53 protein-coding genes (2 of these 53 only partly in view) are annotated in these 55,570 nt (G+C 66.6%); 28 read left to right on the top strand and 25 right to left on the bottom strand.

Annotated features, from left to right (window positions below):
* Nucleotides 1-166 carry the 3' portion of a rod shape-determining protein MreD gene (gene mreD, locus ACX36O_RS00610; RefSeq protein WP_213362335.1) on the top strand. It extends 353 nt beyond the left edge of the window, so the window shows 166 of its 519 coding nt (coding positions 354-519); its start codon lies off the left edge, out of view; the stop codon is at nt 164-166.
* Nucleotides 167-182: 16 nt separating this feature from the next.
* Nucleotides 183-2,552 carry a penicillin-binding protein 2 gene (gene mrdA / locus ACX36O_RS00605; RefSeq protein ID WP_213362334.1) on the top strand — a complete coding sequence of 790 codons (2,370 nt, stop codon included), beginning with the start codon at nt 183-185 and terminating at the stop codon, nt 2,550-2,552.
* On the opposite strand, the gene ACX36O_RS00600 is transcribed toward mrdA, so the two are convergent.
* The 4 genes from ACX36O_RS00600 to ACX36O_RS00585 all read right to left on the bottom strand — a co-directional run bounded on the left by ACX36O_RS00600 (nt 2,537) and on the right by ACX36O_RS00585 (nt 6,440).
* Nucleotides 2,537-3,304, bottom strand: a complete 768-nt coding sequence (locus ACX36O_RS00600; RefSeq protein ID WP_213362333.1) for an SDR family oxidoreductase — start codon at nt 3,302-3,304, stop codon at nt 2,537-2,539. The two genes, mrdA and ACX36O_RS00600, sit on opposite strands and share 16 nt — an antisense overlap.
* A 48-nt stretch (nt 3,305-3,352) precedes the next feature.
* The gene (locus ACX36O_RS00595; protein WP_213362332.1) at nt 3,353-4,054 is read right to left on the bottom strand and encodes a histidine phosphatase family protein; all 702 of its coding nucleotides are present in this window, start codon (nt 4,052-4,054) and stop codon (nt 3,353-3,355) included.
* Nucleotides 4,054-5,133 (bottom strand): phosphotransferase family protein, encoded by a 1,080-nt coding sequence (locus ACX36O_RS00590; protein ID WP_371686863.1) that lies wholly within the window; start codon nt 5,131-5,133, stop codon nt 4,054-4,056. The genes ACX36O_RS00595 and ACX36O_RS00590 overlap by 1 nt, the downstream gene beginning before the upstream one ends.
* Before the next feature lie 71 nt (nt 5,134-5,204).
* A complete protein-coding gene (locus ACX36O_RS00585; RefSeq protein ID WP_371698410.1) occupies nt 5,205-6,440 on the bottom strand; it encodes an acyl-CoA dehydrogenase family protein in 1,236 nt (411 codons plus the stop codon).
* Between the two features lie 103 nt (nt 6,441-6,543).
* On the opposite strand from ACX36O_RS00585, the gene ACX36O_RS00580 reads away from it, so the two are divergent.
* Entirely contained in the window at nt 6,544-7,458 is a 915-nt protein-coding gene (locus tag ACX36O_RS00580) for a LysR family transcriptional regulator (protein ID WP_371686861.1), read from the top strand.
* Between the two features lie 134 nt (nt 7,459-7,592).
* On the top strand, nt 7,593-8,432 hold the full coding sequence (locus tag ACX36O_RS00575; protein WP_213362327.1) for a transglutaminase-like domain-containing protein: 840 nt from the start codon (nt 7,593-7,595) through the stop codon (nt 8,430-8,432).
* A gap of 103 nt (nt 8,433-8,535) precedes the next feature.
* On the opposite strand, the gene ACX36O_RS00570 is transcribed toward ACX36O_RS00575, so the two are convergent.
* On the bottom strand, nt 8,536-9,006 hold the full coding sequence (locus ACX36O_RS00570) for a MarR family winged helix-turn-helix transcriptional regulator (RefSeq protein ID WP_213362326.1): 471 nt from the start codon (nt 9,004-9,006) through the stop codon (nt 8,536-8,538).
* A 228-nt stretch (nt 9,007-9,234) separates the two neighbouring features.
* On the opposite strand from ACX36O_RS00570, the gene recA reads away from it, so the two are divergent.
* Together recA and ACX36O_RS00560 are read left to right on the top strand one after the other, a co-directional pair.
* Nucleotides 9,235-10,290 carry a recombinase RecA gene (gene recA, locus ACX36O_RS00565; RefSeq protein WP_213362325.1) on the top strand — a complete coding sequence of 352 codons (1,056 nt, stop codon included), beginning with the start codon at nt 9,235-9,237 and terminating at the stop codon, nt 10,288-10,290.
* Nucleotides 10,291-10,391: 101 nt separating this feature from the next.
* A complete protein-coding gene (locus ACX36O_RS00560) occupies nt 10,392-10,913 on the top strand; it encodes a regulatory protein RecX (RefSeq protein ID WP_213362324.1) in 522 nt (173 codons plus the stop codon).
* 25 nt (nt 10,914-10,938) lie between these two features.
* Here ACX36O_RS00560 and ACX36O_RS00555 read toward each other — a convergent pair whose 3' ends face one another.
* Entirely contained in the window at nt 10,939-12,228 is a 1,290-nt protein-coding gene (locus ACX36O_RS00555; RefSeq protein ID WP_371686859.1) for a glutamate-5-semialdehyde dehydrogenase, read from the bottom strand.
* A 182-nt stretch (nt 12,229-12,410) separates the two neighbouring features.
* Between ACX36O_RS00555 and ACX36O_RS00550 the strand changes: the two genes are divergently transcribed.
* Nucleotides 12,411-13,799, top strand: coding sequence for a mechanosensitive ion channel family protein (locus ACX36O_RS00550; RefSeq protein WP_488359897.1), 1,389 nt, complete (start codon nt 12,411-12,413; stop codon nt 13,797-13,799).
* 40 nt (nt 13,800-13,839) lie between these two features.
* Here ACX36O_RS00550 and holA read toward each other — a convergent pair whose 3' ends face one another.
* From holA to leuS, 3 genes are read right to left on the bottom strand one after another with little or no spacing between them, the layout of a single operon-like run.
* Nucleotides 13,840-14,910 carry a DNA polymerase III subunit delta gene (gene holA, locus ACX36O_RS00545; protein WP_213362322.1) on the bottom strand — a complete coding sequence of 357 codons (1,071 nt, stop codon included), beginning with the start codon at nt 14,908-14,910 and terminating at the stop codon, nt 13,840-13,842.
* A gap of 8 nt (nt 14,911-14,918) precedes the next feature.
* The gene (locus tag ACX36O_RS00540) at nt 14,919-15,413 is read right to left on the bottom strand and encodes an LPS-assembly lipoprotein LptE (protein WP_371686857.1); all 495 of its coding nucleotides are present in this window, start codon (nt 15,411-15,413) and stop codon (nt 14,919-14,921) included.
* 9 nt (nt 15,414-15,422) lie between these two features.
* A complete protein-coding gene (leuS, locus tag ACX36O_RS00535; RefSeq protein ID WP_371686856.1) occupies nt 15,423-18,128 on the bottom strand; it encodes a leucine--tRNA ligase in 2,706 nt (901 codons plus the stop codon).
* Between the two features lie 109 nt (nt 18,129-18,237).
* Between leuS and ACX36O_RS00530 the strand changes: the two genes are divergently transcribed.
* The 4 genes from ACX36O_RS00530 to ACX36O_RS00515 all read left to right on the top strand — a co-directional run bounded on the left by ACX36O_RS00530 (nt 18,238) and on the right by ACX36O_RS00515 (nt 21,341).
* Complete coding sequence (locus tag ACX36O_RS00530; protein ID WP_371686855.1) at nt 18,238-18,519, top strand: type II toxin-antitoxin system RelE/ParE family toxin; 282 nt, start codon at nt 18,238-18,240, stop codon at nt 18,517-18,519.
* A 12-nt stretch (nt 18,520-18,531) separates the two neighbouring features.
* Nucleotides 18,532-18,831: a HigA family addiction module antitoxin gene (locus ACX36O_RS00525; RefSeq protein ID WP_371686854.1), complete on the top strand. Its 300-nt coding sequence runs from the start codon at nt 18,532-18,534 to the stop codon at nt 18,829-18,831.
* Between the two features lie 27 nt (nt 18,832-18,858).
* Entirely contained in the window at nt 18,859-20,217 is a 1,359-nt protein-coding gene (gene gorA, locus ACX36O_RS00520; protein WP_213362316.1) for a glutathione-disulfide reductase, read from the top strand.
* A gap of 134 nt (nt 20,218-20,351) precedes the next feature.
* Nucleotides 20,352-21,341, top strand: a complete 990-nt coding sequence (locus tag ACX36O_RS00515) for a TauD/TfdA family dioxygenase (RefSeq protein WP_213362315.1) — start codon at nt 20,352-20,354, stop codon at nt 21,339-21,341.
* A 67-nt stretch (nt 21,342-21,408) separates the two neighbouring features.
* Here ACX36O_RS00515 and ACX36O_RS00510 read toward each other — a convergent pair whose 3' ends face one another.
* From ACX36O_RS00510 to ACX36O_RS00495, 4 genes are read right to left on the bottom strand one after another with little or no spacing between them, the layout of a single operon-like run.
* Nucleotides 21,409-21,834 carry an ExbD/TolR family protein gene (locus ACX36O_RS00510; protein WP_213362314.1) on the bottom strand — a complete coding sequence of 142 codons (426 nt, stop codon included), beginning with the start codon at nt 21,832-21,834 and terminating at the stop codon, nt 21,409-21,411.
* A gap of 17 nt (nt 21,835-21,851) precedes the next feature.
* On the bottom strand, nt 21,852-22,595 hold the full coding sequence (locus ACX36O_RS00505; protein ID WP_213362313.1) for a MotA/TolQ/ExbB proton channel family protein: 744 nt from the start codon (nt 22,593-22,595) through the stop codon (nt 21,852-21,854).
* Nucleotides 22,592-23,449, bottom strand: coding sequence for a 4-hydroxy-tetrahydrodipicolinate reductase (dapB, locus tag ACX36O_RS00500; RefSeq protein ID WP_213362311.1), 858 nt, complete (start codon nt 23,447-23,449; stop codon nt 22,592-22,594). The genes ACX36O_RS00505 and dapB overlap by 4 nt, the downstream gene beginning before the upstream one ends.
* 45 nt (nt 23,450-23,494) lie before the next feature.
* A complete protein-coding gene (locus tag ACX36O_RS00495; RefSeq protein ID WP_371686853.1) occupies nt 23,495-24,019 on the bottom strand; it encodes an outer membrane protein assembly factor BamE in 525 nt (174 codons plus the stop codon).
* A gap of 160 nt (nt 24,020-24,179) precedes the next feature.
* On the opposite strand from ACX36O_RS00495, the gene fur reads away from it, so the two are divergent.
* From fur to ACX36O_RS00465, 6 genes are all read left to right on the top strand, one after another.
* The gene (fur, locus tag ACX36O_RS00490) at nt 24,180-24,623 is read left to right on the top strand and encodes a ferric iron uptake transcriptional regulator (RefSeq protein WP_213362306.1); all 444 of its coding nucleotides are present in this window, start codon (nt 24,180-24,182) and stop codon (nt 24,621-24,623) included.
* 79 nt (nt 24,624-24,702) lie between these two features.
* Nucleotides 24,703-25,854, top strand: a complete 1,152-nt coding sequence (gene glcE / locus ACX36O_RS00485) for a glycolate oxidase subunit GlcE (RefSeq protein WP_371686852.1) — start codon at nt 24,703-24,705, stop codon at nt 25,852-25,854.
* Between the two features lie 11 nt (nt 25,855-25,865).
* Nucleotides 25,866-26,237 carry a CidA/LrgA family protein gene (locus ACX36O_RS00480; RefSeq protein ID WP_213362303.1) on the top strand — a complete coding sequence of 124 codons (372 nt, stop codon included), beginning with the start codon at nt 25,866-25,868 and terminating at the stop codon, nt 26,235-26,237.
* Complete coding sequence (locus tag ACX36O_RS00475; protein ID WP_213362302.1) at nt 26,230-26,946, top strand: LrgB family protein; 717 nt, start codon at nt 26,230-26,232, stop codon at nt 26,944-26,946. Before ACX36O_RS00480 ends, ACX36O_RS00475 begins: the two co-directional genes overlap by 8 nt.
* 4 nt (nt 26,947-26,950) lie before the next feature.
* Nucleotides 26,951-28,207: a glycolate oxidase subunit GlcF gene (gene glcF / locus ACX36O_RS00470; RefSeq protein ID WP_213362301.1), complete on the top strand. Its 1,257-nt coding sequence runs from the start codon at nt 26,951-26,953 to the stop codon at nt 28,205-28,207.
* 357 nt (nt 28,208-28,564) lie between these two features.
* Nucleotides 28,565-28,756: a hypothetical protein gene (locus tag ACX36O_RS00465; protein WP_213362300.1), complete on the top strand. Its 192-nt coding sequence runs from the start codon at nt 28,565-28,567 to the stop codon at nt 28,754-28,756.
* 3 nt (nt 28,757-28,759) lie between these two features.
* Here ACX36O_RS00465 and ACX36O_RS00460 read toward each other — a convergent pair whose 3' ends face one another.
* Together ACX36O_RS00460 and lplT are read right to left on the bottom strand one after the other, a co-directional pair.
* Complete coding sequence (locus ACX36O_RS00460) at nt 28,760-29,662, bottom strand: DMT family transporter (protein WP_213362299.1); 903 nt, start codon at nt 29,660-29,662, stop codon at nt 28,760-28,762.
* Nucleotides 29,663-29,714: 52 nt separating this feature from the next.
* Nucleotides 29,715-31,004, bottom strand: a complete 1,290-nt coding sequence (gene lplT, locus ACX36O_RS00455; RefSeq protein WP_213362297.1) for a lysophospholipid transporter LplT — start codon at nt 31,002-31,004, stop codon at nt 29,715-29,717.
* A 259-nt stretch (nt 31,005-31,263) separates the two neighbouring features.
* On the opposite strand from lplT, the gene alr reads away from it, so the two are divergent.
* Nucleotides 31,264-32,382, top strand: a complete 1,119-nt coding sequence (gene alr / locus ACX36O_RS00450) for an alanine racemase (protein WP_213362295.1) — start codon at nt 31,264-31,266, stop codon at nt 32,380-32,382.
* Nucleotides 32,383-32,493: 111 nt separating this feature from the next.
* On the opposite strand, the gene ACX36O_RS00445 is transcribed toward alr, so the two are convergent.
* From ACX36O_RS00445 to ACX36O_RS00435, 3 genes are all read right to left on the bottom strand, one after another.
* Nucleotides 32,494-33,303 (bottom strand): carbon-nitrogen hydrolase family protein, encoded by an 810-nt coding sequence (locus tag ACX36O_RS00445; RefSeq protein ID WP_213362294.1) that lies wholly within the window; start codon nt 33,301-33,303, stop codon nt 32,494-32,496.
* A gap of 103 nt (nt 33,304-33,406) precedes the next feature.
* On the bottom strand, nt 33,407-34,411 hold the full coding sequence (gap, locus tag ACX36O_RS00440) for a type I glyceraldehyde-3-phosphate dehydrogenase (protein ID WP_213362293.1): 1,005 nt from the start codon (nt 34,409-34,411) through the stop codon (nt 33,407-33,409).
* A 39-nt stretch (nt 34,412-34,450) separates the two neighbouring features.
* Nucleotides 34,451-36,598 (bottom strand): transketolase family protein, encoded by a 2,148-nt coding sequence (locus tag ACX36O_RS00435; protein ID WP_488359896.1) that lies wholly within the window; start codon nt 36,596-36,598, stop codon nt 34,451-34,453.
* A gap of 140 nt (nt 36,599-36,738) precedes the next feature.
* Here ACX36O_RS00435 and ACX36O_RS00430 point away from each other — a divergent pair, with 140 nt between their 5' ends.
* Nucleotides 36,739-37,509 (top strand): nucleotidyltransferase family protein, encoded by a 771-nt coding sequence (locus ACX36O_RS00430; RefSeq protein ID WP_488359895.1) that lies wholly within the window; start codon nt 36,739-36,741, stop codon nt 37,507-37,509.
* Between the two features lie 9 nt (nt 37,510-37,518).
* On the opposite strand, the gene ACX36O_RS00425 is transcribed toward ACX36O_RS00430, so the two are convergent.
* Together ACX36O_RS00425 and ACX36O_RS00420 are read right to left on the bottom strand one after the other, a co-directional pair.
* Entirely contained in the window at nt 37,519-37,878 is a 360-nt protein-coding gene (locus tag ACX36O_RS00425) for an I78 family peptidase inhibitor (protein WP_488359894.1), read from the bottom strand.
* Between the two features lie 52 nt (nt 37,879-37,930).
* Nucleotides 37,931-38,488 (bottom strand): cytochrome b, encoded by a 558-nt coding sequence (locus ACX36O_RS00420; RefSeq protein ID WP_488359893.1) that lies wholly within the window; start codon nt 38,486-38,488, stop codon nt 37,931-37,933.
* Nucleotides 38,489-38,717: 229 nt separating this feature from the next.
* Between ACX36O_RS00420 and ACX36O_RS00415 the strand changes: the two genes are divergently transcribed.
* Nucleotides 38,718-40,118: an aminopeptidase P N-terminal domain-containing protein gene (locus tag ACX36O_RS00415; protein ID WP_213362290.1), complete on the top strand. Its 1,401-nt coding sequence runs from the start codon at nt 38,718-38,720 to the stop codon at nt 40,116-40,118.
* 72 nt (nt 40,119-40,190) lie between these two features.
* Here ACX36O_RS00415 and ACX36O_RS00410 read toward each other — a convergent pair whose 3' ends face one another.
* Nucleotides 40,191-40,652, bottom strand: a complete 462-nt coding sequence (locus tag ACX36O_RS00410) for an Lrp/AsnC family transcriptional regulator (RefSeq protein WP_213362289.1) — start codon at nt 40,650-40,652, stop codon at nt 40,191-40,193.
* 287 nt (nt 40,653-40,939) lie between these two features.
* Between ACX36O_RS00410 and ACX36O_RS00405 the strand changes: the two genes are divergently transcribed.
* The gene (locus ACX36O_RS00405) at nt 40,940-41,515 is read left to right on the top strand and encodes an MOSC domain-containing protein (protein WP_488359892.1); all 576 of its coding nucleotides are present in this window, start codon (nt 40,940-40,942) and stop codon (nt 41,513-41,515) included.
* A gap of 123 nt (nt 41,516-41,638) precedes the next feature.
* On the opposite strand, the gene ACX36O_RS00400 is transcribed toward ACX36O_RS00405, so the two are convergent.
* Nucleotides 41,639-44,680, bottom strand: coding sequence for a DNA topoisomerase III (locus tag ACX36O_RS00400; protein WP_488359891.1), 3,042 nt, complete (start codon nt 44,678-44,680; stop codon nt 41,639-41,641).
* 155 nt (nt 44,681-44,835) lie between these two features.
* Here ACX36O_RS00400 and ACX36O_RS00395 point away from each other — a divergent pair, with 155 nt between their 5' ends.
* From ACX36O_RS00395 to ACX36O_RS00380, 4 genes are all read left to right on the top strand, one after another.
* Nucleotides 44,836-45,651 (top strand): biotin--[acetyl-CoA-carboxylase] ligase, encoded by an 816-nt coding sequence (locus tag ACX36O_RS00395; protein WP_371686836.1) that lies wholly within the window; start codon nt 44,836-44,838, stop codon nt 45,649-45,651.
* A 174-nt stretch (nt 45,652-45,825) separates the two neighbouring features.
* Nucleotides 45,826-46,488 (top strand): glutathione S-transferase family protein, encoded by a 663-nt coding sequence (locus tag ACX36O_RS00390; protein ID WP_371686835.1) that lies wholly within the window; start codon nt 45,826-45,828, stop codon nt 46,486-46,488.
* A gap of 10 nt (nt 46,489-46,498) precedes the next feature.
* A complete protein-coding gene (locus ACX36O_RS00385) occupies nt 46,499-46,927 on the top strand; it encodes an acyl-CoA thioesterase (protein WP_371686834.1) in 429 nt (142 codons plus the stop codon).
* On the top strand, nt 46,924-48,162 hold the full coding sequence (locus ACX36O_RS00380; protein ID WP_371686833.1) for a thiamine phosphate synthase: 1,239 nt from the start codon (nt 46,924-46,926) through the stop codon (nt 48,160-48,162). Before ACX36O_RS00385 ends, ACX36O_RS00380 begins: the two co-directional genes overlap by 4 nt.
* A gap of 128 nt (nt 48,163-48,290) precedes the next feature.
* Here ACX36O_RS00380 and ACX36O_RS00375 read toward each other — a convergent pair whose 3' ends face one another.
* Nucleotides 48,291-48,776, bottom strand: a complete 486-nt coding sequence (locus tag ACX36O_RS00375) for a copper resistance protein NlpE N-terminal domain-containing protein (protein ID WP_213362280.1) — start codon at nt 48,774-48,776, stop codon at nt 48,291-48,293.
* A 191-nt stretch (nt 48,777-48,967) separates the two neighbouring features.
* On the opposite strand from ACX36O_RS00375, the gene ACX36O_RS00370 reads away from it, so the two are divergent.
* Both ACX36O_RS00370 and ACX36O_RS00365 read left to right on the top strand, forming a co-directional pair.
* Nucleotides 48,968-49,756: a 5'-methylthioadenosine/adenosylhomocysteine nucleosidase gene (locus tag ACX36O_RS00370; RefSeq protein WP_371686831.1), complete on the top strand. Its 789-nt coding sequence runs from the start codon at nt 48,968-48,970 to the stop codon at nt 49,754-49,756.
* Between the two features lie 95 nt (nt 49,757-49,851).
* On the top strand, nt 49,852-50,433 hold the full coding sequence (locus tag ACX36O_RS00365; RefSeq protein WP_371686830.1) for a DJ-1/PfpI family protein: 582 nt from the start codon (nt 49,852-49,854) through the stop codon (nt 50,431-50,433).
* A 50-nt stretch (nt 50,434-50,483) separates the two neighbouring features.
* On the opposite strand, the gene ACX36O_RS00360 is transcribed toward ACX36O_RS00365, so the two are convergent.
* Nucleotides 50,484-50,924, bottom strand: coding sequence for an HIT family protein (locus ACX36O_RS00360; protein WP_213362276.1), 441 nt, complete (start codon nt 50,922-50,924; stop codon nt 50,484-50,486).
* A 180-nt stretch (nt 50,925-51,104) separates the two neighbouring features.
* On the bottom strand, nt 51,105-54,101 hold the full coding sequence (gene uvrA / locus ACX36O_RS00355; protein WP_488359890.1) for an excinuclease ABC subunit UvrA: 2,997 nt from the start codon (nt 54,099-54,101) through the stop codon (nt 51,105-51,107).
* 284 nt (nt 54,102-54,385) lie between these two features.
* Between uvrA and ACX36O_RS00350 the strand changes: the two genes are divergently transcribed.
* Nucleotides 54,386-55,570 carry the 5' portion of a 3-hydroxybutyrate oligomer hydrolase family protein gene (locus tag ACX36O_RS00350; RefSeq protein ID WP_371698397.1) on the top strand. 1,020 nt of this gene lie beyond the right edge of the window, so 1,185 of the gene's 2,205 nt are visible here — the first part of the coding sequence; it begins with the start codon at nt 54,386-54,388; the stop codon falls past the right edge of the window.

Here is a 55,570-nt window from a genome sequence, read left to right as displayed (position 1 = left end):
GCACGGCCTGATCTGGGTGCTGCGCCTGATCAGCGGCGGACAGTTCCCGGGCTGGTCGCTGCTCGGGGCTCCGCTGCTCGAGACCGCACTGTGGCCGCTGCTGAGCCTGCTGCTGCTGGCGCCGCAGCGCCGCGCCCCCGACCGCGACCTGACGCGCCCGCTCTGAGGGAGCTGTTGCGCGCATGAACTACAGCCTTCCCGTCGCCAACGAGCTGCGCAATGCCGAATCGCAGCAGCAGCAGTTCACCTATCGCCTGATCGCGATGGGCCTGCTGGTGCTGGTCTGTTTCGGGCTGCTGGTATACCGCTGGAGCGTGCTGCAGATCGTGCGCCACGAGGACTACATCGCCCAGGCCGAGAGCAACCGCACGGCGCTGGTGCCGGTGGTACCCAGCCGTGGCGAGATCCGCGACCGCAACGGCATCGTGCTGGCCTCCAACTATTCGGCCTATACGCTGGAACTCACGCCGAGCAAGATCGAGGACCTGGAAGCCACCATTGCCGCACTCGGCGAACTGATTCCGATCAGCGACACCGACCGCCGCCGCTTCAACCGCCTGCGCGCCGACAGCCGCAGCTACGAGGCGATCCCGCTGCGCACCCGCCTGAGCGACGAGGAGATCGCGCGTTTCGCCGCCCAGCGCTACCGCTTCCCGGGGGTCGAGGTGAATGCCCGCCTGCTGCGCTACTACCCCTACGGCGAGCTGGGCAGCCACCTCATCGGCTACATCGGCCGCATCAACCAGCGCGAGAAGGAAGCGATCGAGGAAGGCGACGACGCCGACAACTACAAGGGCACCGACCATATCGGCAAGCTGGGGGTGGAGCAGGCCTACGAGAAGGAGCTGCACGGCATTTCCGGGCGGGAGCAGATGGAGACCACCGCGGGCGGCTTCATCGTGCGCCGGCTGGCGAGCAGCCCGGCCACGCCCGGGCAGAACGTGGTGCTGTCGATCGACATCAAGCTGCAGAAAATGGTGGAAGACCTGTTCGGCAAGCGGCGCGGCGCACTGGTGGCCATCGATCCGCGCAATGGCGAGGTGCTGGCCTTCGTGAGCAAGCCCACGTTCGACCCCAACCTGTTCGTGGAAGGCATCGACCAGGAAAACTGGTCGGCACTGAACGACTCCATCGACAAGCCGCTGCTGAACCGCGCGTTGCGGGGCACCTATCCCCCCGGCTCCACCTACAAGCCTTTCATGGCGCTGGCTGCACTGGAAACCGGTGCGCGCACGGCCGGCACCACCATCCATGATCCGGGCTACTGGATGTTCGGCAACCACCGTTTCCGCAGCGGACATGCGCTGGGCTCGGTCAACCTGCACCGGAGCATCGTCAAGTCGAGCAACGTGTACTACTACTCGCTGGCGCACGAGATGGGCGTGCAGGCCATTCATGATTTCATGGCGCCGCTGGGTTTCGGCCAGATCACCGGCATCGACCTGAAGGGCGAGGTGCGCGGCATCCTGCCCAGCCCGGAGTGGAAGCGCAAGGCCTACAAGCGGCCCGCGCAGCAGAAGTGGCTGTCGGGCGAGACGATTTCGCTGGGCATCGGCCAGGGCTACAACAACTTCACCATGCTGCAGCTGGCGCATGCGCTGGCCACGCTGGTCAATGGCGGTACCAGCCAGCAACCGCACGTGGTGCGGGGCTTGCAGGAAGCCGGCTCGCAACAGCTGGTGGAGCCCGAGCGCGAGCCGGACCGCAAGCTGGGTTACAAGCCGGAACATATCACCATGATCAAGAACGGCATGGTGGGTGTGACGCTGGAGGGCACCGGCAGGGGCGTGTTTGCCGGGGCACCCTATCTGAGCGGCGGCAAGACCGGCACCGCCCAGGCCGTGACCATCGGCCAGAACCAGCGCTACAACGCGGCCGCCCTGTCCGAGCGCAAGCGCGACCATTCGCTGTACGTGGCCTTTGCGCCGGTGGATACGCCACGCATTGCGGTGGCGGTGATTGTGGAGAACGCCGGTTTTGGCGCCACCGCGGCCGCCCCCATCGTCCGTCGCGTGCTGGATTACTGGCTGCTGCAGCAGTACCCGAACGCAGGGGACATTGCGGCGACGCAAGTGGGGCGCAGCAGCCGCCCGATCGGGGTGCCACGCAATGCAGCGACCATGCCCTGGCCGCCGGAAGACGTGAAGCTGCTGGCGCCGACGCCCGATGGCACCGGCATGGCGGCGCTGCAGGGGGCGTCTGCGGTGGCGGCGGTGACTGCGGCGTCAGGCGCCGTGGCAGATGCAGTGGCTGCCGGTGTTGCCGGGCCGGCCGGCATGGCTGCCTCCGGCGCTTCGGCCGCGCTGCCGGGGGCAGGCATCGCGACAGGAGCCGCAGCCGGCCAGCCCTCGGCTCCGCGCAGTGCAGGCGCACCGGCCCTGGCCAATGGCGCACGCACAGCGGCCAGCGCGCCGGGCTTCAGCCTGCCGCCCGCGGCGCTGGCGCTGCAGCGCCTGTTCCCGGCCTCGGCCCCGCTGTCGGGCGCCTCGGTGCCGGCCCCGGCGGCCAGCAGCCCGCCGCCGGCGCAGCGGCGCAATCAGCCGACCAGATAGCCCCCGTCCACGTTCAGCGCCACGCCAGTGGTGTAGCTGGCGGCGGGAGATACCAGATAAAGCACGGCCCCGGCCATCTCCTCCGGCTCGGCGCCTCGGCGCATCGGCGTGTGGCCCATGAACTGGTCGCGCATGGCCGGCGTCTCGAACAGGGCTGCGGCGAACTTCGTCCTGGTGGCGCCGGGCAGCAATGCGTTCACCCGGATGCCGTCCTGCGCGCACTCCTTGGCAAAGGCCTGGGTCATGGAGATCACGGCGGCCTTGGTGATGGAGTAAATGCCCTGCAGGTCGCCCGGAATCACGCCGTTCACCGAAGCCACGTTGACGATGGCACCGCCGCCCTTCGGCTTCATCAGCCGGACCGCGGCCGCAGACATCATGAAGTAGCCACGGATGTTGACGTCGATGGTCTTCTGCATGGCGTCCACCGGCGTATCGGCGATGGGGCCGAAATAGGGGTTGGTGGCGGCGTTGTTGACCAGAATATCGAGCCGGCCGAACTGGCGCTCGATGGCCTCGAACAGGCCGGCAATCTGGTCCGGCTCGCCAATATGGCAGGGCAGCGCGGTGGCCTGGCCGCCGGCGGCCCGGATCTTGTCGGCCACCTCCTCGCAGGCAGGCAGCTTGCGGCTGGACACGATCACGTGCGCGCCCTGTTCGGCCAGCAGCAGGGCAATCGCCTCGCCGATGCCGCGGCTGGCGCCGGTGACAAGGGCGATCTTGCCCTGCAGGTTGAAGAGGGTCTGGTTCATTGGGAGGTCTCCTTGGAAGCAGGTTGTTATGAGGGGTGGCTGACTCGCTCAACGCCAGGTCAGCATATCCGGCACGCCCTCCAGATGGGCGAATCCATTCAGGCACTGCACGCTGGCGCGTTCCGGTGCATGGGCGGGCCAGAGAATGCGCGTGATGCTGGCATTGGCCAGCGTCCAGCTCAGGCCCAGCGTCCGTGCATTGTCCATGCCCAGCAGATGCTGGCAGATGGCGGCCACCGGCCCGCCCGAGCTGAAGGCCCACACATTCGCGCAGCCGCTGCTGTCGCGCAGCATCTGCTGCAGCGCCTGCACGCTGCGCGCCTGGAACCGGGGCCAGCTTTCGCGGTAACGCGCGTCGTCCGGCGCGGCGGCGAGCCAGGCGCGCATGGCGGCCTCGAAAATCTGCTGGAAGGCGCGGCGCGGATGTTCCTGCGCGCGCAGCCAGCAGCGCAAGGCGGCCATGTCGGCGAACTCGGGGTTCCAGGCCGCGATGATGTTCTGGTGGTCGAGCTCATCCAGCTCGGGGAGGATGGCAACCGGCAGATCCAGCCCCGCCGCCTGCAGCGCGGCGCGCGCGCTGTCCTGCTGGCGGCACAGGGTACCGGCATAGGCGCGCTGCGGCATCAGGCCGCGTTGCGCCAGCCAGGCGCCGGTCAGCGCCGCCTGCTCCTTGCCGATCGGGCTGAGCTCGTCATAGTCCTCGCCGGAGAAGTTCGCCTGCCCGTGGCGGATCAGGTGCAGTGTCGCCATCAGGCAGCCTGACGCATCAGCTTGCGGCAGCGCTGCAGCAGGTAGGCGGCCACCTGGCCGAACTGCGCAAACTTCGGGTTCTGCGTATGCCCTGCGCGGTAGCGGTGCCAGATCTGCTGCACGATCACGGCGAGGCGGAACACGCCGAACACCTCGTAGAAGGCAAAGTTCGACACGTCCAGCCCCATGCGCTCGCCGTAATGACGCACCACCTCGGCGCGCGTGAGCATGCCGGGCAGGTGCGTGGGCTGCTGGCGCATGGAGAGGAACACGGGATCGTCATCGGCCTGCACCCAGTAGGCCAGCGCATTGCCCAGATCCATCAGCGGATCGCCGAGCGTGGCCATTTCCCAGTCCAGCACGCCGACGATGCGTTCGGGCTGCTGCGCATCGAGTACCAGGTTGTCGAAACGCCAGTCGTTGTGGATCAGCGTGGTGGCGGCGTCCTGCGCCGGGGCGTGCTGCTGCAGCCACTGGATCACGTCCTCGCAGCCGGGCACGTCGTCGGTCTGCGCGGCGGCAAAGCGCTGGCTCCAGCCGGCGAGTTGGCGCGCCACGTAGCCGGCGCCCTTGCCGAGCTGGCCGAGGCCGGCGGCCTGCCAGTCCACCTGGTGCAGGTCGACCAGCCGGTCGAGCATGGCATGGCACAGGGCGGTGGCCGCCTCCGGCGACAGCGTCATGCCGGCGGGCGGATCGCGCCGCAGGATGATGCCCTCCAGCCGCTCCATCACGTAGAAGGGACAACCCAGCACCGATTCATCCTCGCAGATGGCGACGATGCGTGGCACATGCGGATAGACCGGGCGCAGCGCCTGCATCACGCGCGCCTCGCGCACCATGTCGTGTGCGGTGCCGGCACGCTGGCCGAAGGGCGGACGGCGCAGGATCAGGTCGCGGTCGGCGAATTGCAGCAGATAGGTCAGGTTGGACGCTCCGCCGGCGAACTGGGTGATCTCGGGTTCGCCGGACACGTCGACGCCCTGCTGGCGCAGGAAAGCGGCCACGCGGGCGGCATCGAGTTCCTCGCCGGGGCGCACCTTGCCGGCGCGGTCGGTGAGAACGGGGGTGGCTTCAGCCATGGGTTGTCTCCTGGGTTGTTTCTATTCCGGTGGGCCGGCCGATATACAGCGCCAATGGCCGCGTGAAAGGCTCACTGCTTGCCATCGACCCCTTCCAGCCGCTTCATCTGGCGCTTCACTTCCAGCTTGGCGACCAGCATGCGGTGTACCTCGTCCGGACCATCGGCCAGGCGCAGGGCACGCGCATATCCGAACAGCTCGGCCAGGATGAAATCCTCGCTCAGGCCGCCGCCGCCGTGGATCTGGATGGCGGCATCGACCACCTGCTGGCAAACCGCGGGCGCCACCACCTTGATCATGGAAATCTCGCTCATGGCTCCCTTGGCGCCGACCGTGTCCATCATCCAGGCCGCCTTGAGCGTGAGCAGACGGGCCTGCTCGATCGCCATGCGGGCGTTGGCGATCACGTCGCCGTTGCCGCCGAGCAGCGCCAGCGGCTTGCCGAAGGCAGTGCGGCTCATGGCACGCTGCACCAGCAGTTCCAGCGCACGCTCGGAAGCACCGATGGCACGCATGCAGTGGTGGATGCGGCCGGGGCCAAGCCGCCCCTGGGCAATCTCGAAGCCGCGGCCCAGTCCGAGGATCACGTTCTCCTTGGGCAGGCGCACATCGGTGAAGCTGACTTCGCCGTGGCCGAAGGGTTCGTCCAGCTTGCCGAACACGGTCAGCATGCGTTCGATCTTCACGCCGGGCGCGTCGATCGGCACCAGCACCATGCTGTGGCGGGCGTGCTTGGGCGCATCAGGCAGACTCAGGCCCATGAACACCAGCACCTTGCAGTCCGGATGGCCGATGCCGGTGCTCCACCACTTCCGGCCGTTCAGCACCACCTCGTCGCCGTCCTCGATCGCCGTGGCCTGCATGTTGGTGGCATCGCTGCTGGCCACGCCGGGCTCGGTCATGCAGAAGGCCGAGCGGATGCTGCCGTCCAGCAATGGCTTGAGCCAGCGCTCCTGCTGCTGCGGGCTGCCGTATTTCACCAGCACTTCCATGTTGCCGGTGTCGGGCGCGTTGCAATTGAAGATCTCGGGCGCGATCAGCGAGCGGCCCATCACTTCGGCCAGCGGCGCATATTCGGCATTGCTCAGGCCGGCGCCCCACTCCTCTTCGGGAAGGAACAGGTTCCACAGGCCGGCGGCCCGCGCCTTGGCCTTGAGTTCCTCCATCACTGGAGGCACGTTCCAGGGCAGCTCGCCGCGCTTGAGCTGTGCGTAATAGGTCGCCTCGGCGGGATAGACGTGCTCGTCCATAAACTCCGTCAGGCGCTGCAGATAGTCGCTTCCGCGGGGGGTATTGCCGAATTGCATGGGGTCTCCTTGGCGCAAGGGGCTGCGCCTGTGCATCATGCCAGTGTAGGAAGGCTTGATACATAGATCAAATGCATTGTTTTGATGGCAAACTATTCATACCATGCATCTTGATCGCCTCGACCTCAACCTGTTTCTGGTATTTCGCACCATCTACAGCGAAGGCAACCTCACCCGCGCCGCCCGGCGCCTGCATCTGTCGCAACCCGCGCTCAGCCACGCGCTGGCCCGGCTGCGCGAGCGGCTGGGGGATGCGCTGTTCGTGCGCCAGGGGCACACCATGGTGCCCACGCCCTTGGCACGCAGCCTGATCGGGCCGGTACAGCAGGCGCTGCACCTGCTGGAACAGGGGCTGCAGCAAGGCAGCCAGTTCGAGCCGGCCAGCGCCGAGCGCAGCTTCCGGCTGGCCTTGCGTTCCGTGCTGGAATCGACCGTGCTGCCGGGGCTGATGCAGCAGCTTGCCACACTGGCGCCGCAGGTCAGCCTGCAGGTGGTGGCTCCGGCACGGCAGGAGCTTGCAGCGGAACTGGCCGCCGGACGCATCGATCTTGCGCTGGACGTGGATCTGCCCCTGCCGGACGGCATCCTGCGCCAGCGCGTGGGCGAGGATACCCTGGTGGTGGTGGCGGCTCGGGGCCGGCTGCGCACAGCGCCCGCGCTGCAGCAATACCTGCAGGCGCAGCACGTGGCGGTCTCCTCGCGCCAGAGCGGGCCCACGGTGGAAGACATGGCACTGCTTCGCCGCAATCTGCAGCGTCCCATTGCGCTGCGCTGCCAGCACTACTTTGCCGCCTGCGAAGTGGCGGCAGCAGGCACGCTGTGGCTGACCATGCCGCACAGCTACGCGCAGGTGGTGGCGCGCACACTGGCGCTCGACATCCAGCCGCTGCCGCTGGACCTGCCACCGCTGGCGCTGTATCTGTACTGGCACCGGCATCTGGATGAGGATCCGGCCAATCGCTGGCTGCGCGAACTGGTGCTGGCGCAGTGGTGGCACCATGTGGATGGTGCAGGCTGAGCGCTGCGCGAGAGGTTTGGCCCCAGTCCTACACGCCGCGACGGCCTGCACCGGCCGGTCCGCGCCCGTCAGCCGCCTACAGTGAATGCATTGCGCCCCGTTTCGGCGGCGCCCCTTACCACTGCTCCATCAACATGCTGATTCAGACCGGATTCGACATCATCCTGACCGTAGCCGCGCCCACCCAGGTCCTCTCGCTGCTGCAAATCCACCCCTCCCGCGCCCACGACATCCAGTCCCGCACCGAACATTTTTCGGTCGAACCCGCTCTTGACGTGTCGCATTACCTGGACTGCTTCGGCAACCGCTGCAGCCGCATCACCGTTCCAGCCGGCCTTGAAGAAATCCGCCTGCACGGCGCGGCGCTGGTGCACGACAGCGGCCAGCCCGATCCACAGCACCCGCAGGCCCGCCAGCTGGAGCTGCAAGAATTGCCGCATGAGGTCCTGCAGTTCCTCTTGCCCAGCCGCTATTGCGATTTCGAGGGCAGCCTGATGCAGTTCGCCTGGGACCAGTTCGGCGCAGCGCCCAGCGGCTGGGCGCGCGTGCAGGCCATTTGCGATTACGTGCACCATCACCTGACGTTCAACTACCAGGCAGCCTGTGCCACGCGCACCGCATCGCAGGGCTGGCAGGAAGGCACGGGCGTCTGTCGCGACTTTGCGCACATGGCCGTGGCGCTGTGCCGCTGCATGAACATCCCGGCACGCTATGCGACGGGCTATCTGGGCGATATCGGCGTGCCCGCTGCACCCTATCCGATGGACTTCAGCGCCTGGTTCGAGGTGTATCTGGAAGGCGGCTGGCATACCTTCGATGCCCGCCACAACACGCCCCGCATCGGGCGCATCGTGCTCGGCTATGGCCGCGATGCGGCAGACGTGCCGATCACCATGGGCTTCGGGCCAAGTGAACTGAAGCGCTTTGAGGTGGTAACCGAGGAAGTGCGAGAGAACGCCACGACGATTAGCTGAATCCCCTTTCTGCAAACAAGCACTCGCCAGCGCCAGCCGACCGCAATTTGGCCGCGCTGGCTGGCAACTGCGCTCGAAAGTTCCGGAACCCTGCAAAACGGCATCAGGGCATGGCATATACCTCCAGCCCCAACCGTACCACCGCAGCCACCTGCTCGCCGACCGACTCGTCAAACTCGCTTTCGGCACGCGCCACCGCCCGCTCGAAACCGTGCAGCCAGCCCAGTCCCGCCTCCGTGAACAGGATGCGCCGTGCCCGCCCGTCCAAGGGGTCGGCCTCGCGCCGCACGATGCCCCACGCCTCGCACTGGTCCACCAGCGCCGCCATCGCCTGCTTGCGCATGCCGGCCGCTTCGGCCAGTTCGGTCAGGCGGCTGCCCTGCAGCGCCAGATGGCGCGTGATGTGGATGTGCGCAGCACTCACCTGCTGGCGCGCCGCCAGATTGGACAGCGCAAGCGGCACTTCCGGATCATGTGCCATCAGTTCCAGCACGCGCTCGTCGAAGCGGCGCATCGCCTCTCCCAGCAGCCGCCCCAGATGCGCGCCGCGCCAGTCGTCCCGTGCTGTTGCCATCGTTGCTCCTCGTGATTGTGCCGGCCGATCCGTCTGTGCGCCCTTCGCTGCGTGTGCAGCGACCGGCTGGGCGGGCACCGTCAGAACACGGCAGTCGGCACCCTTCCAATTTTAGTCATGCAGACTGACCAAATATCCTGTGAGTTTCAATTTACTCTGCCCTATACTCCTGCTCAAGCATACAGGCTGTATGCACAACCATTAAATCACAAGTTCTAGGAGAAACGCATGAGCACGATTGATCAAGCAGAAAAAGCCAAGGCCCTGCAAGCGGCCCTGGCCCAGATCGAAAAGCAGTTCGGCAAGGGCACCATCATGCGCCTGGGCGAAGGCGAGGCGATCGAAGACATCCAGACCGTCAGCACCGGCTCGCTCGGCCTGGACGTTGCGCTTGGCGTCGGCGGTCTTCCGCGCGGCCGCGTGATCGAGATCTACGGTCCGGAATCCTCCGGCAAGACCACGCTCACGCTGCAGGTCATCGCCGAAATGCAGAAAACCGGCGGCACCTGCGCCTTTGTCGATGCCGAGCACGCACTCGACGTGCAGTACGCGCAAAAGCTGGGCATCAACCTTCCCGACCTGCTGATCAGCCAGCCCGACACCGGCGAACAGGCGCTCGAGATCGTCGACAGTCTGGTGCGCAGCGGCGCGGTCGACCTGATCGTGGTCGACTCCGTGGCAGCACTCACGCCCAAGGCCGAAATCGAAGGCGACATGGGCGACCAGCTGCCCGGCCTGCAGGCCCGCCTGATGAGCCAGGCCCTGCGCAAGCTCACCGCCACCATCAAGAAAACCAACTGCACCGTCATCTTCATCAACCAGATCCGCATGAAGATTGGCGTGATGTTCGGCTCGCCCGAAACCACCACCGGTGGCAACGCGCTCAAGTTCTATTCCTCCGTGCGCCTGGACATCCGCCGTGTCGGCACCATCAAGAAGGGCGACGAAGTGGTGGGCAGCGAAACCAAGGTCAAGGTCGTCAAGAACAAGGTGGCGCCCCCGTTCAAGGAAGCCTACTTCGACATCCTGTACGGCACCGGCATCTCGCGCGAAGGCGAAATCATCGACATGGGCGTCAACGCCAAGATCGTCGACAAGGCCGGCGCCTGGTACTCCTACAACGGCGAGAAGATCGGCCAGGGCCGCGACAACACACGCGAATTCCTGAAGGAAAACCCCGATCTGGCGCGCGAGATCGAGAACAAGGTGCGCACCCAGCTGGGCATTGCCACCATGCCGGCCAAGGGCGCCCCCGTGGCGGAAGAAGCCGGCAGCGCGGCCTGAGCGGATTGACGCTAGGCACGATAGGCACGATGCCGGAGGGGCTTGCCCCTTCCGGCGTCTCACCGGCACTGGCCTCGCTATTGCTTGACTCTCTCCCTGCCATGTCCCGCATTCCCGCTCCGATCACACTCAAGGGCAAGGCCCTGCAGCTGCTCGCCGCACGCGACTACACGCGTGCGGAAATGGAGCGCAAGCTGGCCCAATGGCTGCGGGAGCGCTCCGCGAGGGAGGAGGAAGCAGAGGCGGCGCCGCTTGACGCCGAAATGCAGCAGGTCGATCAGGCCAGCGCCATCGCCGAAGCCCTCGACGCCATGGAAGCCAAGGGCTTTCTCGACGACCAGCGTGCGGCAGAAGCGCTGATCCATCGCCGTGCCGGCAAGCTGGGCAACAGCCGTATCCAGCAGGAACTGCGGCAAAAAGGCCTGGACGCCAGCGCCATCGAGCAGGCCATGGAAGCCGTGCCCGGCAGCGAGCTGGAACGCGCCCGCGAAATCTGGCAGCGCAAGTTCGGCTCCGTGGCCGCTTCCCAGCAGGAGCGGCTCAAACAGATGCGCTTCCTTGCCAGCCGGGGCTTCAGCTCAGCAGTCGTGCATCAGGTGGTACGCGGCAATCCGGACGAATAACCCGGCCCGCGCAAACGCCTCGCGGTCAGCTCCGCACCTCACCCTGCCCCAGCACCACATATTTGAGCGAGGTCAGCCCCTCGATGCCCACCGGGCCACGCGCATGGAATTTGTCGGTGCTGATGCCGATCTCGGCACCCAGACCATACTCAAAGCCATCGGCAAAGCGCGTGCTGGCGTTCACCATCACGCTGCTGCTGTCCACCTCGCGCAGAAAGCGCTGGGCATGGATGTGGTCGGTCGTGACAATGGCTTCGGTGTGCTGCGAGGAATAGCGATTGATGTGCGCAATCGCCTCGTCCAGCCCGGCCACCACCCGGATGCTGATGATGGGCGCCAGGTATTCGGTGGACCAGTCTTCCTCGGTCGCCTCCACCAGTTGCGCATCGCGGGTATCCGCATGGCCCGCCAGAATCGCGCGCGAAGCCGCATCACAGCGCATTTCCACGCCCTTGTCCCGGTAGATTTTGCCGATGCGCGGCAGGAAGGCCTCGGCCACGCCCTGCGCCACCAGCAGGCTCTCGGTCGCGTTGCAGGGGCTGTACTTCTGCGTCTTGGCGTTGTCGGCCAGCTTCACCGCCATGTCCAGATCGCAGGGATCGTCCACATAGGTATGGCAATTGCCGTCCAGGTGCTTGATCACCGGCACCTTGGCCTCGGCGCTGATGCGCTCGATCAGACCCTTGCCGCCACGCGGGATGATCACGTCCACATACTCGGGCATGGCGATCAGGCGGCCGACGGCGGCACGGTCGGTGGTGGGCACCAGCTGCACCGCATCCCCGGGCAGGCCGGCCGATGCCAGCGCCTGCTGCACGATGGCCGCCAGTGCCTTGTTCGATTCGATCGCCTCGCTGCCGCCGCGCAGGATGCAGGCGTTGCCGCTCTTGATGCTCAGGCTGGCGGCCTCGATGGTCACGTTCGGGCGGCTCTCGAAGATCATGCCGAACACGCCAATCGGCACGCGCATCTGCCCCACGCGGATGCCGCTGGGCTGCTCCTGCAGGCCCTGAATGGTGCCGATCACGTCCGGCATGGCCGCCAGCTGCAGGCAGCCTTCCTGCAGCGTGGCCACCACCTTGGCGCCCAGGCGCAGGCGGTCCACCATCGGTGCGCTCAGGCCGGCGGCTTCGGCGCGGGCGATGTCCTGCGCATTGGCGGCATCCAGCGCCGGGCCGGCTTCGCCCAGCAGGCGCGCCAGTTCGCGCAGCGCCTGGTTCTTGATGGCCGCGCTGGCGCGCGCCATGGCCGTGGCAGCCGCGCGGGCGCGTTCGCCCATCTGCTGCATCAGTTCGTTCACGTCTTGGGTGCTCATGGATTTACAGTTCGAATTACATCCGGCCGGGCAAGGTCATGCGCCGTGCAAACCTCCATGATAAGCTCCCCGGCATGTTTGCGCCATTGCGGGCATCCGGCAACTGGCCCGGATCCGACCCCTATTCCAACAAACTGATGCCCAACCTCCCGGAACAAGTCAGGGACCCCTTGCGGGGCGCCATGCTCGAAGCCCTCGGCTGGCTGCCGCCCGACTGGCCCGCCTGGGCGCGCGTGGCCGGCATCATTGCCGCCCTGTTCGTGCTGGCCGGGCTGGTGCGCACCGCCCTCGAATTCGGCCTGATGCAGGTCCGCAAGCACATGCTGCGCACCGGCAGCCCGGCCTGGCTCGACATCCTGTTCGACAGCGCCGTGCTGCGCCGCTCGGCCCGCGTGGTTTCGCCGCTGCTGATCCAGCTTGGCCTGCTCAGCCTGCCCAAGCCGCATGGCCTCGCCACCATCGTCCTCTACAACCTGCTGTCGGCCTACGCGGTCTTCTGCGTGGTGCGCGTGATCCTGGCCTGCCTGGACGCCACGCTCAAGCACCAGACCGTGTTCCTGCGCCACTCGCCGCGCCAGCAGCTCTCGATCAAGAGCTACATCCAGCTGGCCAAGTTGATGGTGATCCTGGGCGGCCTGATCATCATGGCCGCCGAGCTCACCAACCGCTCGCCGCTGCTGCTGCTGTCCGGTCTCGGCGCGCTGTCGGCGGTGCTGATGCTCGTCTTCAAGGACACCATCCTCTCGTTCACCGCCGGCGTGCAGCTCTCCAGCAACGACATGCTGCGCGCGGGCGATTGGATCGAGATGCCGCAGGTGGGCGCCGACGGCCAGGTGGTGGACATGGCGCTGCACGCCGTCAAGGTGCAGAACTGGGACAAGACCATCACCACCATCCCCACCTGGCGCCTGATGAGCGAAAGCTACCGCAACTGGCGCGGCATGAGCGAGGCCGGCGCGCGCCGCATCAAGCGCACGCTGTCGCTCGATGCCACCTCGGTGCACTTCCTCCACCCCGAGGAGATCACGCGGCTGGAGCGGATCGCGCTGCTGCAGCCCTATCTGCAGAAAAAGCGCCAGGCCCTGGCCGATACCAATGCCGCACGCCTGCAGAAGCTTTCCCCCGAAGCGGCGGCACTGCCGCTCAACCTCCGCCAGCTCACCAATCTGGGCTGCTTCCGCGCCTATGTCTCGGCCTATCTGGAGCAGCACCCCGATATCCGGCAGGACATGACACAGATCGTCAACACCGCCGGCACCAGCCCGGAGGGCGTGCAGGTGCAGATCTACTGCTTCAGCGCCACCACCAACTGGCAGGAATACGAAACCATCCAGGGCGACCTGTTCGATCATCTGCTGTCGGTGCTGCCGGAGTTCGGGCTGCGCGTGTTCCAGCAGCCGTCGGGGCATGATTTCCGGACGATGATGCAAGGTGCCGGCATTCCGGCCGCACCGGCCTCAAGCGCCCGCCCGATACCCGATCCAGGGTCACCCGATGCGGCCAGCGCGGGCACGGCCGCATCCGCTCCAGCTCCCGCAGGGCCGCCGGGCCAGACTGGCGCAAACCCCTGACCACGAGCCCCGAGCCGCCGGCGCGGCTGTGCAACAGCTGTTAGCGCCGCCCCGCCTGCTGCGTCACCACGGCCTGCCGGCACAGCATGAAGGCCAGCTGGTGCAGAGCCTGCCAGCTGTCCGCCGGCCAATCCGGCACCTTGATGCCCTTGACGATGCCGTCGACCACATGCGCCGCATGCAGCAGGCCGTTCAAGGCCGTACCGCTCATCCGCGGCACCACGCGCTCGAACAGGCGCTCGCGCATGCCCCACACACGCTGCTCCCGCAAGGCCATGGGCAACGGCTTGCCGGCATCGAGCGCATCGCGCACGCGTTTGAGCGCGCGGATGTCCTCGGCCAGCGTGTAGTGCACCAGCACCTCGCTTTCGCCCTCGGCCTGCAGGCCGTCGAGCATGCGCTGCGTGCGCTCCAGCTGCCCTGCCAGCACCGCCTCGCTCAGCTTGAACACGTCATAGCGCGCCACATTCAGCACCGCCGCCTCGATCTGCTCGGCACTCAGCTCGCCATGCGGATAGAGCAGGCCCAGCTTCTGGATTTCCTGGTGCGCCGCCAACAGGTTGCCTTCCACCCGGTCGGCAAAGAAACGCAGCGCGTGCTCCCCCTCCGCCCCCGGCGCCACATGCTGGCCCTGCAGGCGCAGGCGCGCGGCAATCCAGCGCGGCAGCAACTGGCGTTCCACGGTCTCGACCGGGATCGACACGCCATGGCCTTCCAGCGCCACGAACCAGCCGCTGCTCTTCGTGGCCTTGTCCAGCCGCGGCAGCGTCACGATCACCAGCAGCGCGTCGTTGCCGGCGCTGCCTTCGGCAATTTGCTGCAGCGCCTGGCTGCCGTCCTTGCCCGGCTTGCCACTGGGGATATGGATTTCGACGATCTGGCGTTCGGCAAACAGGCTGAGCGACTGCGTGGCCGCGAGCACGCCGCCCCAGTCGAAGCCCACGCCCGTCACGGTATGCGAGCTGCGCTCGGAAAAGCCCTGTGTGCGCGCAGCGGCACGGATGGCATCCACCGCCTCCTGTACCAACAGCGGCTCGTTGCCATGCACCACGTACAGCGGGCGCACGCCGTTCTTCAGCTGCGCCGGCAATTGATCTGCACTGACTTGCATGCGGGCGATCAGCGGGGCCTGGCCGCCGAGATGCGGCGGATGATCTGCTGCACGGCATCGTTGCGCATGTCGCGATACAGCAGCTCGAACTCGGCCTCCTTCGACAGCGCCTCGCTCTCGTTGTAGCTGACGTCGCGCACCAGACGCAGCGGCGTCTGCGCTATCAGCGTGGCGCCGGTATTGTCGGTCAGCGAGAAATCGACATACTGGCGCAGCTGCACCTCGCGCACCTTGCCGCTGGTGCTCAGCACCACCGAGGCCTGTTCCTGGCGCTCGGACAGCACGTGCAGCACCGCTTCGGCCGCCGCCGGCTCGTCCACCACGGTGGCGTAGCCGGCCAGCGTACGGCGCAGCTGCGTCAGCAGCGGGCCGCTGCCGCCCTGCACATGCACCGAGCGGAACGGCAGCTGCACGCCGGTACCACGCAGGCGAAAGCCGCAACCACCGGCCAGCAGGCCAGTGCCTGCCGCCAGCCCCAGGGAAAGCATCTGCCTGCGCTGCATGCCCGCTCCTTACACCACCACGTTGACCAGACGGCCCGGCACCACCACCACCTTCTTCGGCGTGGCGCCTGCGGCATGCTTGGCAAAACCTTCGCTGGCCAGCGCCGCAGCCTCGATGGCCGCCTTGTCGGCACCGGCCGGCACGCGGATGCTGCCGCGCAGCTTGCCGTTGATCTGCAGCATCAGTTCGACCTCGTCCTGCACCAGCGCGCCATCATCCACTTCCGGCCAGGCCACATCGAGCAGCGTGCCGCAGCGGGTGCCGTAGCCCAGCTCGTCCCACAGGTGACTGGTGATGTGCGGACACACCGGATACAGCACGCGCAGCAGGATGGAGAAGCCTTCGGCCAGCGCCGCGCTGTCTTCGGCGCTGCCGGAGAGCTTGGCGCTTTCCAGCGTGTTGAGCATCTTCATCACGGCAGAGACCACCGTGTTGTACTGCATGCGCTCGTAGTCGTAGTTGGCCTGCTTGAGCGTGGTGTGCAGCTCGTAGCGCAGCTGCTTGGCTGCAGCGCTGAACGCCACCGGCGCCTTGCCGTCGGCGCCGCGGTCCACGGCAAAGCCGGCCTGCAGCGCTGCCGCATGCTTGGCGGCAAAGCCCCAGACGCGACGCAGGAAACGGTAGCTGCCCTCCACCGCCGCATCGTTCCACTCCAGCGTGGCTTCGGGCGGCGAGGTGAACATGGTGTACAGGCGCGCGGTATCCGCGCCGTATTTCTCGATCAGCTCCTGCGGATCGACGCCGTTGTTCTTGGATTTGGACATGGTGCCCACGCCCTCGTAGTCGATCACGGTACCGGCCGGCAGTTCGCCGTCGGCGCTGGGCACGGCCTTGTTCAGCTTGGCGCCGACCACCTTGCCGGCATCGTCCAGCACATGCTCCACGTCGGCCGGCCAGAAGTATTCCTTGCCGCCCTTGGCAGTGCGGCGGCTGTAGATGTGGTTCAGCACCATGCCCTGCGTCAGCAGGCGCTTGAAGGGCTCGTCGCACTCCACCAGGCCCAGGTCGCGCATCACCTTGGTCCAGAAACGCGCGTACAGCAGGTGCAGAATGGCATGCTCGATGCCGCCGATGTACTGGTCCATCGGCATCCAGTAATTGGTGCGGGCATCGACCATCTGCCGGTCGTTGCCGGCGCAGGTGTAGCGCATGAAGTACCAGGAGCTGTCCACGAAGGTGTCCATGGTGTCGGTCTCGCGCCGCGCCGGCTTGCCGCAGATCGGGCAGGTCACGCCGGCGTGGAAGCCCTCGTGCTTGTGCAGCGGGTTGCCGGAGCCGTCGGGGATGCAGTCCTGCGGCAGCACCACGGGCAGATCCTTCTCGGGCACCGGCACCGGGCCGTGCTCCTCGCAGTGGATGATCGGGATCGGCGTGCCCCAGTAGCGCTGGCGGCTCACGCCCCAGTCGCGCAGGCGCCAGGTGGTCTTGAGTTCGCCCAGGCCCTTGTCCTGCAGCGCCTTGGCCACAGCCTGCACCGCTTGCTTGTGGCCCATGCCGCTGAAGTCGGTCGAGTTGATGGTAACGCCGCGCTCCTTGTCGGCATACCAGTCCTGCCACTGCTGGAAGTCGAAATGCGGCTCGCCCTCGACCAGGATCACTTGCTTGATCGGGATGCCGTACTTGAGGGCGAAGGCAAAGTCGCGCTCGTCGTGCGCCGGCACGCCCATCACGGCGCCGTCGCCATAGCCCATCAGCACGTAATTGCCAACCCACAGCGGAATTGCTTCGCCCGTGATCGGGTGCGTCACCGTCAGGCCGGTGGGCATGCCTTCCTTCTCCTTGAGCGCCAGTTCGGCCTCGGTGGTGCCGCCCTGCTTGCACTTCTCGATGAAGGCCGCCAGTTCCGGATTGCCCTTGGCCGCCTGCGTTGCCAGCGGGTGCTCGGCCGCCACGGCGCAGAAGGTCACACCCATGATGGTGTCGGCACGCGTGGTGAACACGTACATGCGGCCGTCGCCGATCAACTGGCCATCATCGCCGGCGACCTCGTGCGTGAAGGCAAAGCGCACGCCTTCGCTCTTGCCGATCCAGTTTTCCTGCATCAGGCGCACGCGCTCGGGCCAGCCCTCTAGCGTGGCCTTGGGGTTGCCGACCTGCACGTGGTCCAGCAATTCCTGCGCGTAGTCGGTGATCTTCAGGTAGTAGCCGGGGATTTCCTTCTTCTCGACCAGCGCACCGGTGCGCCAGCCGCGGCCGTCGATCACCTGCTCGTTGGCCAGCACCGTCATGTCCACCGGGTCCCAGTTCACGACCTGGGTCTTGCGGTAGGCGATGCCCTTTTCGAGCATCTTCAGGAACAGCCACTGGTTCCACTTGTAGTAATCGGCATCGCAGGTGGCCACTTCGCGGCTCCAGTCGATCGCCAGACCCATCGCCTGCATCTGCTTTTTCATGTAGGCGATGTTCTCGTAGGTCCACTTGGCCGGTGGCACGCCGTTCTTGAGTGCCGCATTCTCGGCCGGCAGGCCGAAGGCATCCCAGCCCATCGGCATCAGCACGTTGAAGCCCTTCATGCGCAGGTGGCGCGTGAGCATGTCGTTGATGGTGTAGTTGCGCACATGGCCCATGTGCAGCTTGCCGCTGGGATACGGCAGCATGGAACAGGCGTAGAAATGGGGCTTGTCGGCGGTCTCGGTGACGCGGTAGGCATCGGCCGCGCCCCAGGCGGCTTGCACGGCGGCCTCTACGGCATTGGGCTGGTAGGTGTCTTGCATGCGGCAATTTTAGCTGGCGCATGCACTCAAGCGGCACGGATTTGCCGGAACCCCCCAATTTCGGCAAACGATATTTACCTATTACCGGTAAACGGTATAAAATATCCCAATGCCGATTGTCAATTTCCGATGCGCAGACACACAGGCCCTGTTCGAAACGGGAAAATCCAGACGTTTTGCCAACATTCTTGCAGTGGCCGAACGAAAGCTGGTGCAACTGGAGGCAGCCGTTTCGCTTGAATCGCTGCGGGCACCCCCCGGCAACCGTCTTGAAGTCCTGCAGGGCGACCGCGCCGGACAGCACAGCATCCGCATCAACGGACAGTGGCGAGTCTGCTTCGTCTGGGGGCCGCAAGGTCCGCAGGACGTGGAAATTGTCGATTACCACTGAAAGGAGTCCTCCATGATCAAGAACGGCATGCGCCCCATCCATCCCGGCGAAATCCTGCGCGAAGACTATCTCAAGCCGCTGGGCATGAGTGCCAACGCCCTGGCGCGCCATCTGCATGTGCCGGCCAGCCGCATCAATGACATCGTGCTGGAACGCCGCGGCATCAGCGCCGACACCGCCCTGCGCCTGAGGCGATTTTTTGGCGGCGATGCGCAAAGCTGGCTCAATCTGCAGACCATGTACGACCTGCGTGTGGCCGAATCCGCCAGTGCCGCAGTTATCGCACGCGAAGTAGCCCCGTTGACCGCCTGAGCCCCAATCCCACCCGGAATCTTTCCCATGCCCCATGACTACGACCTGATTACCATCGGCGCCGGCTCCGGCGGTGTTGCCGCTTCCCGCCGTGCGGCTGCCCTCGGCGCCCGCGTGCTGATTGCCGAGGCCAGCCGCGTGGGCGGCACCTGCGTGATTCGCGGCTGCGTGCCCAAGAAGCTGATGATGTACGCCGCCGGCTTTGCCGACCAGCTGCAGGACGCGCGCGGCTACGGCTGGGACTTTGGCGAGGCCAGCTTCGACATGGGCCGCTGGGCCGCCACCAAGGCGAAGGAAATCGACCGGCTGGAAGGCATTTACAGCACCATGCTGGCCAATGCCAAGGTGGAATTGGTGCGCGGCCATGCGCGCATCGTGGCACCGCATACGGTGGAGATCAACGGCCAGCGCCACACGGCCGAACGCATCCTGATCGCGGCCGGCGGCGCCTCATCCAGCCATGCGATTCCCGGTCTGGAGCATGCCATGGACTCCAGCGCCCTGCTGGACCTGCAGAGCGTGCCGGACAGCCTGCTGGTCATCGGCGGCGGCTTCATCGCGCTGGAGTTTGCCAGCATCATGGCGCGTCTGGGCGCGCAGGTGCACCTGGCCTATCGCAACGAATTGCCGCTGCGCGGCTTCGACCACGACCTGCGCGTGCGCGTGGCCGGTGCCCTGCAGCAGGCCGGCGTGACGCTGCATGCCGGCGTCGGCCTGGAGCGCCTGGAGCGCGATGGCGACGGCTTCGTGCTGCACCGCGCCGATGGCAGCAGCGTGCGCGCGGCCGCCGCACTCAACGCCACCGGCCGCCACCCGAACGTGCAGGACCTGGGCCTGGAATCGGTCGGCGTACAGCTCAACCAGAAAGGCGCCATCGAGGTCGATGCCTTCAGCAAGACCAGCGCCGACCATATCTGGGCCGTGGGCGACGTGACCGACCGCGTCAACCTCACCCCGGTGGCGATTGCCGAAGGCCGCGCCTTTGCCGAAACCGAGTTCGGCAACCATCCGCGCCAGATCGACCACAGCCTGGTCGCCAGCGCCGTGTTCACCCTGCCCCCGATCGGCACCGTCGGACTGACGGAGGAAGAAGCGGCCAAGCAGGGCCCGGTGGATGTCTACGTGAGCGATTTCCGCCCGATGAAGGACGCCTTCGTCGACGGTCACACGCGCAGCTACATGAAGCTGCTCGCTGACGCGAACACCGGCAAGGTGCTGGGCCTGCACATGATAGGGGCCGATGCCCCCGAGATCATCCAGAGCCTGGCCGTCGCCGTCACCTGCGGCGCCACCAAGGCCGACTTCGACCGCACCATTGCACTGCATCCGAGCGCTGCGGAAGAATTCGTGCTGATGCGCGAACCGGCACGGCGCGTAGGCGCATAATACTCCTGTGCTAATGTGCGCAGCGGCAGCCCGGAGCTGCCCGCCGCGCATCGGCGCTCAACCAAAAAACAATGCATGCACCCGGCTGCCCCGCAGCGCCGTGGTGATCCATGCCTGCCCGTCTGGAGATCCCCATGAGCCTGATCCTCACCCAACCCATCACCGGCCCCTCCGCCTGGAAAGCCGCCGACCTGGCCAACAGTGATGCCTGGGTCTACCGCCTGTCGCCCGAAGCCATCGCCACGCTCGACGCAGCGCTGGTCAGCGTCAAGGCCCGCGGCCTGCGTTTTCCGGATTTCGGCAAGGCCGACTTCCCGATCGAGTCGCTGGCGGCCGAGATGCGACGCTGGTCCGAGGAGCTGGAAAACGGCCTGGGCTTCCTGGTGGTGCGCGGCCTGCCGGCCGAGCGTTACAGCGACGAGGATTTCCAGATACTCACCTACGGCATCGGCCTGCACCTGGGCCGCCCGGTGCGCCAGAACCCGCGCGGCGACCTGCTCGGCAACGTCGAGGCCGTGGGCGATATCAAGGACAAGCACACGCGCGTCTACGAAACCAACCTCTATCTGCCCTACCACACCGATCCCTCGGACGTGGTCGGCCTGATGTGCGTGCGCAAGGCGCGCGAGGGCGGCCTGTCCAGCCTGGTCAGCACGGCGGCGGTGTACAACCAGATCCTGGCCGAGCACCGCGAGCATCTGGGCCTGTATTACAAGCGCTGGTACATGGCCCACCTGTGCCAGCCCGACCCGGCCCTGACCGCCCTGTTCAGCTACCACGAAGGCAAGCTGAGCTGCCGCTACCTGCGCCAGTACATCCACCTGGGCCACGAGATCATGGGCCTGCCGCTGTCGCGCGTCGAGATCGAGGCGCTGGACGTGTTCGATTCCGTGCTGAACGACCCGGCCAACCGGCTGGACATGATGCTGGAGCCGGGCGACCTGCAGCTGGCCAACAACAACGCCGTGCTGCACTCACGCACCGGTTTCGAGGATTACGAGGATCCGGCCCAGCGCCGCAAGCTGCTGCGCCTGTGGCTGGAAATGCCCAATGCGCGCGCGCATTCGCCGGATTTCCCCGGCCGCAACGGTTTTCCGGAGCCGGAAGCCTTGCAGGCGGCCTGAGCCTGGGCGGAATCGGATGGCATGGGGGCGTGGCCCCCATTTTCATGGCTGGCTGCGGGTGACAGCATCATTTTTGCTGCTGCGGCAGCGCCACAAAGCCAATCCGGTTCAGCCCTGCTTGTTGCGCGACTCCCATCACCTGCACCACCTGCCCGTAGGGCACGCTGGCGTCAGCGCGCAGCTGCACCTCCGTCTCGGGATTGGCCTGGGCGGCCTGCTGCAGGCGCTGCGCCAAGGCCTCGCGGCTCAGGGGCTGGTCATCCAGAAAAAGCGCTCCATCAGCCTGCAAGGCAATGCGCAAGGCCGCGACCTGCGGCTGCGCCTGCGTGGTGCCATCGGCTTTGGGCAAGTCCAGCGCAATGCGGCTGGCCAGCAGCGGCGCAGTAATGATCAGAATGGCCACCAGCACCAGCATCACGTCCACCAGCGGCGTCATGTTGATCTCGCTCATCGGCTTGTCGCGGCTGGAAGTGTCGAAGCGGCCCAGGGACATGGATGCTCCGTGGCGGCTCAGGAGCTGCGCTGGGCGCCGCCATGCAGCGCCAGCAGATCGTGCGCAAAGCCGTCCAGCCGCTCCACCAGCGAGCCGATCAGGCGCCCGAAGATGTTGTAGGCTACCACGGCCGGAATCGCCACCATCAGGCCGAAGGCCGTCATGATCAGCGCCTCGCCCACCGGGCCGGCCACCTGGTTGATACTGATGGCGCCGCCGCCGGTCAGGCCGGTCAGCGCGTGGTAGATACCCCAGACCGTGCCCAGCAGCCCGACGAAAGGCGCCGTGGAGCCGACCGTGGCCAGCAGGATCTGGCCCCATTGCAGCTGCCGAGTGGATTGCTGCAGCGCGTCGCGCAGCAGGCGGGTGAGATGGGCTTGACGCACGGAGCCGGTGCGTGCTTGCCTGTCTGCCGGATGCACCGGCTGTACTGCCAGGGCGGCTGCATCACCATCCAGCGAGCCAGCAGGCGCTGCTGCAGCGCCCCCCTCGATCACGGCGTTCAATTGCGCAATGGCGCCATGCAGCGGTTGCAGCAGCTGCAGGCGATCCGCCTGCAGCAGGGCAGCCTGCCCCGCATCCGGAGCAACCCCGGCGCGCCAATAGCCCGCCAGCCCGCCCTCGACGCTGCGGCGTGCTCGCCCCAGCAGCCAGGCCTTGTAGACAATCACCATCCAGGACAGCACCGACATCGCCAGCAACAGCAGCATCACGCCGCGGCCAAGCCCGTCGCTCTGCGCCCAGAGGGTGGCCAGATTCATGCCTTGCGGCCGGTCTTTTCCAGGCCCAGCACGTCGAACATGTCGTACAGGCCGCTGGTCTTGCCGGCCAGGAAGCGCACCGCGCGCAGGCTGCCCTGGGCATAGCCGGCACGGTTGCTGGATTTGTGGCTGATCTCGATGCGCTCGCCGGTGCCGGCAAACAGCACGGTGTGGTCGCCCACGATATCGCCCCCGCGGATGGTGGAGAAACCGATGGTGGACGGATCGCGCTCCCCGGTGTGGCCATAGCGCTCGTACACCGCGCATTCCTTCAGGTCGCGGCCGATGGCCTCGGCAATCACCTCGCCCATCTTGAGCGCGGTGCCGCTCGGAGCGTCCACCTTGTGGCGGTGGTGCGCCTCGATCACCTCGATGTCATAGCCGGTGTCCAGCGCCTTGGCTGCCATTTCCAGCAGCTTGAGGGTGACGTTCACGCCCACGCTCATGTTGGGCGCGAATACGATGGCGATGTCCCTGGCCGCTTCGGCGATCTGCGCCTTCTGCGCGTCGCTGAAGCCGGTGGTGCCGATCACCAGGTTCACCTTGGCGGCGCGGCAGGCTGCCAGGTGCGCCATGGTGCCTTCCGGCCGGGTGAAGTCGATCAGCGCGTCCGCTCCCTGCAGGCCCTGGGCCAGATCGGCCGTGATGGTCACGTTGGCCAGCTTGCCGGTGAAGGCGCTGGCATCCAGGCCGAGCGCGGCGGAAGTGGCGTGGTCGAGCGCACCGCTGAGCACGCAGTCATCGGCCGCCTGCACGGCCTCGATCAGCATGTGGCCCATGCGGCCACTGGCACCGGCAATGGCCACGCGATGCGGAACAGCCGCCACGTAAGAAGGAGAATCGGAAGGAGTCATGGAATACGGCAAGAAAAGGCCGGCCATGCCAGCCCATGGGGGTGTTTACTGCGGCAGGGCCGGATAGCTGGTGGTGGACGGTGCGGCCGGCAATTCGGGCTGCGGCTTGGCCTTGGCCTTCTGGCTGTCGGTGAAGCTCTGCAGCTTGTCGGGCGAGGCCTCGAGGTTGCGCGGCTTGTAGACCTTGCCGTCGCTCATGCGCTCGACAAACTCGGTTTCGCTGGGCAGGTTCTCGGCACCCTCGATGCGGGCCAGGGCATCGCCCTCGAAGAACACGGCGACGGCGTATTTCTGCGGCTCCACGCCCTTGCGGTGCTGCGCGGTAAACACGTAATCCCAGCGGTTGGCGCGGAACATGTCGGTCAGCAGCGGAGTGCCCAGCACCTGGCGCACCTGCTCGCGGCTCATGCCGGGCTGCAGCACCGAAACCTGCTCGCGCGAGACGAAGTTGCCCTGCAGCACTTCGGGTTTGTAGACAGCGCACCCGGCCAGCAGGGCCGTGCCCAGCGCAATGGCGGAGGCAGCGGTGAGCCAGCGGCGGGGAAGGCGTGCAGGGTTTTGTGCGGGCATGGTCATCCGTCCTGAAGGAAAGTAATATGATGGCGGTTCGGCCTGCGGAACATTGTAGCGGGTGCGCCCCCGGGTGCAGGCATGCTGCTGTTACAGCATTTTGCCGCTTTCCGCCTCCGCCGGCATCCCGTCAGCCCCCGAACCCTCCGCAGCAGCTCGCATGGACAGCAACATCGAAGAAATCAAGAGCACGGGCCTGAAAGCCACCGGGCCGCGCCTGAAGATCCTGGAGATCTTCCAGACCACCCAGCAGCGCCACATGAGCGCCGAGGACGTGTTCCGCCAGCTGATGACGGAAGGCTCCGACATCGGCCTGGCCACCGTGTACCGCGTGCTCACCCAATTCGAGCAGGCCGGCCTGCTCACGCGCAACAGCTTCGACAACGGCAAGGCCGTGTACGAACTCAACCAGGGCGAACACCACGACCATCTGGTCTGCCTCGACTGCGGCCATGTCGAGGAGTTCTTCGATCCCAAGATCGAGCAGCGCCAGAACGTGATTGCCCGCGAGCGCGGCTTCGAGCTGGCCGACCATGCGCTGAGCCTGTACGCCCACTGCCGCAAGGCAGACTGCCCCAACGCCGCCGAGAAGAAGGGCAGCTGAGCCGCGCTCACGGCCGCTGTCTGAAAAATTCACGAAAGTCCCTGCTGCTGCCAAGGCCGCTCTGGCTTAGCATTGCGGCATGGCCCAGCTTCCCGAACCCTCCCTGAACGCGCTGCGCGATCGCATCCTGGCGGCCGTGGCCGATGGCGCCACCCTGCGCATCCGCGGCGGTGGCAGCAAGGACAGCCTGTGTCCGGCAACGTCCGCTGCCGCCCCGCTCGACACGCGCGGACACAGCGGCATCCTCAGCCATGAACCCGGCGAACTGGTGCTGACGGCACGCGCCGGCACCCCGCTCGCCGAGGTGGAAGCGGCGCTGGCGCAGCATGGGCAGGCTCTGGCCTTCGAGCCGCCCCGGCTGGGGAGCAGCCTCGCCGGTACGCTGGGCGGCGCTGTTGCCAGCGGCCTGAGCGGTCCGGCCCGCGCCAGTGCCGGCGCGCTGCGCGATTTCGTGCTGGGCGTGCAGGCGCTCAACGGCAAGGGCGAAGCACTCACCTTCGGCGGCCAGGTCATGAAGAACGTGGCCGGCTATGACATCAGCCGCCTGCTGGCCGGCTCCTGGGGCAATCTGGCCGTGCTGACCGAAATCTCCCTCAAGGTGCTGCCGCTGGCGCCGGCCGAGGCGACGCTGGCCTTTGCCCTGCCGCAACAGCAGGCGCTGGACCTGCTCCACACCTGGGGCGCGCAGCCGCTGCCGCTGGATGCCAGCCGCTGGCAACAGCTGGAACACGGCCCCTGCCTGCATCTGCGCCTGCGCGGTGCCCGCGCCGCCGTGGACGCTGCCGTGCGCATGATGACCGGGCAGCATGGCGCCACGCTGGTGCAGGCCGACGCCGCCCGCGACGGCTGGACTGCCTGCCGCGACCAGCTGCTCGATTTCTTTGCCCGGCCACCGCAGCCGGACTGGGGCCTGTGGCGCCTGTCCGTGCCGCAGGTGACACCGGCCTTCGCCCATGTCTGGCCCACGCTGGTCGAATGGCATGGCGGCCAGCGCTGGCTGTGGGCTCCCTGCGACGCACGGCAGGCCACCGCCCTGCACGCCCTGGCCGATTCGGCCGGCGGCCACGCCATGCTGTGGCAGTTGCCGGCAAGCCATGCGGGCAGCGGTGACATCGCCACGGCCAGCCTGCCCCGCCAGGCGCCGCTGCCGGCTACCCTGCAGCGCATCCACCAGGGCCTGAAACAGGCCTTCGATCCGCATGGCGTTTTTGCCGACGGCCAGGCATTCTGATGGGGCCGCACATGAAAGGCCTGCAAGGCTTCACCATCCTGCTGATCCTGCAGGGCGCCGGCGAGATGATCGCGCGCCTGCTGCACCTGTCCCTGCCGGCGCCCGTGATCGGCATGATCCTGCTGCTGCCCTGCCTGGCCTGGAAGCCGCTGCGCGAACCGGTGCAGGTCTGCTCGGAATTCCTGCTGTCGCACCTCTCCCTGCTGTTCGTGCCGATCAGCGTGGGCGTGGTGAGCCAGCTGCCCCTGCTGCAGGAGTACGGGGCACGCATTGCGCTGGTGCTGGTGCTGTCCACGCTGCTGGGCCTGGCCGCCACCGCCTGGGTGCTGCGCCTGCTGCTGCGCCCGTCTGCCAAGGCCTCCGCGGAGAACGGCCATGAGTGATTTCGTCGCCTTCTTCACCTATCTGTCGAGTACGCCGCTGTTCGGCCTGGCGGCCACGCTCAGCGCCTACATTCTCGCGGTGACCATCTACACCCGGCTCAACTACAACCCCTGGGCGAATCCGGTGCTGTGGTCGGTGGTCACGCTGATCGCCCTGCTGCTGATCACGAAAACCCCCTATCCGCGCTACTTTTCCGGCGCGCAGTTCATCCACTTCCTGCTCGGACCGGCCGTGGTCGCGCTGGCCTGGCCGCTGTGGGTGCGGCGCGAGGTACTGGCGCGCCATGCCCGGCCGCTGCTGCTGGCGGCGGTGATCGGCGGCGCGGTGGGATCGGGCGCTGCCGTCGGCATGGGCTGGTTGCTCGGCCTGCCGCCCTCGGTGTTGCTGTCGCTGGCACCCAAGGCCATCACGGCGCCGGTGGCCATGGGCATTGCGCAATCCATCCAGGGCATTCCCGAACTGGCCGCGGTTTTCGTGCTGACCACCGGCCTGATCGGCGCCATCCTCGGAAGCTATGTCTTCAAGCTGATCGGCGAACACCAGTGGCCGGTGCAGGGCTTTGCCTTCGGCACCCAGGCCCACGGCTTCGGCACCGCCCGGGCGCTGCAGCTCAATGCCGAGGCCGGCGCCTATGCCGGCCTGGCGCTGGGCCTGCAGGCCCTGCTCGGCTCGCTGCTCATCCCCCTGATCCACACCCTGTTCCGCTGACGCCATGCAGACCACGCTTGCGCCCGAATTTGCCAACACGCCCGAAGGCCGCGAGGCGGAAGCCATCCTGCGCAAGTGCGTGCACTGCGGCTTCTGCAACGCCACCTGCCCCACCTACCAGCTGCTCGGCGACGAGCTGGACGGCCCGCGCGGCCGCATCTACCTGATGAAGCAGGTGCTGGAAGGCAGCACGCCGACCCGCGCCACGCAACTGCACCTGGACCGCTGCCTGACCTGCCGCAACTGCGAAACCACCTGCCCCAGCGGCGTGCAGTACGGGCATCTGGTCGACATCGGCCGCAGGATCGTGGACGAGCGCGTGCCGCGCCCGGCCGCCGAACGCGCACTGCGCTGGACGCTGAAGGAAGGCCTGCCCTCGCCACTGTTTGCGCCGGCCATGCGCCTGGGCCAGACGGTGCGCGGCCTGCTGCCCGCCAGCCTGCGCGCCAAGGTGCCCGAGCGCAGCCCGGCCGGCCACTGGCCCGTGCGCAACCATGCACGCAAGATCCTGCTGCATGCCAACTGCGTACAGCCGGCCATGCAGCCCGGCATCAACGCCGCCACGGCGCGCGTGCTCGATGCAGCCGGCATCCAGACCCTGCTGGCGCCGAACGAGGGCTGCTGCGGGGCGGTGCGCTTTCACATGAATGACCAGGACGGCGGCCGGGCCCAGTTGCGCGCGCTGATCGACGCCTGGTGGCCGCTGGTGGAGGGTCGTGACGGGCAGGCCGGTGTGGAGGCCATCGTCAGCAACGTCTCGGGCTGCGGACTGATGCTGAAGGAAAGCGCCCATGTGCTGCGCCATGATCCGGCCTATGCGGACAAGGCCGCTCGCATGGCGTCGCTGCTGCGCGACCTGAGCGAAATGCTGCCGGAACTGGCACCAGCGCTGCTGGCCGCGCACCCGGATGGCCTGGGCCGGGGGCGCTCGCTGGCCTACCACCCGCCCTGCACGCTGCAGCATGGCCAGCGCGTGCGCGATACGGTGGAAACCTGGCTGCCGCGGCTGGGCTTCGCGCTGCAGCGCGCCGCCAGCGAGGCGCACCTGTGCTGCGGCTCGGCCGGCACCTATTCGGTAACGCAACCGGAACTGTCACAGCAATTGCGCGACCGCAAGCTGGGGCAGCTGCAGGGACGCGGGGACGTGATCGTTTCCTCCAACATCGGCTGCATCACGCATCTGCAATCGGGCACAGCCACGCCGGTGCGCCACTGGATCGAGGTGCTGGATGCGGCACTGGGAGGACAGCCCGATTTGTAAATCATTGTGCGTATCTCAGGGTTTGTCTGACACATGATTGCCATACATCGTTCATACAATGCCGGCCAACGAAGCCACCAGCGTTGTGGCACACCTGATCTGGAGACCCCATGAAACTTCGCACGCTTGCATTTGCACCCACCACGCGCGCCCTTGATGCGCGCATCGGCAAGATCCTCCGCACCACGGCCAGCGCCTGGTTCGTGGCCCTGGCCGCCAGCGCCTGATGACGCACGGATGCGCTGTGGTCTGACACGCCGGCGCATCCATCACGGCGAACATGACACCCAGGGCAGCATGCGGCTGTCCTGACCGGCAGGGTCCTCCTGCCCTGCCTCTGCCCAGCGAGGTGCCGTCATGCCACTGCGCCGTACTTCCTCCCTCTCTTCCCTGCTGCTGTATCTGGCCGTCGTGCTGGCAAGCGCCTTCACCTATCTGTGGCTGACGCTCGAAGACAGGCACAGCGCCAGTGCGTTGCACGCAATGGCTGCACAAGGTCTGGCCGCGCCGGATCTGGCGGGCGAAGAGGCCGTGGCGCTGGCTGACTGAGTCTCAGTGGCTGCTGATCGCCGCCATCAGCGCTGCCGACATCACCAGGGCACCCCCCACAAAGACCTGCATCGTCAGTTGCGCCGTGCCCATGGCGGCGGCTGAAACGGCGGCAAACAGCACTTCCAGCAGCATGATCAGCGACATGGTGTGCGCCGACAACCGCGCCGAACCGTATTGCAGCGCGGTATTGCTGATGACGAAACCCATGCTGAACACGACGACCAGCGCCATCCAGCCAAAGGCCAGGGGCGGCAGTGGCGAGACCCCCAGTTGCCCGGTAGCCAGCGCCGTGGCCGCGGTGGCCGTGCCCAGCACAATGCCGCCGATGAACATGGCATAGACGCGCGATTCCGGCGGCGTATCGGCCGTGCGGTTGAGCAGCACATTGGTGGCGGCAAAGAACAGCCCGCCCAGCAGCGCCAGCACATCGGCCAGGCTGGACGGCCACGGAAAGCGCCAGTCGGCCCAGTTCGTGCCCTCGGGCTGCATCACCAGAGTCACGCCCGCCAGCGCCACCACCACGCGCACCGCCGCCATCAGCGTAGGCCGCTCGCCCAGCCACCACCAGGACAGCAGCACCGCCCACACCGGCATCAGATAGAACAGGATCACCACGCGGATCACGTCGCCCACCGTCACCGCCCAGTTGAAGCAGGTGTTGGTCAGGCCCGCAGCCAGCATCAGCCACCACAGGTCGGCGCGCTCCAGCAGCAGCTTCAGCGGCCAGCGCCGCCACAGCAGCATGGCCAGCACCGGCACGCTGTACATCAGCACCGTGGCCCAGAGCGGATGCAGGCCGCGCGCCTGCAACTGGTGCAGCGGCCACCACGAGAGCCCCCAGATCAGCGCATTGAGCGCAATCGCCAGGGAGGGAAGAAGCGGGCTGGGGGAATGGCGGCGCATGGGAACGGGAAGTTTCAGCCACGCATGGCTGCACACGGGGAGAAGGGGGTACTCAGTGGGGGTGGTGGCTCTTGTCTTCGCGCGCCAGCGTGAGCAGGGCTTCCACTTCCTTTGGGTAGCGCTGCAGATTGCTGCGGTACCAGCGCTGGATCAGCCACATGGTGGTCGCCACGATCAGACCGAAGCCGGTGATGGCACCGAAGGCCGTCAGCCCCCACTTGGTGGACAGGCTGTAGAGGAAGCCGAAGGCCAGGATACAGGCCTGCTCGTTGAAGTTCTGCACCGCGATGGAGCGGCCGGCGCCCATCAGATTGTGGCCACGGTGCTGCAGCAGCGCATTCATCGGCACCACCATGAAACCGCCAATGGCGCCCAGCACGATCAGGAAAGGCACGGCTACCCACAGGTCGCGCACGAAGATCAGGCAGATCACCAGCAGGCCCATGATGGTGCCCAGCGGCATCACCTTGGGCGCCATGTCCAGACGCATGCGCATGGAGGCGATCACCGCGCCGGCGGCAGTGCCGATGGCCACCACACCGACCAGGCTGGAGGCCTGCGTCACGCCATAGCCGAGCGCTGCGGCGGCCCAGGCCAGCACGATGTAACGCAGATTGCCGCTCACGCCCCAGAACAGCGTGGTGGTGGCCAGCGAGATCTGGCCCAGCTTGTCGTCCCACAGGCGACGGTTGCAGCTGCGGAAATCGGGCAGCAGCGAGAACAGATTGCGCGGCAGCGGCCGCATGGCCACGCCGGTGAGTGGAATGCGCGTGTTGATCCAGGCGGCGATGGCGTAGATCAGCACCAGCACGCTGATGGCAGCCTCGGGCGGGGTGTCGATGCCGGTCTCGATCAGGGGGACGTCCACGGCCAGCAGCCAGGGGGCGATGTGCGGCCCGATCAGCTGGCCGCCGAGCAGCACGCCCAGGATGATGGAGGCAATGGTGAGCCCTTCGATCCAGCCATTGGCCTTGACCAGTTGCGAGGGTGGCAGCAGTTCGGTCAGGATGCCGTACTTGGCCGGCGAATATGCGGCCGCGCCAAGACCCACCACGGCGTAGGACAGCAGCGGATGCGAGCCGAACAGCATCATCAGGCAGCCGATCACCTTGATGGCATTGCTGTAGAACATGACGCGCCCTTTGGGCTGGGCGTCGGCAAAGGCCCCCACGAACGGCGCCAGCAGCACGTAGAACAGCGCGAACATGGGCACCAGCGCGGCCTTCTGCCAGTCGGCGGCATCGCTGCTCTTGAGCAGGGCGACCGCTCCGATGAACAGCGCGTTGTCGGCCAGCGAACTGAAGAATTGCGCGGCCATGATGGTGTAGAAGCCGCGTTTCATGCCTGGGTCTGCTCCATCCTGCCGGGTATCGATTGAACTCTCAAAGGCAACCTCAGTCCTGCCTGCATCCTGTGCGTATGGGATTGCCGGCCGGGACGTAGGCCGGCCGGAAACTGCGTCTCCATCCCCTTGTGGGGCTGCCCATAGTATCCGCTATTTGCATGGCAGTTCCGGATGCCGCACAGAAATTCACGTGTGGCAGCAGCGGTGGCTGCAGGGGCGGATAATGCAGCATTCTCCCCGTTGTCCGCCTGTTGCCATGCCACGTCCGATTCAAGCCCTGATCCATACCGATGCCCTGAGCCACAACCTGCAGCGCTGCCGCCAGGCGGCGGGCGACAGCAAGGTGTGGGCCGTGGTCAAGGCCAATGCCTACGGCCATGGCATCGAGCGCGCCTACGAGGGCCTGCGCGGCGCCGACGGCTTTGCGCTGCTGGACCTGGCCGAGGCCGAGCGTATCCGCGCGCTGGGCTGGCGCGGGCCGATCCTGCTGCTGGAGGGCGTATTCGACCCGCGCGATCTGGAACTGTGCTCGCGCCTGGGCCTGTGGCACACGGTGCACAGCGACGAGCAGCTCGACATGCTGGCCGGCCACAAGACGCTGCAGCCACACAAGGTGTTCCTCAAGCTCAACAGCGGCATGCAGCGGCTGGGCTTTGCGTCCGAGCGCCTGCGCGCGGCCTACGCGCGCCTGCAGGCGCTGCCGCAGGTGGACGATATCGGGCTGATGACGCACTTTGCCACGGCCGATGTGGCAGTGCCGGGCATCGCAGCCGCCCTGCAGGTGTTCCAGACCGCCACGGCCGAACTGCCGGGCGAGCGCAGCGTGTGCAACAGCGCGGCGCTGCTGCGCCATCCGGCGCTGGCCGAGCAGACCGACTGGGTGCGCCCGGGCATTGCGCTGTATGGCAGCAGCCCGGACTATCCGGACCACTCCATCGCCCACTGGGACCTGAAACCGGCCATGAGCCTGCGCAGCGAGCTGATCAGCGTGCGCGAACTGCAGCCGGGCGACCAAGTGGGCTATGGCGCGATCTTCACCGCCGAGCGGCCGATGCGCATCGGGGTGGTGGCCTGCGGCTATGCCGATGGCTATCCGCGCGTGGCACCGACGGGAACGCCGGTGCTGGTGGCGGGGCATCGCAGCCGCACGCTGGGGCGCGTGAGCATGGACATGCTGGCGGTGGATCTGAGTCCGGAGAGTACGGCGATTCCGGCGGATTGCACCGTGGGAGTCGGCACGGAGGTCACGCTGTGGGGCACTGCTTCCTGCGGGGCCGTACTGCCGATCGACGAGGTGGCGGCCAGTGCGGGGACGCTGGGCTACGAGCTGATGTGCGCGCTGGCACAGCGGGTACCGGTCGCGGTGGCGGAATAAACCGGCATCGCGGCAGGGCCCTCCAGGGGCAAGACGCGCAAAGCCCGCACAACAGGGCTCCGTATGGTCGGCCCCGTTTCCTCATACCAAGAGGCAATGCAGCAGCGCCGATTACCTGAACTGCCGATGCTGCAAAGCCGGCAATTGCTGCCGCATTTCCTGCATCAGCGCCCAGTCGCAATCCGCCACCACCACGCCTTCGCCTTCGGCCAGCTGGTTCAGCACCTTGCCCCAGGGGTTGATGATCAGGCTCTGGCCCCAGGTGCGGCGGCCATTCTCGTGGTCGCCGCCCTGTGCCGGTGCCAGCACATAGGCCAGGTTCTCGATGGCACGTGCGCGTAATAGGATTTCCCAGTGCGCCTGCCCGGTGGTAAAAGTAAAGGCGCTCGGCACCAGCAGCAGGTCAGCGCCCAGCTGACGGTACAGTTCGGGAAAGCGCAAGTCATAACAGGTGCTCAGGCCGATGCGCCAGGTGTTGCCATCGACCGAGGACAAGTCGAAGGTGACCGGCTGAGAACCACCCTGCTGCACGCGCGATTCGTCGTAGCTCTCGGCCCCGCGCGAGAAGGCAAACAGGTGGATCTTGTCGTAGCGTGCCACCTGCTCGCCCTGCGGGTTGAACACCAGTTGCGTGTTGGTCACGCGGCGCTCGTCCGCCGTTCGCAGGGGGATGCTGCCGCCCACCAGCCACATCTTCAGCGCGCGCGCCTGCTCGCTCAGGAAGCGCTGCAGCGGCCCTTCGCCCGGCGCCTCGGCAATGCCGATCTTGTCCTCATCACGCTGTCCCATCAGGCAGAAGTATTCCGGCAACGCCACCAGCTCGGCACCCTGCGCCGCGGCCTGCTCCAGCAGGCGCTGGGCAACCAGCAGATTGTCGTCCACAACGATTCCCGAAACCATCTGGATGGCAGCGACTTTCATGGCAATACTCCGTAGCGTGTTCTGCCCTCCAGTGTAGCCAGCGGCGCATGAAAAAACCGGCCTGCTTGCGCAAGGCCGGTTCTTCAGCGGATCAGGAAAACGCTTACTTGGCGCTCACGACCTTGACCATCTCCAGGCACTTGTTGGAGTAGCCCCACTCGTTGTCGTACCAGGACACGACCTTCATGAAGGTGCCGTCCAGGGCGATGCCGGCTTCGGCGTCGAAGATGGAGGTGCGTGCGTCACCGCGGAAGTCGGTGGCGACTACCTTCTCGTCGGTGTAGCCCAGAATGCCCTTCATCTTGCCTTCGGACTGGGCCTTCATTTCGGCGCAGACTTCTGCATAGGTGGCGGGCTTGTCCAGTTCCACGGTCAGGTCGACCACGGAGACATCGGACGTGGGCACGCGGAAGGACATGCCGGTCAGCTTGCCCTTCAGTTCGGGCAGCACCACACCCACGGCCTTGGCAGCGCCCGTGCTGGAGGGAATGATGTTTTCCAGGATGCCGCGGCCGCCGCGCCAGTCCTTGTTGGAGGGGCCGTCCACAGTCTTCTGCGTGGCGGTGGCAGCGTGCACGGTGGTCATCAGGCCGCGCTTGATGCCCCACTTGTCGTTCAGCACCTTGGCGATGGGCGCCAGGCAGTTGGTGGTGCAGGAGGCGTTGGAGATGATGGCCTGGCCAGCGTAGCTGCCGCAGTTCACGCCATGCACGAACATCGGGGTGTCGTCCTTGGACGGAGCGGACATGATCACCTTCTTGGCGCCGGCGTCGATGTGTTTCTGGGCGGCTTCCTTGGTCAGGAACAGGCCGGTGGATTCGATCACCACGTCGGCACCAACTTCCCCCCACTTCAGGTTGGCCGGATCCTTCTCGGCGGTCAGGCGGATGGTCTTGCCGTTCACCACCAGGTTGTTGCCGTCCACTGCCACCTCGCCCTTGAAGCGGCCGTGCACGCTGTCGTACTTCAGCATGTAGGCCAGGTAGTCGGGCTCCAGCAGGTCATTGATGCCAACGATCTCGATGTCGTTGCCGAAGTTTTCAACGGCTGCGCGGAACACGCAGCGACCGATGCGGCCGAAGCCGTTGATGCCTACCTTGATTGCCATTTGCTTTCTCCTTGGAACTTGAAACTCTGAAAACCGGATTTATGCCTGGAGCGCGGCCTGCACCGTGGCAGCCACGTTCTCGGCGGTGAAGCCGAAGTGCTTGAACAGCACGCCGGCCGGAGCCGACTCCCCGTAGGTGTCGATGCCCACCACTGCAGCGCAGCCGTACTTCCACCAGAAGTCGCTCACGCCCATCTCGACCGCGACGCGCGGCACGCCGGCGGGCAGCACGCTCGCCTTGTACTCGGCATCCTGGCGGTCGAAAGCGGTGGTGCTGGGCATGGACACCACGCGTACCTTGATCTTCTGCTCGGCCAACTGCTGCTGCGCGGCCAGCGCCAGCTGCACTTCGCTGCCGGTGGCGATGATGACCGCCTGCGGCTTGCCGCCCTCGGCCTCGGACAGCACATAGGCGCCCTTGTGGATGATGCTGGCGTCTTCCTTCTTCGCGTAAGGCAGGTTCTGGCGGCTCAGCAGCAGCGCCGTGGGGCGCTCGTGGTTCTGCAGCGCGGCGGCCCAGGCCACCACGGTCTCGGCCGTGTCGCACGGGCGCCAGACGTCCAGGTTCGGGATCAGGCGCAGGCTGGCGGCGTGCTCGATCGACTGGTGCGTCGGGCCGTCCTCGCCCAAGCCGATGGAGTCGTGCGTGAACACGTGTACCACGCGCTGCTTCATCAGCGCGGCCATGCGGATGGCGTTGCGGCTGTAGTCGCTGAAGGTGAGGAAGGTGCCGGCGTAGGGGATGTAGCCGCCATGCAGCGCCACGCCGTTCATGATGGCGGCCATGCCGAACTCGCGCACGCCGTAGTTGATGTGGAAGCGCAGCGACAGCGGCGCATCGTCGGCCTTGACCTTGATCGCCGGCAGTTGCGGCGCCGTGCTGCTCGTGGCTTCGTCTTCTTTGCCCAGCACGCTGTTGTCGCGCGCGAAGTGCTCGTCACGCGCCACCTGCAGCGGCGGCAGCACCACACTGCCGTCGTCCCCGAAGCGCATCGGATTCGTGAACGAGGTGTTGGTCAGGTTGGAGCCGGTCAGGTCGGCCGAGCCGCCCAGCAGTTCGGGCATAGCGGCGGTGAAGGCTTCCAGTGCCAACTGGCTGGCCTTGCGGCTGGCCACGGTTTCGGCCTTGTCGTTGGCCGTCACGGCCGTGTCGATGGCGAGCTGGGCAAAGCTGTCGGGCAGCTGGCCGTTCATGCGGCGCAGGAATTCGGCCGCCAGCACCGGATAGGCGTTGGCGTAGGCAGCAAAGGCCTTGTCCCACTCGGCCTGGGCCCTGGCGCCGGTCTTCCTGGCATCCCAGCCGGCGTAGACTTCGGCCGGAATCTCGAACGGCGCATGCTCCCAGCCCAGCGACTCGCGCGTGAGCGCGATTTCGGCAGCGCCCAGGGGCTCGCCGTGGGCCTTGGCCGTATCCACACGGTTCGGGCTGCCCTTGCCGATATGGGTCTTGCAAATGATCAGCGTCGGCTTGCTCTGGCTCTTCTTGGCTTGTGCAATGGCGGCCGACACGGCAGCCGCATCGTGACCATCCACCGGGCCGATCACGTTCCAGTCATAGGCCTGGAAGCGCTGCGCGGTGTTGTCGATGAACCAGGGAGCGACCTTGCCGTCGATGCTGATGCCGTTGTCGTCGTACAGCGCGATCAGTTTGTTCAGCTTCCAGGCGCCGGCCAGGGCGCAAGCCTCATGGCTGATGCCCTCCATCAGGCAGCCATCGCCCAGGAACACATAGGTGTGATGGTCGACGATGCTGTGGCCCTTGCGGTTGAATTCGGCCGCCAGCAGCTTCTCGGCCAGCGCCATGCCGACGGCGTTGGTCACGCCCTGGCCCAGCGGGCCGGTGGTGGTTTCCACGCCGGGGGTGATGCCCACTTCGGGGTGGCCGGCGGTCTTGCTGTGCAGCTGGCGGAAGTTCTTCAGCTCTTCCATCGGCAGGTCGTAGCCGGTGAGGTGCAGCAGCGCGTAGATCAGCATGGAGGCGTGCCCGTTGGAGAGCACGAAACGGTCGCGGTTATGCCACTTGGGATCGACGGGATTGTGGCGCAGGTGCTGGCCCCACAGGGCAACTGCCATGTCGGCCATGCCCATGGGCGCGCCGGGGTGGCCGGAATTGGCCTGCTGCACGGCGTCCATGGCGAGTGCACGAATGGCATTGGCCAGGGTGGCGGCCGGTACGGAGGAGGTCATTGGCGGGGCTCCGGAAGGGAGTGGGATGGGGTAAAGACCCGTTATTTTAGCCTCCCTCTCCGTTTTCGGGAGTTTCCCCAGTGCCGGTGACGTCTTGAAGCGGCCGTGATGTGTCACATAGGCCTCATTACAATCGCGGCATGCTGCCCTCGACCCCTTCCCTCGCTCCCGCCCAGGCCATGTTGCTGGCCGCCGGCCGCGGCAATCGCATGCGCCCGCTCACCGATGCCACGCCCAAGCCCCTGCTGGAGGTGCATGGCCGGCCTCTGCTCGAGTGGCCGATGCGTGCGCTGGCGACACAGGGGGTCAACCGGGTGCTGGTCAATACGGGCTGGCTGGGCGCGCAAATTCCGGCACGCTTCGGTGCGCTTTACCGCCATGATGGCGGCCTGCCACCCACGCAGTTGCACTATTCGGAGGAAGAGGCCGACTTCGGCTTTGCTCTGGAGACTGCTGGCGGCATTGCGCGTGCCTTGCCCCGGCTGGAGGACGGCTTCTGGCTCGCCGCCGGGGATGTGTATGCGCCGGATTTCGTGTTCGATGCCGACGCACGCGTCCGCTTTCTGGCCTCTTCGGCACTGGCCCATCTGTGGCTGGTGCCGAATCCTGCGCACAACGCCGTCGGCGATTTTGCGCTCGCGCCGGACGGGCTGCTGCATGCCACAGCCGCAGACGATGGCAATCTTCCCCGCTACACCTACAGCACCATCGGCCTGTTCCGCCACGCCCTGTTTGCGCCCCCCTGGTGCAGCATCCCGCCGGGCAACCCGCAGGGTGCCGTAGCCCCTCTCGCGCCCCTGCTGCGCGCCGCGATGGCGCAGGGTCTGGTCACGGGCAGCCTCTACACGAGCCGCTGGACGGATGTGGGCACGCCCGAGCGGCTCGCAGAACTCAACGCCACCCCGCGCTGAAACGGCAACTCAGCCGCAATACACACGCGTGATGACGCGCTGGGCATTGACAACGAGGTTCAGGCGTCCGAAACCATATTCCTTGGTAATCGGCTGATTTTCGAGCAGGGTGCGCACCGAAGTGGCGCTGGCCAGTCGCAGCGCCTGCTGTTCCAGCTGGGGCGTCGACACTTTGCCGAGCACATGCACTGAAGCGGCCGTGGCGCTGCAAGTCTCGACCGGTGGCACGAAAGGCGGCGCTTCCAAGGAGGCGCCGGGGGGCGGTGGAGGTGGCAGGGTCGCCTTCGGTGCAGCGCAGCCCGCCAGTCCGATCACCCCGGCAAAAGCCAGCCAGCGTAGCGTGTTGGGCAGGGTTTCGATTGTCGGCATGACAGTCCTTTCTCGGAAAGGAATGCCCTGCCGGCGGCACGGCATTCCGGAATTAGAGGGTACGACCCAGCATGCGGCGCAGGGTGCCGTCGCCGTCCAGCAGGTGGTGCTTCAAGGCGCCCGCCACGTGCAGCGCGAGCGCCACCAGCATCACCCACAGCAGCAGGCCGTGCATGGCGCGTGCGTTGCCGGCCATGGCCTTGTCGATGGGCATATTCTTGCCCGGATTGGCGGGGTCGGGGTTCATCGGAAACAGTTCGACACCAAACACTGCGACGCCGTTACCGCCCATGGCAGACATGATGATGCCCGACAGCGGGAACAGGATGGTGCCGAGCAGCAGCACCCATTGCACGATGCGCGCCAGCGTGCGCTCCCACGCAGCGTAGTTGGAAGCCGGGGGCGGAAAACCCTTCGCCAGGCGCCAGAGCAGACGCACGGCAGCCAGCACCAGCACGATCACGCCAAAGGACTTGTGCAGCGGGTAAAGCGAGAACACCTCGAAGGTATCCATGTAGAAACCGACCGCCATCAGCACGATGATGAACAGGCCGACTACCCAGTGCAGGAAGATGGTGGTTGGAGCCAGGCGTTGCGCGGTTTCTTTCATGAGGGTCTCCCGAAAGCAGTCATGAGACAAAAACGGGCACCAACGGCCTGCCCGCAGCGAATCTTGTCGGTCCATGGTAGCACCCGGCATCGCAAATTCGCGCGAAGCGTGAACTATTCCCCGCAGTGGGGTCTGGCTCTACGTCCCCGCCACACGGCGCCGCTCGCAGCGACAATGGGGGCTTGCACGTGCCGCCGTGCCGTGATTCTTCCGGAGTTACCCGCCCGCCATGACCGATCTTTCCTTCTGCGCCCAACGCCGCGCCCGTTTTGCCGCCCTGCTCGGCCCGAATGCCGTCGCCGTGATTCCCACCGCACCCGAACGCGCCCGTAACCGCGACAGCGATTTTCCGTACCGGCACGACAGCTACTTCTTCTATCTGACCGGTTTTGCCGAGCCCGGCGCCACGCTGGTGCTGCGCACCGATGCACAGTCGCGCCCGCAGACCACGCTGTTCTGCCAGCCCAAGGATCTGGAACGCGAAATCTGGGATGGCTATCGCCTGGGCCCGGAAGCCGCCCCCGCAGCACTCGGGATGGATGCAGCCTGCAGCAGCGATCGCATCGACGCGGAATTGCCTGGTCTGCTTGATGGCGCCGAGGTCGTTGCCTATCCCTTTGCCACGCACACCGGTTTGGAAACCCGCGTCGCCGGCTGGCTGGACAGCCTGCGCGCCCGCGTGCGTCAGGGTGCGCTCGTGCCGGTGCGTCAGCTCGACGCCTGCGCACTGCTGGACGAGATGCGCCTGATCAAGGACGCCGGCGAGCTGGACACCATGCGCCGCGCCGCGCAGATCAGCGCCGAAGCCCATGTGCGCGCCATGCAGGCCAGCGCCCGACTGCTGCGGACCGGCATGGATGCGCGCGAATACCATCTGGAAGCCGAACTGCTGCACGCCTTCCGCTGGCACGGTTCGCAATATCCGGCGTACACCAGCATCGTCGCGGCGGGTGCCAATGCCTGCGTGCTGCACTACCGCGCCGATACCGCTCCGCTCAAGGCGGGCGAGCTGGTGCTGATCGATGCCGGCTGCGAGCTCGACGGCTATGCCAGCGACATCACGCGCACCTTCCCGGCCGATGGCCGTTTCAGCGGCCCGCAGCGCGCGGTGTACGAGTTGGTGCTGGCTTCACAAAAGGCCGCCATTGCTGCCACCCGCGCCGGAGCGCGCTTCAACGATCCGCACGAGGCCACCGTGGCCGTGCTGGCGCAGGGTCTGCTGGATCTGGGGCTGCTGGACGCGAACAAGGTCGGCAACGCGCAGGACGTGATTGCGCAGCGCGCCTACCACCGCTTCTACATGCACCGCACCGGCCACTGGCTGGGCATGGACGTGCATGACTGCGGCAGCTATGTGGAGCCCTCCGAGGTCGACCAGGCGGTGGAGCGCGTGGATCCGCTGAGCGGCAAGACGGTGCTGGAGCGGCCGAGCCGCATCCTGCAGCCGGGCATGGTCACCACCATCGAGCCGGGGCTGTACATCCGCCCGGCGGACGATGTCCCGGAAGCGTTCTGGAACATCGGCATCCGCATCGAGGACGATGCCATCGTCACCGCCGAAGGCTGCGAGCTGATCACGCGTGGTGTGCCGGTGGAGCCGGACGAGATCGAGGCGCTGATGCGCGACTGAGGGTCCTGGCGCCGCGCGGACGCCATTGGCGTTGCTGGGGCACTGCCTGCTCGGGCCGATGCGTGGCGGGAGTCACACCGGCAGTGGCCGGTGCTCGAAGATGCGCCGCAGCACAAAGTGCGTCTCCACGCCGGTGACGCCCTCGATGCGCGTGATGCGGTTGAGCAGCAGGTGCTGGTAGTGGTCCATGTCGCGCACGGCGATCTTGAGCTGGTAGTCGGATTTCTGGCCGGTGATCAGCAGGCATTCCAGCACCTCGGGGATGTCGCCCACCAGCGCCTCGAAGTTGGCGAAACGCTCGGGCGTGTGCTTGTCCATCGAGACGCTGAGCAGCGCCATCAGGCTCAGGCCCAGCTTGCGCGCATCCACCAGCGCGTGGTAGCCGCCGATCAGGCCGGCTTCTTCCAGCGCGCGCACGCGACGCAGGCAGGGCGAGGGGGACAGGCCGATGCGGTCGGCCAGTTCCTGGTTGCTCATGCGGCCATCGCGCTGCAAGGCGGCGAGAATGGCGCGATCATAGCGATCAAGTTCCATAAATTGCCCTCGTTTTCTTCATCTGGCAATTTTCTGCCAAATTGATGGCATTTCTCCGCAATCATGGCAATAATCCGCCCGACGGGCACTTCTAAGATGAAGCCATGTGCACAAGGCACACCGGCCCCGGCCCACACAGCATCTTTGCGTGGCGCCGCCCCCAGGGGATTGCCGCGATTCTGCACAACGGAATCTGAGCAACGGGATGACCGCCCACCGGCAGTCCAAGGCCAGACCATCTCAGTGATACAGTGGCGGCACCTCAACCAGGTGCCGCTTTTGTTTTCATGACTGCCATTACCCTGCTCAGCCTCAACACCGCCACCGTCCAGCCCCTGCAGATCCAGGGCCGCAAAGTGCTATCCGCCATCGGCAAGCGGCCCCGCGCAGGCGCAGTCGCCGTGGGGGCGCTCGGCCTGGAAGGTGACGAGCAGGCCGATCCGCAATGGCATGGCGGCGTGGGCAAGGCGGTGTATGCCTATCCGGCCGAGCACTACGGCTGGTGGGAACAGCGCCGGCGCGAGCGGCAGGTGGACCTGTTCGACGAGGCGCTGCCACCGGGATTTTTCGGCGAGAACCTGACCGTGCAGGGCCTGCTGGAGCAGGACGTGTACGTGGGCGACCTGCTGCACTTTCCCGACTGCACGCTGCGCGTGACCGAACCGCGCCAGCCGTGCTTCAAGTTCGTGCACATCATGGATTATGCGCAGGCAGCGAAGGACATGGTCAGCAGCGGCTACAGCGGCTGGTATCTGGCGGTGCAGCGATCCGGCACCTTGCAGGCAGGCCAGCAGGCTACGCTGGAACCTGGACCGCGCCAGATGCCCATCACCACCCTGCTGCGCCGCCGGCGTAACGATTAAGCCAGCAGGTCGTAGTCACCGGCGGCCGCAGCAGCGAATGCCGCGTCAACGTGAAAGTCACCTCCATGGTGCAGGACATCGCCGACAACACCTCGCCGGACAACGCTGAAGTGGCTACGGCTGTCAGCTCACATGCTTGCCGATGATGCCCGCAATCGCAAACATGTTGACGCTGTCCGCACCCAGCACGGCGCGCAGCTTGGTGTCGGCGACGATGGTGCGCTTGTCCTTCGGGTCCTGCAGGTTCTGCGCCTTGATGTAATCCCAGATCTTCTTCATGGCCTGCGGACGGGACACCAGTTCGTCGCCGATCACGGCGGCCAGTTCGGCGCTGGGCTTGAGCGTGCCGGCGGCGCTGGCGCGTGGCTTCTTGGTCGCCGTGGCCTTGGTGGCGCTGGTCTTGCCAGCACCAGCCTTGGTCGTGCTCGCCTTGCCTGCCCCCGACTTCGCGGGTGCAGCTTTGCGTGTCGTACTGGCTGACTTGCCGGTGTCTGCATCGGCAGCAGCACCGCGCGCGGCTTTGCCGCCTTTCGCAGGCGCAGCAGCCGCCGCGCCACGCCTTGCCGGAGCGCCCTTACCCCCCGCACGCGGTTCGAACTCGAAGCCGACCTTGCCCGCGGACGCATCCCACACCAGGAAGGCCTTGAACGCACGGCGCGTCTTGTTCGAGATGAACTTGTCCAGCAGATCCGTCTTGCCATCCACCAGCAGTTTGGCCAGCTGTTCGTGGCTGATCGGCTGCTGCAGGATGATGGTGCCGGTCTTGAACTTGCAACTCGGCGTCGGGTGCGCCACAGTGGGCACCGCCTTCTCGCAGACGTAGCTGCTGCCGTGCTCCACCACATTGCTGCCGCAGGATGGGCACTTGCCCAGCACGTGCGCGCCGGCAAAGTCGGCCAGTTCGCCGCTGTCCGCCTCGTCCTCGTTGCCGAAGTCGAACTCCAGCTTCCAGTTGTTCAGTTCCTCGTCGCGCACCAACTGCAGCTCGGCCGTGAACGGCCAGCCCGCCTTGCTGCGGAAGCCTTCCAGCGGGCCGATGCGCTTGTCGGCCAGCAATTGCTCCACTTCAGGCTGGTCGAAGGTGCGGCCGCCCGGCGTCTTGCCGATGGAGAAGCCGCAGCCCTCGGTCGCGCCCGGTGCACCGGTGCAGGCGTAGCGGCGATAGTTTTCCTTCACCACGCCACCGCAGTTCGGGCAGGGCGTGGCCAGCGTGGCGTAGTTGCCCGGCACGGTGTCGCGGTCGTATTCCTTGGCTTTGCGCACGATGCGCTCGGTCATGGCCGCGATGTCCTGCATGAAGGCGGCGCGGCTCAGCTTGCCGTGCTCGATCTGCGCCAGTTTGTATTCCCAGTTGCCGGTGAGCTCGGGCTTGCTCAGCTCCTCCACCTGCAGGCCGCGCAGCAGCGTCATCAGCTGGAATGCCTTGGCGGTGGGGATCATCTCGCGCCCCTCGCGCAGCAGGTATTTTTCGGTCAGCAGGCCTTCGATGATGGCGGCGCGCGTGGCCGGCGTGCCCAGGCCCTTTTCCTGCATCGCTTCGCGCAGTTCGTCGTCCTCGATCCACTTGCCAGCGCCTTCCATGGCGCCCAGCAGCGTGGCTTCGCTGAAGCGGGCCGGCGGCTTGGTCTTCAGGCCTTTGGCTTCGGCGTGCTCGGTGCGCACCATCTCGCCCGGCTTGACCGGCACCAGGTGTTTGCCGTCCTTCTCGTCGCCGGATTCGGCCGCGGCTTCCTTGCCGTAGATCGCCAGCCAGCCCGGCTTGACCAGCACCTTGCCGTCGGAACGGAAGTGGTGGCTGGTGCCGATACGTTCGCCTCCGGCCGCCGGCATATCAGCGGGCACCGACACGGTGCTGATGCGCGTGGTAACGGTAAATTCCGCGCTCGGGTAGAACACCGCCATGAAGCGGCGCACCACCAGGTCGTACAGCTTGCGCTCCGCCTCGCTCAACTGGCCCGGAGCCTGCAGCGTGGGGATGATGGCGAAGTGGTCGCTCACCTTGCTGTTGTCGAAGATGCGGCGGCTCGGCTTGATGTAGCCCTTGTCGATGGCCTGCTGCGCATAGGGCGCGAGGTGGGACATGCCGCTGCCCGCCAGCATGGCGAAGGTCTTGTGCGCCACGCCCAGGTAATCCTCGGGCAGGTGGCGCGCATCGGTACGCGGGTAGGTCAGCGCCTTGTGGCGCTCGTACAGGCTTTGCGCCAGGCTCAGCGTGGTCTTGGCCGAGAAGCCGAACTTGCCGTTGGCCTCGCGCTGCAGGCTGGTCAGGTCGAACAGCAGCGGCGAAGCCTGCGTGGTGGGCTTGCTCTCTTCGGTGACGCTGGCGGCCTTGCCGCGCACGGCGGCGGCAATGGCGCGTGCCTGCTCCTGGTTCCACAGCCGATCCGCCTTGGCTTCGGCATCGTCGCCCTTCTTCCAGGCCGGATCGAACCATTTGCCTGCATATTCGCCCGCCTCTGCGCCGAAAGTGGCGTGCACCTCCCAGTAGTCGCGGCTGACGAATTGGCGGATTTTTTCTTCACGTTCAACGACGATCGCCAAGGTTGGCGTCTGTACGCGGCCGACGGTAGTCAGGAAGAAACCGCCGTCGCGCGAGTTGAAGGCCGTCATGGCGCGCGTGCCGTTGATCCCGACCAGCCAGTCTGCCTCGGAGCGCGAGCGCGCCGCATCGGCCAGGCCCTGCATCTGCTGGTCGCTGCGCAGCTTGTCGAAACCGTCGCGGATGGCCTGCTGCGTCATGCTCTGCAGCCACAGTCGGCGCACCGGCTTGCCCAGCGGCTTGGCACCGCCCGCATATTGCTCGATCAGGCGGAAAATCAGCTCCCCTTCGCGCCCCGCGTCACAGGCGTTGATCAGTTCGCTTACGTCCTTGCGCTTGGCCTGTTTCACCACCGCATTCAGGCGCGTTTTGGTCTTGTCCACCGGTTTCAGGTCGAAATGCGGCGGAATCACCGGCAGGTTGGCAAAGCTCCACTTGCCGCGCTTGACGTCGTACTGCTCGGGCGCCTGGATTTCCACCAGATGGCCGACGGCGCTGGTGACGATGTAGCGCTCGTTCTCGAAGTGTTCGTCGTGCTTGGCGAACTGGCCGGAAACGGGCGTAAGGGCGCGCACGATGTCTTGTGCGACGGAAGGTTTCTCTGCGATGACGAGAGCTTTGCTCATGGAGTGTTCTGACTGGAATACGGGGTGGGCGCGGGGGAGTAAAGACTTCTACAATGCGTCAGGCTACGCGGGACTGCATCTTACCCGGCTAGACCTTCTCCCTTTTTATAAATTAGCACATTCTTCTGCGGTATCCGGCCGCAGGCCCTGTTCCCATGCCCGCCCTGACCCTGCAATGGCCCGCCGAAACCCTGTGGCACAGCATCGAGCCGACCTGGCCCGGCTTCAGCGTGGAGGTGCTGCCCCAGCTCGATTCGACCAATTCCACGCTGATGGAGCGCGCCCGTGACGGCTATCTGCAGCCCATTCTGCTGGTAGCCGAGCAGCAAAAGGCCGGGCGCGGCCGCATGGGCAAGCAGTGGCACAGCACGCAGCCGGTGGGCGGCTCGCTCACCTTCTCGCTGGGCCTGCCGATGGAGGACTGCGATCTGTCCGGCCTGTCGCTGGTCGTGGGCTGCAGCCTTGCGCACAGCCTGGATCCGCAGCACCGGCACGAGCTGCGCCTGAAGTGGCCGAACGACCTGTGGTACCGCCAGCGCAAGCTCGGCGGGATTCTGGTGGAAGTGTGCATGCTGGGGCGGCAGCGCTTCGTGGTGGTGGGCGTGGGCCTGAACATCAGCCAGCCGCCTCCGCTGCCGGAGCTGGATCCGGCCCTGCCAGCCCCGATGCAGCCGGCCTGGATGCAGGAGCTGGACCCGTCCGCCACGGCGCCTGCGGTGCTGGGCCAAATCGCGCAGCCGCTGGCGCTGGCGCTGCGCCAGTTCAGCCAGTACGGCTTTGCGCCCTGGGTCAGCCGCTTCCAGGTGCGCGATGCGCTGGCGGGGCAGGATGTGTGGCTGTCGGATGGCTCGCAGGGCCGTGCCGTGGGCGTGAGCGCCTCGGGCGCGCTGCAGGTGCAGACGGCCTACGGGCTGCGCGACGTGCTGAGCGACGAGGTGAGCGTGCGCCCGATGCCGGGGCATGTCGACTGAGCGTTCTTCCGCGATCCCATGGGATCCGGGCACATGCTCTGCCGCACTTGGATGGCGGCGCTGAACCACCCGGTCCCCACGGCCCGACCCCCTCGGGAAAAAGGCGGATTGCTCTCCTTCACCGGCGCTTGCCCTGATGCGGCACAATGGGCGCAAACCCACACGGAGACACCCATGCCCCTGAAGCTCTACTTTGCCCCCGGCGCCTGCTCGCTGGTGCCGCACATCGCCCTGGAACTGATCGGCCAGCCGTTCGACGCGCAGCTGGTGAAGATGCACAAGGGCGAACACCGCTCCCCCGAATTCCTCGCCATCAACCCGGCCGGCCAGGTGCCGGTGCTGCAGGATGGTGATGCCGCCATCACCCAGATCATCGCGATCACGCTGCATCTGGAAGCGCAGCATCCGCAGGCCGGCCTGTTCCCGCAGGAAGCGCTGGCCCGCACGCGCGCCCTCGAAACGCTGGCCTGGCTGAACAACACCGTGCACACCACGTTCAACCGCGTATTCAAGCCCGACGCGGTGGTGGAGGATGCCGCCATGCAGACCGCGGTGCGCGAAAAGGCACGCCAGGCCTATGCCGCACAGATGCAGCAGCTGCAGGACAAGGTGGTGACCGCGCGTGCTGCCGGCCACGATTTCCTCAATGGCGCTGCGCCGGGCGTGGTCGATGCCTATGCGCTCACCGTGATCCGCTGGGCCCAACTGGCCAGCCTGGAGCCCGAACAGCAGTGGCCGCAGCTGTGGGACTATGCCGAGCGTGTGGCCGCACATCCCGCCGTGCAGCGGGCCATGGAACGCGAGCGCATCGGCCTGCGCGCCAAGGCGCTGGTCTGAGCCTGTCGCCATGGCCGAGGTTTTCCGCAGGACGCGCGTGGTGCGCTTTGGCCAGTGCGATCCGGCCGGCATCGTCTACTATCCGCGCTATACAGAGATCGGTCACGAGCTGCTGGAAGAGTGGTTCAGCGAGGCGCTGGAGGTGGACTTCCATACCCTGCACGAGGTGTGGGGCCAGGGCTTTCCCACGGCTTCGCTGGAGCTGGATTTTCTGCGCCCCTCGCGCTATGGCGAAACGCTGGAGTGTTCGCTCTGGATCACGCATCTGGGCGAATCCTCGCTGCGGCTGGTTATGGAACTGGCTTGCGCCGGCGAGGTACGTGTGCGCATCCGCCAGCGGCTGGTGAACGTGGATTACCAGAGCCTGCGCCCCGCTCCCATGGCACCGGCCCTGCGCACCCAATTCGCGCGCTTTCTGCACGCCAAGGAAACGACATGACTGCCCTGACTCCCACTCCCGTCACCGTGCATGTGCTCGACTGGCAGCCGGCCTTGGCCGAGCTGCCGGGCATGGCCGCCGGCATCGCGCGCGACCACGCCATCGAGCACTGGGCGCAGCAATGCTGGCAGGACCTGTGCACCGCCCTGCCCGGCCAGCAGCATGCCGTGCTGGCGACGCCGGGCAACGTGGAGGAAGCGGCGCGCCTGTACCTGGCCAGTCCGCAGGTGCAGGGCTGGCTGCACAGCCCGCTGGCGGAGGCGCCACGCTGGCGACCGGCGGCGGGTGAAGTGCTGTCCGATGCGGCCGTGCTGGCTGCCGAACGCGGCTTCTGCGCCGCCGATGCCGCTCTGCTTGGCATGATGGCGGCGCTGGCGGCGCTGGATCAATCCCTCAGTACCGTGCCGGCCGGATTCACGCGGCAGCGCCGTTATTTTCCGCTGCTGGGCGAGCCACGCCCCGCGGCGTTCTCGCCGATGCCGCGCGCGCTGTTCCAGCCCGGCCATCCGCATGCGCTGTACGCCGTGATGGGCGATGCGGACTGGGTGATCCGCTGCATGGAGATGGGCGTGAAGCTGGTGCAGCTGCGCCTGAAGGATCCTGCGCCCGGCGAGCTGGATGCGCAGATCGCGCGCTGCGCCGAAGCCGCGGGCCGCCATGGCGCCCTGCTCATCATCAACGACCACTGGCAGGCCGCGTTGCGCCACCTGCTGCACCGCAACGGGCATGGCATCTACGGCGTGCACATGGGGCAGGAAGACCTGCAGACGCTCTCGGATGCCGACCTGGACCGGCTGATGCTGTCCGGCTTGCGCCTGGGGCTCAGCACGCACAGCCTGTGGGAGCTGTCGCGCGCGCTGCGCACCCGGCCCAGCCACGTGGCCTGCGGACCGGTGCATGCGACCACCACCAAGGACATGCCCTGGATTCCGCTGGGCGACACCAATGTGGGCTGGTGGGCGCAACTGGTGCATGGCGAGGGGGACGCGCACCAGCCGCCGTTGCCGCTGGTGGCTATCGGCGGCATGCAGCCGGACCGCGCCGAGGCGGCGGCCGCCGCGGGCGCCGACATGGTGGCGGTGGTGAGTGACATTACCGGCGCGGCCGATCCGGCGCACGCCGTGCAGGCGTTGCGCGAGGCGATTGCGCGCGGGCACGGGCAGCGCGGAGCCACACCTGCGCCGGAATGGCCGGAGCCCACGCTGCGGCCGGTGCCTTGCGTGCCGATGTATTGACCAGGGCCGGGCGGACTTGCTGCGGCATACCGCATGCTCTGCCGGAGCCGTTGCTCGTTGGCCATTGGCCGTTAGCCGTTAGCCGTTAGCCGTTAGCCGTTAGCCGTCGGCCTGCCCGGCTTGTCGCCTTACAGCTTGCGGAATACCAGCGGCGTGCGCGCCGCCTCGGACTGGGTCAGCCCGTCAGCGCCAATGCGCTCCAGCGTGCCATTGCCCACCACGCGCAGGCGGGCATTTTCGTCCTTGGAGGCCAGCACGATATCGCGGCCATCCCAGCGGAAGCGCGCACGGCTGGTGAAGCTGTAGGGCGCCCCGCTGCGACGGTAGGTGGTGGTGGTCAGGCTGTAGGTATTGTCCGGATTGAGCATCAGCATCAACGTCTGGCTGGTGCAGCCGGGAGCGCCGGTCTGGGGACAAGGTGCATTGGTGCGGTAGCTGCCGACCCAGCCCAAGTTGGCGTTGGACACGCTGCGCGGCATGGTGCGCACGGTGCTTTTGGATGTCGATGCGGGCGGCGGGCTGCCGCAACCGGCCAGCAGCATGGCGCCGGCGGCAAATGCCAAGCCGAACATGCGCATCGGGCGGGAAATCAGGGAGCGGAAAGAGGTGTACATGGCAATTCCTGCGGCCGCCAGACTCGAAGTCCTCAGCGGAATCTTGCTACACAATCACGAAGCTTGGTTCCAATTAGACCATGATGACCGAAACCCGTCTGCCTGCAAGCGCCTCTTAACTCCTGTTACCTTTTCACGCAATTGCCACCGGGTGGGACAATCACTACTTTCGACGACCTCTGTTGCCTGCCATGACGCTTCCCCTGCCCGCCACCGGCCGCATCGGCATCATTGCCGCCATGCGCGACGAACTCTCCGCCGTGCTCGACCGCATGCCCGACGAACACAAGACCCGCGTGGCCGGCCGCAGCTTCTGGCGCGGCCACTGGCACGGGCGCGAGGTGGTGGCTGTGCTGTCGCGCATCGGCAAGGTGGCCGCCGCGACCACGGCCACGGCGCTGATCGAACGCTTTCAGGTGGAGGCCATCGTGTTCACCGGCGTGGCCGGCGGACTGGCAGAGGGTGTGAACGTGGGCGACGTGGTGGTCGCGCGCAGTTTTCTGCAGCATGACATGAATGCCTCGCCGCTATTCGCCCAGCACGAAGTGCCGCTCTACGGCCGTGCGCGCTTCGACACTGAAGCCGGCATGAGCGACTCGCTTGCGGCAGCGGCACGCCAGGTGCTGGCCGATCCGCAGGCGGCGCTGGGAGCCGCGGCCGTGACCGAGTTCGGCCTGCAGGCACCGCGCGTGCACGAGGGGTTGATCCTGAGTGGCGACCGCTTCGTCGCCACCAGCGCCGAAAGCGAGGCGCTGCGCCAGCGCCTGCCGGACGGTCTGGCCGTTGAAATGGAAGGCGCCGCCGTGGCCCAGGTCTGCCATGACTACGATCTGCCCTTCGTCGCCATGCGCACCATTTCCGACCGCGCCGACGATGCCGCGCATACCGATTTCACGCGCTTCGTCGAACAGGTGGCCAGCCATTACAGCGTGGCGATGCTGGATGCCTGGCTGGAAGGACTGACCCGCCCCGCGTCCTGAGGCAGGCCGGCGTCAGACATCTGTCACCGCTTGGGTGCTAGTCTGTGGTCTCCATCCCCGGTGGCACAGCCGCCGCAAACGCGAGGAGACGACCGATGAGCAAGCAGATTCTGATGCTGGTGGGCGACTACGCCGAAGATTACGAAACCATGGTGCCGTTCCAGTTCCTGCAGGCGCTGGGCTATACCGTGCACGCCGTCTGCCCGGACAAGCAGGCCGGCGACACCGTTGCAACCGCCATCCACGACTTCGAGGGCGACCAGACCTACAGCGAGAAGCGCGGCCACAACTTCACGCTCAACTACGACTTTGCCGCGGTGCGCGAAGACGACTATGCCGGCCTGCTGATTCCCGGCGGCCGCGCACCGGAATACCTGCGCCTGAACGAGCGCATCCTCAAGATCGTGCGCAATTTCGACGAGGCGCGCAAGCCGATTGCGGCTGTCTGCCATGGGGCGCAGATTCTGGCTGCCGCCGGCATCCTGCAGGGCGGGCGCACCTGCTCGGCCTATCCGGCCTGTGCGCCGGAAGTGCGTGCGGCGGGTGGCAGCTATGCCGAGATTGCAGTGACCGAGGCGGTGACCGATGGCCATCTGGTGACGGCACCGGCCTGGCCAGCGCATCCCGCCTGGCTGGCCCAGTTTGCCAAAGTGCTGGGGGCACAGATCAGCATCTGAAGCCGCGGGCAGGGGTTGGTGACCGACGCGCTTAGCGTGCCGGGTGGCATTCAGCTCAATGCGGCCCGCAACCGCTCGGCATAACCGTGGAGCACCTCTGCGCCCGGCTCCTTGCGCGGCCAGGACAGGGCGATGCCGTCGTTGCCGTGGCGCGGCACCACGTGCATGTGGAAGTGGAACACGGTCTGGTCGCCTTCCCTGCCGTTGGCCTGCAGCAGGGTCAGGCCCGGCGGATCGAACACGGCCTGCACCGCCTGCGCCACCTTCTGCGCCGTCTGCATGACGGCGGCTGCTTCCTCGGGCGTGATGTCGAACAGCGTGGCGGCGTGGCGCTTGGTGGCCACCAGCACGTGACCGGGGTTGACCTGACCCAAGTCCATGAAGGCCAGAGTCAAGTCGTCCTCGTAGACGCGGGCGGACGGGATTTCGCCGGCGACCAGCTTGCAGAAGATGCACTGGCCGGGCGGCGTTGTGTCGACGAACATGGGCATGGGGATGTCTCCGGGATTGTTCTGTTTATAGAGACCATCATCTTCGCATGACTTCTATCCCATTTGCCACATGCGCCCGCACTGGCACAGGCGAGCTGGTCAAACGGGAGCGTCGCGTTGCGCGCCGGACAACTGATCCCAGGTTGCGCAACGGGCAAATGGCAGCAGTCGGCCCGCCCTTCACGCAGCGGGGCGCGCCACCTTCAGCAACCGCCCCAGATAGCGCCCCGTATGGCTGGCCTCGACCGCCGCCACCTGCTCCGGCGTGCCCTGCGCCACCACCGTGCCACCGCCGGCGCCGCCTTCCGGCCCCATGTCGATCAGCCAGTCCGCCGTCTTGATCACATCCAGGTTGTGTTCGATGATGACGATGGTGTTGCCCGCATCGCGCAGTTGGTGCAGCACCTTGAGCAGCAAGGCGATGTCCGCAAAATGCAGGCCGGTGGTGGGTTCGTCAAGGATGTAGAGCGTGCGGCCGGTGTCGCGCTTGCTCAGTTCCAGCGCCAGCTTCACGCGCTGCGCCTCGCCGCCCGACAGCGTGGTGGCGCTCTGGCCCAGCTTGATGTAGCTCAGACCCACGTCCAGCAGCGTCTGCAGCTTGCGCGCGATGGTGGGCACGGCGTTCATGAAAGCGTAGGCCTCCTCCACCGTCATGTCGAGGATCTGGGCGATGTTCTTGCCCTTGTACTGCACTTCCAGCGTTTCGCGGTTGTAGCGCTGGCCATGGCAGACGTCGCAGGGCACGTACACATCGGGCAGAAAGTGCATTTCCACCTTCACCACGCCATCGCCCTGGCAGGCCTCGCAGCGGCCGCCGGCCACGTTGAAACTGAAACGCCCGGGGCCGTAGCCGCGCTCCTTCGCGGCGGGCATTTCGGCCATCAGCTCGCGGATGTGCGTGAACAGCCCGGTGTAGGTGGCCGGGTTGCTGCGCGGCGTGCGGCCGATGGGCGACTGGTCGACGTTGATGACCTTGTCGAACTGCTCCAGCCCCTCGATGCTGTCGTGCGGCGCCGGCTCAGTGTGGGCACGGTGGATCTTCTGGGCGGCGGCAGCATAGAGCGTGTCGTTCACCAGCGTGGACTTGCCCGAGCCGGACACGCCGGTCACGCAGGTCATCAGGCCAACCGGCACATCCACCGTCACGTCCTTCAGGTTGTGGCCGCGTGCGCCGGCAATGGTGATCTTCTGCAGGCCGGGGTGCTGGTCGGGCGCCTGGGCGGCGCCCTCGCCGCGCACCCTGGCCAACATGCTGGTGCGGCCGGCAGGCGCCGCTTCGCTCTCTTTGTACGGCAGCCATGGGTTGCGCCTGCGCGGCACTGCGATGGTCTGCGCGCCACTCAGGTACTGCCCGGTGAGCGATTCGGGCGCGGCAATCAGCGCCTCGTACGGACCTTCGGCCATCACGCGACCGCCGTGCACGCCGGCACCCGGGCCCATGTCCACCACAAAGTCGGCAGCGCGAATCATGTCCTCGTCGTGTTCCACCACCAGCACGCTGTTGCCGATATCGCGCAGGTGCTGGAGCGTGCCAATCAGGCGATCGTTGTCGCGCTGATGCAAGCCGATGCTGGGCTCGTCCAGCACGTACATCACGCCGGTCAGGCCGCTGCCGATCTGGCTGGCCAGGCGGATGCGCTGCGCCTCGCCGCCGCTCAGCGTCTCGGCGCTACGCTCCAGGCTCAGGTAGTTCAGGCCGACGTCGTTCAGGAACTTCAGGCGCGAGGCGATCTCGCGCACGACCTTGTCGGCGATCTCGGCCTTGGCGCCCTGCAGCGTCAGTTGCTCGAAATAGCGCTGCGCCTCACCCAGCGTGACGTGGCTGATTTCGTAAATGGCGCGTTTCTGCTCGCCTTCACCGATCAGCACATGGCGCGCTTCCTGGCGCAGGCGCGAGCCGTGGCAGCTCGGGCAGGGCTGCACGCTGCGGTAGCGCGCCAGATCCTCGCGCACTACGCTGGAATCGGTATCGCGGTAGCGACGCTCCATATTGGGCAGGATGCCCTCGAAGGGATGGCTTTTCTCCATCGCCTGGCCCTTGCGCGAGCCGCTTTCCATCACGTAGCGGAACGGGATCTCCTCCTCTCCCGAACCGTGCAGCACCACCTCGCGCACCGCCTGCGGCAACTGCTCGAACGGCGTTTCCACATCCACGCCGTAGTGCTGGCAGACGCTTTCCAGCAGCGAGAAATAATAGCCGTTACGCCGGTCCCAGCCCTTGACGGCGCCGCTGGCCAGGCTCAGCGTGGGAAAGGCCACCACGCGATGCGCATCGAACACGTCTACGCTGCCGATGCCGTCGCACGAAGGGCAGGCGCCCACGGGCGAGTTGAACGAGAACAGGCGCGGCTCCAGCTCGGCAATGCTGTAGCCGCACACCGGGCAGGCGTACTTGGCGTTGAAGAAATGCTCCTGCCCGCTGTCCATCTCCAGCACCAGCGCGCGCCCTTCGGCCAGGCGCAATGCGGCTTCAAAGCTCTCGGCCAGACGCTGGCGCGCATCGGGGCGCACCTTCAGGCGGTCGATCACCACGTCGATATCGTGCTTCTCGTTCTTGGCCAGCGCGGGCGCATCCTCGCCATCCACGGTCTGGCCGTCGATGCGGAAGCGCACATAGCCCAGCGCCTGCATTTGCGCCAGCAAATCCGTGAATTCGCCCTTCTTGCCGCGCGCCACCGGCGCCAGCAGCATCACGCGCGATTCGGCCGGCAGTGCCAGCACGGCATCGACCATCTGGCTCACGGTCTGCGCCTGCAGCGGCAAGTGGTGATCCGGGCAATGCGGCGTGCCGGCGCGCGCGAACAGCAGGCGCAGGTAATCATGGATCTCGGTCACCGTGCCCACCGTGGAGCGCGGGTTGTGGCTGGTCGCCTTCTGCTCGATGCTGATCGCCGGCGAAAGGCCCTCGATCAGGTCCACGTCGGGCTTGTCCATCAGTTGCAGGAACTGGCGCGCATAGGTGGACAGGCTCTCCACATAGCGGCGCTGGCCCTCGGCATACAGCGTATCGAACGCCAGGCTGGACTTGCCCGAGCCGCTCAAACCGGTAATCACCACCAGCTGGTTGCGCGGGATGTCGAGGTCGATGTTCTTGAGGTTGTGCGTGCGCGCGCCACGGATGCTGATGTGCGTGTGGGCGGTGGGGCGTTGGGGGGCTTTGAGTGCGGTTTTCGCCATGGAATGGCCGCTCGAGGGCGGTGCAAGGGGAACCCTTCATGATAGCGCCGGCATGTGACGGGGGCAATGTGCCGCCCTGGCCCCACGCAGGTCTTGACGCATGCCGGCAATGGATGCACAGGCGCAGAAGCATCAAGCAGAGCCCCGCAGCAGAACGCAAGGCAAACATCCATTGACCCCCGCGAAAATCAGTTGCACGCAACACCTCTCTGCCCGCACTCGTTGCAATTGGTCACACAGCCCATGGAAACCCCTGCCAAGTCCTCCGTCCCGTGCTTCCTACCATGGCATTTCCTTCTCAACCCGATGGAGATTTGCCCTTGCAGCCTGCCCGCTCGTCCGCGTCCCTCATCCCGGCTGTTGCCGCCACCGTCCTGCTTGCTGCCTGTGGTGGCGGTGGGGGCGGCGCAAGCAGTGCAGAAGGTCCCTACAACCAGCGCCCGCCCTATCTCTTCGGCGACATCGGCAAGCAACACTACGACGGCCAGTCCGACGACCTGCTCACCGCCGGACTCGGCCAGACCGGCCTGGCGGGCGCTGCTCCCGCCTATGCCAACCCGCTGGCACCCACCGCGGCCGAGCTACGCCGCAATGCGATCTACAACAATTACCGCGCCCTCGTCGATCCCACGCCGGCAGGGGGCTTCGGCACCCTGTTCGGCCCCGCGGTTGACGTCCGGGGCCAGGCCACGCTGGGCGAAGGCAAGATCCCGGGCACCGAATACATCGTCTACGCCGACCCCGGCAGCGGCCACGAGAACGTGACGCTGATGGTGCAGGTGCCGGACCGCTTCGATGCCGCCAATCCCTGCATCGTCACCGGCACCTCGTCCGGTTCACGCGGCATCTACGGCGCCATCGGCACCTCGGGCGATTGGGGCCTGAAACATGGCTGCGCCGTAGCCTACACCGACAAGGGCACAGGCAATGGCATCCATGCGCTCGCCTCCGACCAGGTCACCGGCATCGACGGCGTGCTGCAGACGGTGGCAGCGCTGGGCAAGCGTGCGCTGTTCCAGGTCTATCCGGACAAGCCGCATCTCGACAATTTCAGGCAGACCTATCCGCACCATGTGGCCTACAAGCATGCGCATTCGCAGAACAACCCCGAGAAGGACTGGGGTCGCGACACGCTGCGCTCGGTCGAATTCGCTCTCTATGTGCTCAATGAACAGCTCGCCGGCAAGGCCTCCAACGGCCAGACGCTGCGCAAGTTCACACCACAGAATACGCTGGTGATCGCCTCGTCTGTTTCCAACGGCGCCGGCGCCGCGCTGGCCGCTGCCGAGCAGGACACCCAGGGCCTGATCGACGGCGTGGCGGTCTCCGAACCCCAGGTGCAGCTGCGCGATGTGGGCGGACTTTCCATCACGCAGGGGAATGTGCCGGCCAGCCGCATCGGCAGTTCGCTGGTGGACTATTTCACCTACGCCAACCTGTACCAGCCCTGTGCCGCACTGGCCCAGCCC

The sequence above is a fragment of the Brachymonas sp. KE5 genome (assembly GCF_057773645.1).
The sequence above is the reverse complement of the archived record's forward strand: the minus strand, read 5'-3'. Positions and strand labels throughout refer to the sequence as shown.

Coding starts and splice junctions, on each gene's coding strand:
- holA (WP_213362322.1), bottom strand. CDS start 14,910: ATGCAAGTCAGTGCAGATCAATTGCCGGCGCAGCTGAAGAACGGCGTG.
- uvrA (WP_488359890.1), bottom strand. CDS start 54,101: ATGGCGAAAACCGCACTCAAAGCCCCCCAACGCCCCACCGCCCACACG.
- ACX36O_RS00550 (WP_488359897.1), top strand. CDS start 12,411: ATGCTCGAAGCCCTCGGCTGGCTGCCGCCCGACTGGCCCGCCTGGGCG.
- ACX36O_RS00435 (WP_488359896.1), bottom strand. CDS start 36,598: ATGACCTCCTCCGTACCGGCCGCCACCCTGGCCAATGCCATTCGTGCA.
- ACX36O_RS00370 (WP_371686831.1), top strand. CDS start 48,968: ATGACGCTTCCCCTGCCCGCCACCGGCCGCATCGGCATCATTGCCGCC.
- ACX36O_RS00445 (WP_213362294.1), bottom strand. CDS start 33,303: ATGAAAGTCGCTGCCATCCAGATGGTTTCGGGAATCGTTGTGGACGAC.
- ACX36O_RS00495 (WP_371686853.1), bottom strand. CDS start 24,019: ATGCCCGCACAAAACCCTGCACGCCTTCCCCGCCGCTGGCTCACCGCT.
- mrdA (WP_213362334.1), top strand. CDS start 183: ATGAACTACAGCCTTCCCGTCGCCAACGAGCTGCGCAATGCCGAATCG.
- ACX36O_RS00465 (WP_213362300.1), top strand. CDS start 28,565: ATGCCACTGCGCCGTACTTCCTCCCTCTCTTCCCTGCTGCTGTATCTG.
- ACX36O_RS00385 (WP_371686834.1), top strand. CDS start 46,499: ATGGCCGAGGTTTTCCGCAGGACGCGCGTGGTGCGCTTTGGCCAGTGC.
- ACX36O_RS00510 (WP_213362314.1), bottom strand. CDS start 21,834: ATGTCCCTGGGCCGCTTCGACACTTCCAGCCGCGACAAGCCGATGAGC.
- ACX36O_RS00560 (WP_213362324.1), top strand. CDS start 10,392: ATGTCCCGCATTCCCGCTCCGATCACACTCAAGGGCAAGGCCCTGCAG.
- ACX36O_RS00515 (WP_213362315.1), top strand. CDS start 20,352: ATGAGCCTGATCCTCACCCAACCCATCACCGGCCCCTCCGCCTGGAAA.
- ACX36O_RS00595 (WP_213362332.1), bottom strand. CDS start 4,054: ATGGCGACACTGCACCTGATCCGCCACGGGCAGGCGAACTTCTCCGGC.
- ACX36O_RS00365 (WP_371686830.1), top strand. CDS start 49,852: ATGAGCAAGCAGATTCTGATGCTGGTGGGCGACTACGCCGAAGATTAC.
- ACX36O_RS00525 (WP_371686854.1), top strand. CDS start 18,532: ATGATCAAGAACGGCATGCGCCCCATCCATCCCGGCGAAATCCTGCGC.
- ACX36O_RS00360 (WP_213362276.1), bottom strand. CDS start 50,924: ATGCCCATGTTCGTCGACACAACGCCGCCCGGCCAGTGCATCTTCTGC.
- ACX36O_RS00575 (WP_213362327.1), top strand. CDS start 7,593: ATGCTGATTCAGACCGGATTCGACATCATCCTGACCGTAGCCGCGCCC.
- ACX36O_RS00555 (WP_371686859.1), bottom strand. CDS start 12,228: ATGAGCACCCAAGACGTGAACGAACTGATGCAGCAGATGGGCGAACGC.
- ACX36O_RS00395 (WP_371686836.1), top strand. CDS start 44,836: ATGCCCGCCCTGACCCTGCAATGGCCCGCCGAAACCCTGTGGCACAGC.
- ACX36O_RS00590 (WP_371686863.1), bottom strand. CDS start 5,133: ATGGCTGAAGCCACCCCCGTTCTCACCGACCGCGCCGGCAAGGTGCGC.
- alr (WP_213362295.1), top strand. CDS start 31,264: ATGCCACGTCCGATTCAAGCCCTGATCCATACCGATGCCCTGAGCCAC.
- ACX36O_RS00475 (WP_213362302.1), top strand. CDS start 26,230: ATGAGTGATTTCGTCGCCTTCTTCACCTATCTGTCGAGTACGCCGCTG.
- ACX36O_RS00380 (WP_371686833.1), top strand. CDS start 46,924: ATGACTGCCCTGACTCCCACTCCCGTCACCGTGCATGTGCTCGACTGG.
- ACX36O_RS00375 (WP_213362280.1), bottom strand. CDS start 48,776: ATGTACACCTCTTTCCGCTCCCTGATTTCCCGCCCGATGCGCATGTTC.
- ACX36O_RS00420 (WP_488359893.1), bottom strand. CDS start 38,488: ATGAAAGAAACCGCGCAACGCCTGGCTCCAACCACCATCTTCCTGCAC.
- ACX36O_RS00580 (WP_371686861.1), top strand. CDS start 6,544: ATGCATCTTGATCGCCTCGACCTCAACCTGTTTCTGGTATTTCGCACC.
- ACX36O_RS00460 (WP_213362299.1), bottom strand. CDS start 29,662: ATGCGCCGCCATTCCCCCAGCCCGCTTCTTCCCTCCCTGGCGATTGCG.
- ACX36O_RS00540 (WP_371686857.1), bottom strand. CDS start 15,413: ATGCAGCGCAGGCAGATGCTTTCCCTGGGGCTGGCGGCAGGCACTGGC.
- glcE (WP_371686852.1), top strand. CDS start 24,703: ATGGCCCAGCTTCCCGAACCCTCCCTGAACGCGCTGCGCGATCGCATC.
- glcF (WP_213362301.1), top strand. CDS start 26,951: ATGCAGACCACGCTTGCGCCCGAATTTGCCAACACGCCCGAAGGCCGC.
- ACX36O_RS00430 (WP_488359895.1), top strand. CDS start 36,739: ATGCTGCCCTCGACCCCTTCCCTCGCTCCCGCCCAGGCCATGTTGCTG.
- dapB (WP_213362311.1), bottom strand. CDS start 23,449: ATGACTCCTTCCGATTCTCCTTCTTACGTGGCGGCTGTTCCGCATCGC.
- ACX36O_RS00600 (WP_213362333.1), bottom strand. CDS start 3,304: ATGAACCAGACCCTCTTCAACCTGCAGGGCAAGATCGCCCTTGTCACC.
- ACX36O_RS00570 (WP_213362326.1), bottom strand. CDS start 9,006: ATGGCAACAGCACGGGACGACTGGCGCGGCGCGCATCTGGGGCGGCTG.
- ACX36O_RS00585 (WP_371698410.1), bottom strand. CDS start 6,440: ATGCAATTCGGCAATACCCCCCGCGGAAGCGACTATCTGCAGCGCCTG.
- ACX36O_RS00425 (WP_488359894.1), bottom strand. CDS start 37,878: ATGCCGACAATCGAAACCCTGCCCAACACGCTACGCTGGCTGGCTTTT.
- leuS (WP_371686856.1), bottom strand. CDS start 18,128: ATGCAAGACACCTACCAGCCCAATGCCGTAGAGGCCGCCGTGCAAGCC.
- ACX36O_RS00505 (WP_213362313.1), bottom strand. CDS start 22,595: ATGAATCTGGCCACCCTCTGGGCGCAGAGCGACGGGCTTGGCCGCGGC.
- ACX36O_RS00415 (WP_213362290.1), top strand. CDS start 38,718: ATGACCGATCTTTCCTTCTGCGCCCAACGCCGCGCCCGTTTTGCCGCC.
- ACX36O_RS00390 (WP_371686835.1), top strand. CDS start 45,826: ATGCCCCTGAAGCTCTACTTTGCCCCCGGCGCCTGCTCGCTGGTGCCG.
- ACX36O_RS00480 (WP_213362303.1), top strand. CDS start 25,866: ATGAAAGGCCTGCAAGGCTTCACCATCCTGCTGATCCTGCAGGGCGCC.
- ACX36O_RS00400 (WP_488359891.1), bottom strand. CDS start 44,680: ATGAGCAAAGCTCTCGTCATCGCAGAGAAACCTTCCGTCGCACAAGAC.
- recA (WP_213362325.1), top strand. CDS start 9,235: ATGAGCACGATTGATCAAGCAGAAAAAGCCAAGGCCCTGCAAGCGGCC.
- ACX36O_RS00405 (WP_488359892.1), top strand. CDS start 40,940: ATGACTGCCATTACCCTGCTCAGCCTCAACACCGCCACCGTCCAGCCC.
- lplT (WP_213362297.1), bottom strand. CDS start 31,004: ATGAAACGCGGCTTCTACACCATCATGGCCGCGCAATTCTTCAGTTCG.
- ACX36O_RS00410 (WP_213362289.1), bottom strand. CDS start 40,652: ATGGAACTTGATCGCTATGATCGCGCCATTCTCGCCGCCTTGCAGCGC.
- gap (WP_213362293.1), bottom strand. CDS start 34,411: ATGGCAATCAAGGTAGGCATCAACGGCTTCGGCCGCATCGGTCGCTGC.
- gorA (WP_213362316.1), top strand. CDS start 18,859: ATGCCCCATGACTACGACCTGATTACCATCGGCGCCGGCTCCGGCGGT.
- fur (WP_213362306.1), top strand. CDS start 24,180: ATGGACAGCAACATCGAAGAAATCAAGAGCACGGGCCTGAAAGCCACC.
- ACX36O_RS00530 (WP_371686855.1), top strand. CDS start 18,238: ATGCCGATTGTCAATTTCCGATGCGCAGACACACAGGCCCTGTTCGAA.